Source organism: Pannus brasiliensis CCIBt3594 (assembly GCF_036688125.1).
Taxonomy (GTDB): domain Bacteria; phylum Cyanobacteriota; class Cyanobacteriia; order Cyanobacteriales; family Microcystaceae; genus Pannus; species Pannus brasiliensis.
In genome coordinates, this window is record NZ_JBAFSM010000039.1 from 1 (window position 1) to 50,136 (window position 50,136).

The 50,136-nt window shown below is 51.0% G+C and carries 62 protein-coding genes and 1 pseudogene; 23 read left to right on the forward strand and 40 right to left on the reverse strand.

Annotated features, from left to right (window positions below):
• The 3 genes from V0288_RS17760 to V0288_RS17770 form a co-directional block, all read left to right on the forward strand.
• Window positions 1–591 (forward strand): hypothetical protein (locus V0288_RS17760; RefSeq protein WP_332866485.1); only part of this gene is annotated, 591 nt, incomplete at its 5' end.
• Window positions 588–905 carry a hypothetical protein gene (locus tag V0288_RS17765; RefSeq protein WP_332866486.1) on the forward strand — a complete coding sequence of 106 codons (318 nt, stop codon included), beginning with the start codon at window positions 588–590 and terminating at the stop codon, window positions 903–905. The genes V0288_RS17760 and V0288_RS17765, both read left to right, overlap by 4 nt.
• Window positions 906–907: 2 nt before the next feature.
• Entirely contained in the window at window positions 908–1,741 is an 834-nt protein-coding gene (locus tag V0288_RS17770; protein WP_332866487.1) for a P-loop NTPase family protein, read from the forward strand.
• On the opposite strand, the gene V0288_RS17775 is transcribed toward V0288_RS17770, so the two are convergent.
• Window positions 1,729–1,983, reverse strand: coding sequence for a hypothetical protein (locus V0288_RS17775; protein WP_332866488.1), 255 nt, complete (start codon window positions 1,981–1,983; stop codon window positions 1,729–1,731). The two genes, V0288_RS17770 and V0288_RS17775, sit on opposite strands and share 13 nt — an antisense overlap.
• 76 nt (window positions 1,984–2,059) lie before the next feature.
• Between V0288_RS17775 and V0288_RS25170 the strand changes: the two genes are divergently transcribed.
• From V0288_RS25170 to V0288_RS17790, 3 genes are all read left to right on the forward strand, one after another.
• Window positions 2,060–2,623 carry a TraX family protein gene (locus V0288_RS25170; RefSeq protein ID WP_422662011.1) on the forward strand — a complete coding sequence of 188 codons (564 nt, stop codon included), beginning with the start codon at window positions 2,060–2,062 and terminating at the stop codon, window positions 2,621–2,623.
• A 293-nt stretch (window positions 2,624–2,916) separates the two neighbouring features.
• On the forward strand, window positions 2,917–3,876 hold the full coding sequence (gene cysK / locus V0288_RS17785) for a cysteine synthase A (RefSeq protein WP_332866490.1): 960 nt from the start codon (window positions 2,917–2,919) through the stop codon (window positions 3,874–3,876).
• Between the two features lie 187 nt (window positions 3,877–4,063).
• The gene (locus V0288_RS17790; protein WP_332866491.1) at window positions 4,064–4,591 is read left to right on the forward strand and encodes an alpha/beta hydrolase; all 528 of its coding nucleotides are present in this window, start codon (window positions 4,064–4,066) and stop codon (window positions 4,589–4,591) included.
• 213 nt (window positions 4,592–4,804) lie between these two features.
• Here the strand turns inward: V0288_RS17790 and V0288_RS17795 are convergent, their stop codons facing one another.
• The 6 genes from V0288_RS17795 to V0288_RS17820 form a co-directional block, all read right to left on the reverse strand.
• On the reverse strand, window positions 4,805–5,455 hold the full coding sequence (locus V0288_RS17795) for a nitroreductase family protein (RefSeq protein WP_332866492.1): 651 nt from the start codon (window positions 5,453–5,455) through the stop codon (window positions 4,805–4,807).
• Between the two features lie 77 nt (window positions 5,456–5,532).
• Entirely contained in the window at window positions 5,533–6,312 is a 780-nt protein-coding gene (locus V0288_RS17800) for an anti-sigma factor (protein WP_332866493.1), read from the reverse strand.
• A 2-nt stretch (window positions 6,313–6,314) separates the two neighbouring features.
• A complete protein-coding gene (locus V0288_RS17805) occupies window positions 6,315–6,872 on the reverse strand; it encodes a sigma-70 family RNA polymerase sigma factor (RefSeq protein ID WP_332866494.1) in 558 nt (185 codons plus the stop codon).
• A gap of 1 nt (window position 6,873) precedes the next feature.
• Window positions 6,874–7,716, reverse strand: coding sequence for an urease accessory protein UreH domain-containing protein (locus V0288_RS17810; RefSeq protein ID WP_332866495.1), 843 nt, complete (start codon window positions 7,714–7,716; stop codon window positions 6,874–6,876).
• 76 nt (window positions 7,717–7,792) lie between these two features.
• Window positions 7,793–8,266: a TlpA family protein disulfide reductase gene (locus V0288_RS17815; RefSeq protein ID WP_332866496.1), complete on the reverse strand. Its 474-nt coding sequence runs from the start codon at window positions 8,264–8,266 to the stop codon at window positions 7,793–7,795.
• 373 nt (window positions 8,267–8,639) lie between these two features.
• Entirely contained in the window at window positions 8,640–9,344 is a 705-nt protein-coding gene (locus V0288_RS17820; protein WP_332866497.1) for a lysophospholipid acyltransferase family protein, read from the reverse strand.
• Window positions 9,345–9,774: 430 nt separating this feature from the next.
• Here V0288_RS17820 and V0288_RS17825 point away from each other — a divergent pair, with 430 nt between their 5' ends.
• Entirely contained in the window at window positions 9,775–10,014 is a 240-nt protein-coding gene (locus V0288_RS17825; RefSeq protein ID WP_332866498.1) for a type II toxin-antitoxin system HicB family antitoxin, read from the forward strand.
• An 85-nt stretch (window positions 10,015–10,099) separates the two neighbouring features.
• Here the strand turns inward: V0288_RS17825 and V0288_RS17830 are convergent, their stop codons facing one another.
• The 4 genes from V0288_RS17830 to xseA all read right to left on the reverse strand — a co-directional run bounded on the left by V0288_RS17830 (window position 10,100) and on the right by xseA (window position 14,982).
• A complete protein-coding gene (locus V0288_RS17830) occupies window positions 10,100–11,455 on the reverse strand; it encodes a TldD/PmbA family protein (protein ID WP_332866499.1) in 1,356 nt (451 codons plus the stop codon).
• A gap of 35 nt (window positions 11,456–11,490) precedes the next feature.
• A complete protein-coding gene (locus V0288_RS17835; protein ID WP_332866500.1) occupies window positions 11,491–12,036 on the reverse strand; it encodes a DUF456 domain-containing protein in 546 nt (181 codons plus the stop codon).
• Between the two features lie 179 nt (window positions 12,037–12,215).
• Window positions 12,216–13,685 (reverse strand): TldD/PmbA family protein, encoded by a 1,470-nt coding sequence (locus V0288_RS17840; protein WP_332866501.1) that lies wholly within the window; start codon window positions 13,683–13,685, stop codon window positions 12,216–12,218.
• A 112-nt stretch (window positions 13,686–13,797) separates the two neighbouring features.
• Window positions 13,798–14,982 (reverse strand): exodeoxyribonuclease VII large subunit, encoded by a 1,185-nt coding sequence (gene xseA, locus V0288_RS17845; RefSeq protein WP_332866502.1) that lies wholly within the window; start codon window positions 14,980–14,982, stop codon window positions 13,798–13,800.
• Between the two features lie 164 nt (window positions 14,983–15,146).
• Between xseA and V0288_RS17850 the strand changes: the two genes are divergently transcribed.
• Together V0288_RS17850 and V0288_RS17855 are read left to right on the forward strand one after the other, a co-directional pair.
• Window positions 15,147–16,442 carry a Glu/Leu/Phe/Val family dehydrogenase gene (locus V0288_RS17850; RefSeq protein WP_332866503.1) on the forward strand — a complete coding sequence of 432 codons (1,296 nt, stop codon included), beginning with the start codon at window positions 15,147–15,149 and terminating at the stop codon, window positions 16,440–16,442.
• Between the two features lie 106 nt (window positions 16,443–16,548).
• Window positions 16,549–16,866: a hypothetical protein gene (locus tag V0288_RS17855; protein WP_332866504.1), complete on the forward strand. Its 318-nt coding sequence runs from the start codon at window positions 16,549–16,551 to the stop codon at window positions 16,864–16,866.
• 9 nt (window positions 16,867–16,875) lie between these two features.
• On the opposite strand, the gene V0288_RS17860 is transcribed toward V0288_RS17855, so the two are convergent.
• The 6 genes from V0288_RS17860 to V0288_RS17880 form a co-directional block, all read right to left on the reverse strand.
• Window positions 16,876–17,070: a DUF2283 domain-containing protein gene (locus V0288_RS17860; protein ID WP_332866505.1), complete on the reverse strand. Its 195-nt coding sequence runs from the start codon at window positions 17,068–17,070 to the stop codon at window positions 16,876–16,878.
• A 281-nt stretch (window positions 17,071–17,351) separates the two neighbouring features.
• Complete coding sequence (locus V0288_RS17865; protein WP_332866506.1) at window positions 17,352–17,663, reverse strand: nucleotidyltransferase family protein; 312 nt, start codon at window positions 17,661–17,663, stop codon at window positions 17,352–17,354.
• 203 nt (window positions 17,664–17,866) lie between these two features.
• Window positions 17,867–17,983 (reverse strand): type II toxin-antitoxin system HicA family toxin, encoded by a 117-nt coding sequence (locus V0288_RS25175; RefSeq protein WP_422662012.1) that lies wholly within the window; start codon window positions 17,981–17,983, stop codon window positions 17,867–17,869.
• Window positions 17,984–18,193: a type II toxin-antitoxin system HicB family antitoxin gene (locus V0288_RS17870; RefSeq protein WP_332866507.1), complete on the reverse strand. Its 210-nt coding sequence runs from the start codon at window positions 18,191–18,193 to the stop codon at window positions 17,984–17,986. It lies immediately after the preceding gene.
• Window positions 18,194–18,229: 36 nt separating this feature from the next.
• The gene (locus V0288_RS17875; protein WP_332866508.1) at window positions 18,230–18,598 is read right to left on the reverse strand and encodes a sulfite exporter TauE/SafE family protein; all 369 of its coding nucleotides are present in this window, start codon (window positions 18,596–18,598) and stop codon (window positions 18,230–18,232) included.
• Window positions 18,599–18,709: 111 nt separating this feature from the next.
• Entirely contained in the window at window positions 18,710–18,844 is a 135-nt protein-coding gene (locus V0288_RS17880) for a hypothetical protein (protein ID WP_332866509.1), read from the reverse strand.
• Between the two features lie 123 nt (window positions 18,845–18,967).
• Here V0288_RS17880 and V0288_RS17885 point away from each other — a divergent pair, with 123 nt between their 5' ends.
• The 4 genes from V0288_RS17885 (at window position 18,968) to V0288_RS17900 (ending at window position 22,953) form a co-directional block, all read left to right on the forward strand.
• Complete coding sequence (locus V0288_RS17885; protein WP_332866510.1) at window positions 18,968–19,855, forward strand: alpha/beta fold hydrolase; 888 nt, start codon at window positions 18,968–18,970, stop codon at window positions 19,853–19,855.
• A gap of 169 nt (window positions 19,856–20,024) precedes the next feature.
• Complete coding sequence (locus tag V0288_RS17890) at window positions 20,025–20,363, forward strand: rhodanese-like domain-containing protein (RefSeq protein ID WP_332866511.1); 339 nt, start codon at window positions 20,025–20,027, stop codon at window positions 20,361–20,363.
• A gap of 85 nt (window positions 20,364–20,448) precedes the next feature.
• Window positions 20,449–21,525, forward strand: coding sequence for a heat-inducible transcriptional repressor HrcA (hrcA, locus tag V0288_RS17895; protein ID WP_332866512.1), 1,077 nt, complete (start codon window positions 20,449–20,451; stop codon window positions 21,523–21,525).
• A 330-nt stretch (window positions 21,526–21,855) separates the two neighbouring features.
• Window positions 21,856–22,953, forward strand: coding sequence for a DUF2278 family protein (locus V0288_RS17900; protein ID WP_332866513.1), 1,098 nt, complete (start codon window positions 21,856–21,858; stop codon window positions 22,951–22,953).
• A gap of 59 nt (window positions 22,954–23,012) precedes the next feature.
• Here V0288_RS17900 and V0288_RS17905 read toward each other — a convergent pair whose 3' ends face one another.
• The 8 genes from V0288_RS17905 to nifV form a co-directional block, all read right to left on the reverse strand.
• Window positions 23,013–23,381 (reverse strand): hypothetical protein, encoded by a 369-nt coding sequence (locus V0288_RS17905; RefSeq protein ID WP_332866514.1) that lies wholly within the window; start codon window positions 23,379–23,381, stop codon window positions 23,013–23,015.
• Complete coding sequence (locus V0288_RS17910) at window positions 23,378–23,800, reverse strand: ArsC/Spx/MgsR family protein (protein WP_332866515.1); 423 nt, start codon at window positions 23,798–23,800, stop codon at window positions 23,378–23,380. Before V0288_RS17910 ends, V0288_RS17905 begins: the two co-directional genes overlap by 4 nt.
• On the reverse strand, window positions 23,793–24,371 hold the full coding sequence (locus V0288_RS17915; RefSeq protein WP_332866516.1) for a (2Fe-2S) ferredoxin domain-containing protein: 579 nt from the start codon (window positions 24,369–24,371) through the stop codon (window positions 23,793–23,795). The genes V0288_RS17910 and V0288_RS17915 overlap by 8 nt, the downstream gene beginning before the upstream one ends.
• A 224-nt stretch (window positions 24,372–24,595) precedes the next feature.
• Complete coding sequence (locus V0288_RS17920; RefSeq protein WP_332866517.1) at window positions 24,596–25,222, reverse strand: CBS domain-containing protein; 627 nt, start codon at window positions 25,220–25,222, stop codon at window positions 24,596–24,598.
• A 97-nt stretch (window positions 25,223–25,319) separates the two neighbouring features.
• Window positions 25,320–25,523, reverse strand: a complete 204-nt coding sequence (gene nifT / locus V0288_RS17925) for a putative nitrogen fixation protein NifT (protein ID WP_332866518.1) — start codon at window positions 25,521–25,523, stop codon at window positions 25,320–25,322.
• On the reverse strand, window positions 25,520–25,705 hold the full coding sequence (locus V0288_RS17930; protein WP_332866519.1) for a hypothetical protein: 186 nt from the start codon (window positions 25,703–25,705) through the stop codon (window positions 25,520–25,522). Before V0288_RS17930 ends, nifT begins: the two co-directional genes overlap by 4 nt.
• Window position 25,706: 1 nt before the next feature.
• The gene (locus V0288_RS17935; protein WP_332866520.1) at window positions 25,707–25,973 is read right to left on the reverse strand and encodes a nitrogen fixation protein NifZ; all 267 of its coding nucleotides are present in this window, start codon (window positions 25,971–25,973) and stop codon (window positions 25,707–25,709) included.
• Window positions 25,973–27,094: a homocitrate synthase gene (gene nifV, locus V0288_RS17940; RefSeq protein WP_332866521.1), complete on the reverse strand. Its 1,122-nt coding sequence runs from the start codon at window positions 27,092–27,094 to the stop codon at window positions 25,973–25,975. The genes V0288_RS17935 and nifV overlap by 1 nt, the downstream gene beginning before the upstream one ends.
• Here nifV and V0288_RS17945 point away from each other — a divergent pair.
• A complete protein-coding gene (locus tag V0288_RS17945) occupies window positions 27,080–27,214 on the forward strand; it encodes a hypothetical protein (RefSeq protein WP_332866522.1) in 135 nt (44 codons plus the stop codon). The genes nifV and V0288_RS17945 overlap by 15 nt on opposite strands.
• Here the strand turns inward: V0288_RS17945 and V0288_RS17950 are convergent.
• From V0288_RS17950 to V0288_RS17980, 7 genes and pseudogenes are all read right to left on the reverse strand, one after another.
• Entirely contained in the window at window positions 27,200–27,451 is a 252-nt protein-coding gene (locus tag V0288_RS17950; RefSeq protein WP_332866523.1) for a DUF2949 domain-containing protein, read from the reverse strand. The two genes, V0288_RS17945 and V0288_RS17950, sit on opposite strands and share 15 nt — an antisense overlap.
• Before the next feature lie 61 nt (window positions 27,452–27,512).
• Window positions 27,513–27,755, reverse strand: coding sequence for an Asr1405/Asl0597 family protein (locus V0288_RS17955; protein WP_332866524.1), 243 nt, complete (start codon window positions 27,753–27,755; stop codon window positions 27,513–27,515).
• On the reverse strand, window positions 27,748–28,467 hold the full coding sequence (gene cysE / locus V0288_RS17960) for a serine O-acetyltransferase (RefSeq protein WP_332866525.1): 720 nt from the start codon (window positions 28,465–28,467) through the stop codon (window positions 27,748–27,750). Before cysE ends, V0288_RS17955 begins: the two co-directional genes overlap by 8 nt.
• 741 nt (window positions 28,468–29,208) lie before the next feature.
• Window positions 29,209–29,388, reverse strand: a complete 180-nt coding sequence (locus tag V0288_RS17965; RefSeq protein ID WP_332866526.1) for an NblA/ycf18 family protein — start codon at window positions 29,386–29,388, stop codon at window positions 29,209–29,211.
• A gap of 125 nt (window positions 29,389–29,513) precedes the next feature.
• Window positions 29,514–29,786: a GlsB/YeaQ/YmgE family stress response membrane protein gene (locus V0288_RS17970; RefSeq protein WP_332866527.1), complete on the reverse strand. Its 273-nt coding sequence runs from the start codon at window positions 29,784–29,786 to the stop codon at window positions 29,514–29,516.
• A gap of 114 nt (window positions 29,787–29,900) precedes the next feature.
• Window positions 29,901–31,199: a hypothetical protein gene (locus V0288_RS17975; RefSeq protein ID WP_332866528.1), complete on the reverse strand. Its 1,299-nt coding sequence runs from the start codon at window positions 31,197–31,199 to the stop codon at window positions 29,901–29,903.
• Between the two features lie 95 nt (window positions 31,200–31,294).
• Window positions 31,295–32,259 (reverse strand): annotated as a pseudogene (locus V0288_RS17980) (SDR family oxidoreductase).
• A gap of 285 nt (window positions 32,260–32,544) precedes the next feature.
• Between V0288_RS17980 and V0288_RS17985 the strand changes: the two are divergent.
• Window positions 32,545–32,793 carry a hypothetical protein gene (locus V0288_RS17985; protein ID WP_332866529.1) on the forward strand — a complete coding sequence of 83 codons (249 nt, stop codon included), beginning with the start codon at window positions 32,545–32,547 and terminating at the stop codon, window positions 32,791–32,793.
• Window positions 32,794–33,026: 233 nt separating this feature from the next.
• On the opposite strand, the gene V0288_RS17990 is transcribed toward V0288_RS17985, so the two are convergent.
• From V0288_RS17990 to V0288_RS18000, 3 genes are all read right to left on the reverse strand, one after another.
• Entirely contained in the window at window positions 33,027–34,229 is a 1,203-nt protein-coding gene (locus V0288_RS17990) for a glycosyltransferase family 4 protein (protein ID WP_332866530.1), read from the reverse strand.
• Window positions 34,230–34,403: 174 nt separating this feature from the next.
• Window positions 34,404–36,599, reverse strand: coding sequence for a Piwi domain-containing protein (locus V0288_RS17995; protein ID WP_332866531.1), 2,196 nt, complete (start codon window positions 36,597–36,599; stop codon window positions 34,404–34,406).
• Complete coding sequence (locus V0288_RS18000; RefSeq protein WP_332866532.1) at window positions 36,596–37,414, reverse strand: PD-(D/E)XK nuclease family protein; 819 nt, start codon at window positions 37,412–37,414, stop codon at window positions 36,596–36,598. The genes V0288_RS17995 and V0288_RS18000 overlap by 4 nt, the downstream gene beginning before the upstream one ends.
• A 92-nt stretch (window positions 37,415–37,506) precedes the next feature.
• Between V0288_RS18000 and V0288_RS18005 the strand changes: the two genes are divergently transcribed.
• Together V0288_RS18005 and V0288_RS18010 are read left to right on the forward strand one after the other, a co-directional pair.
• Window positions 37,507–37,866, forward strand: coding sequence for a helix-turn-helix domain-containing protein (locus V0288_RS18005; RefSeq protein ID WP_332866533.1), 360 nt, complete (start codon window positions 37,507–37,509; stop codon window positions 37,864–37,866).
• Window positions 37,866–38,507 carry an ImmA/IrrE family metallo-endopeptidase gene (locus tag V0288_RS18010; RefSeq protein ID WP_332866534.1) on the forward strand — a complete coding sequence of 214 codons (642 nt, stop codon included), beginning with the start codon at window positions 37,866–37,868 and terminating at the stop codon, window positions 38,505–38,507. Before V0288_RS18005 ends, V0288_RS18010 begins: the two co-directional genes overlap by 1 nt.
• Here V0288_RS18010 and V0288_RS18015 read toward each other — a convergent pair.
• Entirely contained in the window at window positions 38,487–39,698 is a 1,212-nt protein-coding gene (locus tag V0288_RS18015) for a tRNA nucleotidyltransferase/poly(A) polymerase-related protein (protein WP_422662013.1), read from the reverse strand. The two genes, V0288_RS18010 and V0288_RS18015, sit on opposite strands and share 21 nt — an antisense overlap.
• Before the next feature lie 89 nt (window positions 39,699–39,787).
• On the opposite strand from V0288_RS18015, the gene V0288_RS18020 reads away from it, so the two are divergent.
• Both V0288_RS18020 and V0288_RS18025 read left to right on the forward strand, forming a co-directional pair.
• A complete protein-coding gene (locus V0288_RS18020) occupies window positions 39,788–40,036 on the forward strand; it encodes a Ycf34 family protein (RefSeq protein WP_332866536.1) in 249 nt (82 codons plus the stop codon).
• Window positions 40,037–40,080: 44 nt separating this feature from the next.
• On the forward strand, window positions 40,081–40,398 hold the full coding sequence (locus tag V0288_RS18025; protein ID WP_332866537.1) for a DUF3067 family protein: 318 nt from the start codon (window positions 40,081–40,083) through the stop codon (window positions 40,396–40,398).
• Between the two features lie 101 nt (window positions 40,399–40,499).
• Here V0288_RS18025 and V0288_RS18030 read toward each other — a convergent pair whose 3' ends face one another.
• Together V0288_RS18030 and V0288_RS18035 are read right to left on the reverse strand one after the other, a co-directional pair.
• The gene (locus V0288_RS18030; RefSeq protein WP_332866538.1) at window positions 40,500–41,024 is read right to left on the reverse strand and encodes a peptidylprolyl isomerase; all 525 of its coding nucleotides are present in this window, start codon (window positions 41,022–41,024) and stop codon (window positions 40,500–40,502) included.
• Between the two features lie 72 nt (window positions 41,025–41,096).
• Window positions 41,097–42,020, reverse strand: a complete 924-nt coding sequence (locus V0288_RS18035; RefSeq protein ID WP_332866539.1) for an NAD(P)/FAD-dependent oxidoreductase — start codon at window positions 42,018–42,020, stop codon at window positions 41,097–41,099.
• A 104-nt stretch (window positions 42,021–42,124) separates the two neighbouring features.
• On the opposite strand from V0288_RS18035, the gene V0288_RS18040 reads away from it, so the two are divergent.
• Both V0288_RS18040 and V0288_RS18045 read left to right on the forward strand, forming a co-directional pair.
• On the forward strand, window positions 42,125–42,955 hold the full coding sequence (locus V0288_RS18040; RefSeq protein ID WP_332866540.1) for a YaaW family protein: 831 nt from the start codon (window positions 42,125–42,127) through the stop codon (window positions 42,953–42,955).
• A gap of 1 nt (window position 42,956) precedes the next feature.
• Entirely contained in the window at window positions 42,957–44,237 is a 1,281-nt protein-coding gene (locus V0288_RS18045; RefSeq protein WP_332866541.1) for an O-antigen ligase family protein, read from the forward strand.
• Here V0288_RS18045 and V0288_RS18050 read toward each other — a convergent pair.
• Window positions 44,234–44,521 (reverse strand): hypothetical protein, encoded by a 288-nt coding sequence (locus V0288_RS18050; RefSeq protein WP_332866542.1) that lies wholly within the window; start codon window positions 44,519–44,521, stop codon window positions 44,234–44,236. The genes V0288_RS18045 and V0288_RS18050 overlap by 4 nt on opposite strands.
• A 250-nt stretch (window positions 44,522–44,771) precedes the next feature.
• Between V0288_RS18050 and V0288_RS18055 the strand changes: the two genes are divergently transcribed.
• Window positions 44,772–48,389 (forward strand): Yip1 family protein, encoded by a 3,618-nt coding sequence (locus V0288_RS18055; RefSeq protein ID WP_332866543.1) that lies wholly within the window; start codon window positions 44,772–44,774, stop codon window positions 48,387–48,389.
• 143 nt (window positions 48,390–48,532) lie between these two features.
• Here the strand turns inward: V0288_RS18055 and era are convergent, their stop codons facing one another.
• Complete coding sequence (gene era / locus V0288_RS18060) at window positions 48,533–49,489, reverse strand: GTPase Era (protein WP_332866544.1); 957 nt, start codon at window positions 49,487–49,489, stop codon at window positions 48,533–48,535.
• Between the two features lie 82 nt (window positions 49,490–49,571).
• On the opposite strand from era, the gene V0288_RS18065 reads away from it, so the two are divergent.
• Window positions 49,572–50,114: a DUF6816 family protein gene (locus tag V0288_RS18065; protein ID WP_332866545.1), complete on the forward strand. Its 543-nt coding sequence runs from the start codon at window positions 49,572–49,574 to the stop codon at window positions 50,112–50,114.
• Window positions 50,115–50,136 lie beyond the last annotated feature (22 nt).

The window sequence follows — 50,136 nt, forward strand, 5'->3', positions numbered from 1 at the left end:
ATGCTATCGATAACGCTTTCCGTGTCTTGTCCTAATCTACCCTTTCTTTGCTATACATCAACATCAACGCCAGGTGAGCCGACCCCAACTCCTACATCAACATCAACGCCAGGTGAGCCGACCCCAACTCCTACATCAACGTCAACGCCGGGTGAGCCGACCCCAACTCCTACATCAACGTCAACGCCGGGTGAGCCGACCCCAACTCCTACATCAACGTCAACGGGGGGCGGGTCGTCAACTACCGGTTCGGGTACTACGGGGGGTAGTTCATCAACTACTGGTTCGGGTACTACGGGGGGGGCTTCGCCTTCTCCGACTGGGGATGATTTTTCGGCTGATTCCGGGCCTGATTGTCCTGATTGTGAGGATAAATGGTCAAAACTTAATTTTTATCAATATTTTTTAGAAAAGGTTTCTACTAAATTTCCTTTTGATATTGGGGGAACCTTACCTACTGGTTTGTCAAAATGTCCATCGGTATCTTTTTATGGTCGTTCTAAAGAATTATGTGAGGTTAATGAATTTTTAAAATATTTTAAATTTCCTGTTTGGATTTTGTTTCTAATTCGTGGGGTTTTGTCTTTATGAAGATTCCAGTTATTAGCGTCAAGTGGCTTTGGTGGACAAGTACACCGATTTTTGTAATTGTTTGTACTGCTTATACAGCAATTTTAAATCCTCGCGGAGTTATCAATACATTTTTAATACACTGTATTGATGTTGTCATGGTTGTTTGGCCTTCTACTCCTGAGAATTTTAAGATAGGTGTTATGTTGAGCGCTTTTGCTTCACAGTTTCCTAATATTGGTTGGGGTTTGGTTTCCGAGATTGTTTCAGGTGTTCTTGGTATTTTAGTCATTATTAGTACATTGAAAGTTTTGAAATATATTCCTTTCTTTTAATTATGCCTATTCATTTCTATAAAATTCCAGATTTTTATATGGGCGGTTTCTTCGGTGGCTTTGGCTCTGGCAAAAGCCTTTCGATGGTTGAAGCTGGTGTTGATTGTGCGAATTTTTATCGAAAATCAATTGTGTCAAATATTCGTCTTGATGGTCATTATTTAAAGCAGTATGCTAAGAAATTTGGTTATACTTGGTTTGCTAAGTATGGTAGAGTTTTTTATGTTTCTGATACGGAAGACCTTTTAAAACAACAGAATAAAATTATTCTTTTTGATGAGGTAGGTATTCATTTATTTAGTCGAGGTTTTCGAGATAGTTCTAGGAAAGATATATTAGATTCCATTTTTACGATTCGTCAGTATCAGAATTATTTGATTTTTACTGCTCAGGGTAAGGAACAGATTGATAAGCAGTTTCGAGAGCGGTGTCAGGTTTTCGCTTACTGTCGTGGTTTTGCTAAATACGATAGTAATCTCGGTCATTCTCGTCTTTTTACTCGTCGGATGTTTTATCTTGATCCGTTTGCGTTTGAAAAGTTTGAGGAGTTGGGTAAAAATAAGCTTATTTATCCTTTATGGGCTTCTAACTTTCGCTTTCACTTTTCAATTTGTGGTGAGCGTGAAAGAATGTTGTTTCGTGCTTATAAGTCTTTTAAGCCTGTTTTTCGTACTGTACCTATGGAGTTTTTTGATGGTAATCGACCTATTGACTACTGGCTTTTTGATGGTTCAATCTCAAGTTCCTCTGAGCGTGAGCGGCTACCGCGACCTTCAACGGCGTTTAATCGATCCCAATCCTTCCGATCAAATAATGGTCGATATCACTCGCGATGAGGTTTCTCAATTTTTGGGTGCTTTTCCGATAGGTTGTTCTCAGCTTGGTTCTGGTCAGGTTCGATGTGATTGGGCCGATCGAGAGCGTTCGGTTGAGGTTTATTGGTTTGGTGGCCGGTATCAGCGTTACGTCGGAAAGGGATTTTGATTTTTAAGCCGATCGGAAGGGAACACATCATAAATAAAATTCCTATGATGGTTAATCCTTCATCTTTTAGCCATATTCCGGCTATCCATAGCATAAATCCTCCTCCTAGCGTGATCGCTCTCATTATTACTATGTCAGACATAATTTTAAAATTTCTCGCGATGGTGTTGATGGTGATCGATCATCTTGGGTTTCCTAATGATCTTCCTTTGCGGGTAGTCGGTCGGCTTTCTTTTCCTATTTTCCTGTATTTTTTGATACAGGGGAATCGTTTTACGAAGAATTTTACCGCTTACTTTTGGCGGTTGCTTTTTTTCGCTGTATTTAGCCAGATTCCTTACTCTCTTTTTTTTAATAAGGTAGCTCCTAACATTTTTTTCACTTTGGCTTTATGTCTTTTCTGTCTGCGCGGCCGGCGATCGATCTATTGGGTCGGGGCGGCGATCGTGGCGTGGTTTTTCCGGTTCGATTTCGGGTATTACGGGGTTTTGCTGTGCTGGTTTATGTCTGTTCCTGGTGAGGTCGGGGCGTGGGCTATTTGGGGGCTTCACTTGGTTTATTGTTTCGTCTGGCCTTCTTGGCTCGTTCAGTTCTTCGCGGTCTTCGCAATTTATCCACTTCGGTGGTGGGGCGCTCGTCTTTCTCATTATCGGCGATCGGCCCGGTGGTTTTATTGGGTTTACCCCGTTCATTTGTTCTTTTTACTTGGATTCCGTTATTTGAGGGTTTTATGAATAAACGAGGCTTTTCCTTATTCGGTCAGTTTGTTACTTGGTCTGATTTACTTCGCGAGCTTTTTCTTGCTTCCCTGTTCGTTCTTATTACGGTAAACTATGCGATTCTTGAGTTCGTTATCAGAAAACTAGCCTATTTGTATAACTATTTAGGAATACAGTAGACTATCTTGGGTATTCTTAAGAACAGATAAAATTATTCTCCGCGGGATCGGCGATCGGACTTTAATGAAAGATAACTAGCTATCGCCGGTATCGCCGCGAACCGTAATCAACCAGAGCCAGAGAAGCCTATGCGTATCGCTCACGACATCACCGAACTCGTCGGTCGTACCCCCCTCGTCCAATTGAATCGTATTCCCGTTGCGGAAGGCTGTGTCGCCCGTATCGTCATGAAACTAGAGGGCATGAATCCCGCCGCGTCGGTAAAAGACCGGATCGGCGTGCATATGCTCGATACTGCCGAAAAAGCGGGGTTAATCTCCCCGGATAAAACCGTTCTCATCGAACCCACGTCGGGCAACACGGGAATCGCCCTCGCCATGACCGCCGCCGCCAAGGGGTATCGCCTGATCCTCACCATGCCCGAAACCATGAGTTTAGAGCGCCGCGCCATGCTGAAAGCCTACGGCGCGACCCTGGAACTCACCCCCGGAAATCTGGGGATGAAAGGGGCGATTTTACGCGCGGGCGAACTCCTCGAAAGCGTCCCCGGCGCGTATATGTTGCAACAGTTCCGCAACCCCTCCAACCCGGAAATCCACCGGTTAACGACCGCCGAGGAAATCTGGGCGGATACGGACGGTCAGGTGGATATTCTCGTCGCGGGCGTGGGAACGGGCGGCACGATCACCGGGGTCGCGGAAGTGATTAAACCGAGAAAGGAAAGTTTTCAGGCGATCGCCGTGGAACCGGTGAACAGTCCCGTCCTCTCCGGCGGGAATGCCGGCCCGCACAAGATTCAGGGCATCGGCGCGGGTTTCGTCCCGGAGGTCCTGCGTACCGATCTCATCGATGAAGTGATTACCGTTAGCGACGAGGAAGCGTTCGAGTACGGTCGTCGTCTGGCCCGCGAGGAGGGGATTCTCTCGGGGATCTCGTCCGGCGCGAACCTACACGCCGCGATTCGAGTGGCGAAACGTCCGGAGAACGAGGGTAAGTTAATTGTCGTCATCCAACCCAGTTTCGGCGAACGTTACCTGAGTACCCCGATGTTCCAAAATATCGAGGGTCGCGAGTTCGCGTTAGTGTGATCGATCGCGGGGGGGAAAGATCTACCCCCCGATCGATGCCCATCGTTATCGGCAGTTTTTTAGAAAATTTAACCCGGTCCCGCGCGAACTTTATCGTGACGGGACCGCTCGATACGGATAATTCTCGGGAACCGGGGAAAAGCGCGAGCTATCATAAAAAAATGTCGATCGATTTTTCCCCGTCCCCATGTTCTGGCGATCTTTTCCGTTTACTTTGGCCGGTATTTTCTTTTTCGCCCTTTGTCCCCGGTTACAAGCGGCAGAATCGGCGATTATCCGCTACTCGATCCTCGAAAAATCGGTTTCCGTGGCGGAATTATCCCGCTTGAGCGAGACAGGAGAAGTCGCGCCCGCTCTAGCGAGCCAATTAAAAATGGTGAATAAAGAGCCGGAACAATTGCGCCAGGTTCTCAATCAAAGTGTTTCGATCGATCCCGTATTGCTCTCGCGAATTCTCAACAATCCGATCGGGGAAAGTTTATTAGATAGCGCGTCGGACGTGATTCACACCCCGAGTAAAAGCGCCAGCCGTCAGGCTTTACGCTCGGCTCTAGTCACCTCCGCGCTCGACGATAAAAAGATCCGATTAATCGAGATCTTGGAAAATTATCCGACTTCCGAGGTTTATGTCGATGGGGAAAAGTTAGTCAATCTGATGAATCAGATCAAGGGAATTCTCGCCAGTATTCCCCGTCTACCGAAACTCCCTTTTTAAGCGATCGCGAAAAATCGTTTCCAGCGCTCTTTCAGCCTAGAAACGGGATTTAGCGGGGCGGAATTTTCCTCTAATCCCATCTCTTTCCGTTCGCGCCGACGGGAATCAACAGCGCGAGAAAAACCGCCAACCAACACAAGCCGATGGAGATTCCTCCCGCGCGGAAGATGGGAGCGGTGAACTAGAGTGTTAACCGGCCGAGAAAGAACATGATTACGCCGAATAGGGATTCCCGAGTCGATCGACAAACACGTTAGTTTCTAGGGGTAAGCGGCCGGGATCGCGACGGGATTCGGCCGCGTAGCCGATCGGGACTAACACGGCGATCGCCAGATCCGGTTCGTTTTCCGCGCCGATCACCGCTTTCACCTTGTCCTCGATCCAACCGTTCATAAAACAACTGGAGAGGCCGAAACTCTCCGCCGCGAGGACGAGATGGGTGGCGGCGATGATCGCGTCTTTGACCGCGTACTCGCGCGCTTTTTCCCCCAGGGCCGTGTGAAATTCGGGGATCGCTTTTTTGAAATAGTTAATCGTTCCCTCGTTCCACGCTTCTAACGCTAACGCTTTCTCGTAGATCGGGGTGAGATCTCCCAAGCCGGCTTTCGCGTCGGCCGCGAAAACGAAGGTAACGGGCGCTTGGACGATCTGCTGTTGTCCCCAGGAAGCCTCGGCGAGTTTCGCTTTCTGTTCGGGATCTTGAACCAGAATAATGCGCCAATCCTGGATATTAAAGCTACTGGGAGCGGCTACGGTTAATTTTACTAAAGTTTTCAGGAGTTCGGGATCGATCGGATCGGGTTTAAAGGTTTTGATCGATCGACGTTGGACGATGGCGGTCGGTACATCGAGGGGAAGATTCATAAAAAATCCCGTAACGCTAGAGTTTGTCCTCGATGATCGCGGAAAACGGGCGATCGGGCAAGCCGGCGCTCGGTTCGTTAACTTCCCGCGATCGCCATTTCCCCGACGGGATGGGGAATCTCGCGCTCGGGTTCGATCGTCACCACCACTCGCGTCGCCGCTCCCCATCGATCGAGCGGTAAATTTAAAAAGACCTCCCCGCGCTCGTTGGGGGTGAACTGGGAACAGGAGACTTTTCGGCCGTTGACGAAGGCCCACATCCGGTACACTTTGCCCGCGGGCAGGGGACGCACATCCTGTAAAACCAAAACGGCGGTATCTTTGCGCGGGACCAGGACTAAACTGCCGGAAGCGTTCGAGACCGGTTCGATCCCCCGCAGGGAGAGAAAACGGTTATCCGGTTGTCGGAGGAGATCGATCGTTTCCCGGTAGTGAGACATTTCCTCGCTCGCTAACCGGAAATTCTCGCGCTCTAGTCGCTCTAATCGCGAGTTACTGGCGGTTAAAGCCCGATCGAGACGCGAGTTCTCCCAGAGTAATCCGGCGAGTAGAGCGGTCATCGCGCCCACCAACAAAACGATCCGCGGGCGGAAACGGTAATTAGGGCGGGTATATCGGGATTTTTCGGCGATTTCCCGTTGTTGTACTTCGAGAAGGCGATCGCGCGCGCCCGCGGGAACCGGTACGGGGGGTAGGGAGAGGGGCAAAAGAGCGAGAGTGATTTGCAAACGACGGACTTCTTCGGCGATTTCCGGGTCGTTTTCTAGCAGTTCCCGCACTCTAACGGCTTCTTCCGAGGTTAGATCCCCCAAGACATAACCGGCTAACAACTCGTCTAAAGAATCGGAGGGTTGCATCGTTAGGATACCAAGTCTTGCAGTAGTTGTTTGAGTTTTAAAAGCCCGCGACGCGAGCGCGTTTTCACCGTACCGAGGGGGATCTGTAAACGCTCGGTGATTTCCGATTGACTTAATCCGTCGAAATAAGCCATTTCTAAGATTTCCCGCTGATTTTCCGGGAGAGAGTGCAAGGCTTTCGCGAGACGATCGGAAAGCTCGTCTAAAGAGGCGCGATCCATCGGCAGGGGGGAGGGGGAATATTCGGTTCGATCGAGCCATCCCCGCAGGATCTGCCCCCGCGAGCGGGACTGACGGAGATGGTTGATCGCCCGAGAACGGGTTAGGGTTAATAGGAAGACCAGCACCGATCCCCGATCGGCATCGTAGGTAGCGCCGCGCCAGAAAGCCAGAAACACTTCCTGGGTGAGATCTTCCGCCTCGTGCGCGTTGCCCGTTATCCGCAGGGAGAGACGGTAAACGGCTTCCCCGTAGCGATCGTACAGGATTCCCAGCGCGGAGCGATCGCCCGAGAACAGGTCTTGAATGACTTCTCTATCCGAATCCGTGGCTCGCGTCATGTTAGAAAAACCAGCCGATCCCGGTCACGAGATAATAGACTCCCGCCAACAGCAGGATCGCGCTACCGATCCGGATCACCCGATCGGAATGTACCAGCAGGAAACGACTCTGCTTGATCACCCCGGTAAAGAGACTGGCGGCGAAAATGACGGCCGTGTAACCGAAACCGTAGCTAATCATGGCCAGAACGCTCCAAAGCGACGAGCCGGAAGCGGAAGCGGCCGCCAGTACCGCGAAGAGTATGGGGCTGGCACAGGGAGAACTGACGAGCGCGAACCCGACCCCGACCGTGTAGGGATGGTTCACGGGCAAGGAGGGGGAATTTTTCGGGAGGGGAAGGTGAATCCAGCCCGCGAAACTGGCTCCCATCAGGATGATGATCGAGCCGATGGCGATGTGAACGAATCCTTTCCAATCGACGAGAATCGCCGTGGCGAAGGAGGAAAGCAAACCGAACAGGCTTAAGACCGTGACGGTTCCCGCGACGAAAGCGGCCGCTTTCCGGAAGGCTTGCCATCGGGAGGTGATATCGAGGGTTCCGATATAGCTCAGGTTGACCGGAAGGAGGGCGAGAATACAGGGGGAAACACTGGCTAGTAAGCCGCCCAGGAAAGCGAGGGCGATCAGGACGAGCGGATTACTCGTATTCTGGCGATCGAACCACTGTTGATACTGATTTTCGAGAAACGAGATCCCGTGTTCGATCGGCGCGGACAATCGGCCGAATTGGGAGACGAGGAGAACGAGGAGAAGGGCTACCAGGAACCGAAAAACGAATTTTTGGATTGATTTCCGAAAAATAGGTGATTTGGGCGACGATTTCGCGTTTTCCGAGGATTCCATGACGGTTATAGTCGTAAATTTACTGTTCGAGCGGGAAATCGAGGGACTATAGGGCGTTCTAGTCCCCCGATCGTCTCTACTTCTTCATGCTGGAGATCGCCCCGTCGATAACCATCGTGTAGTCTTTCAGGTTCGGATTATTCCGAAACTGTTTGATAATCTCGCCCGTGGCGGGATCGATGATCGCCACCATCGAGGTTTGGGATTTGTTGGCCTTGAGAAATTCGCTTAATCCCAGTTTCCGGGCTTTTTCCTCGGCGGCTTCGGTCGTTTTCCGATCGCTCACGTCCAGCTTGATAAAATTCGCTTTCCCCGCGTACTGCTGTTCTAAACGGGATAGGGTGGGGGCGATATTTTTACAGCCCGGACACCAGGAGGCGTAGATATCGACGACCACCGGTTTCCCCTGAAGTTCTTTGGCGAGGGGACGGGGGGAATTTTGGGCGAGGATGACCTCTCGGGCGAGGGTGACGGGAGTTAGGGGGGGAACCGCCGCGGTAACGCCTAAAACGGTCACGAGGCCGAGAGTGGATAAGAGTAGGGAATTCATGGTCGCTCCAGATTTCGATAGGTTCGTTTTATATACAAATCGATCGGCAAAATGGATTCACTTTTCCGCGACTTTTTTCGGGATCTTGAGGGGGCGGGGGCGAGGAACAGAGTACCGGCAATAAAGCCGGTAATACGGCACCGCACCGATTTAAAGAACTATGTATCCGATAAAACGAACCGGAACGTCGTAATTTTCATCCGGGAAATCGGATTCCCGTTCGCGATTCGCGGTGAGAGCGGGCTAGGGCCGGGGTCTCCCCGTCCGGCCCGCGGTAAATCGCGAGAAAATCGGCGTGAAAAAGTGGATCGCCCGATCGAACCTCGATCGGGCTTTAAAAGCGGAATAAACCGCTATTTTTTGGGAAAAAAGTCTATAAGCTCTCGTGTAACGCCTTCAATCGCGCGCTAATTTCCTCGGTCAAGCGTATCGTGGCGCGTTTGATCGAACCCTGATGGTAATCGGCCACCTCGATCGCCTCGCCGATGTTCACGGTGACATGGCTTTTCCAGCGCGGGTAGGGTTGACTGTAGCGGATACTCACCGGGAGAATTTTGATACCCGATCGGGGTTTGGCCTCTTCCACTTCCAACGCGATCCGGGCGACTCCCGGTTTGAGACGATGTACCTCGTTATCGCGGAATATGCCCCCTTCCGGGAAAATCGCCACCATTTCCCCCTCTAATAACAGTTCCACGCTATGGAGTACGCTACCGATGCCGGGTCGATCGGTATTGACGGGAAAACCGCCCAAACGACGGATAAACCAGCCCTGCAACCCTTTCATCTCGTTCGCGGAAACCATAAAGCGTAAATCGCGTCCACTAATCAAGCGCCCGATCGAGAAGGGGAGGATCAGCGCGTCCCACCGGGAACGATGGGTCGGCGCGACGATAACCGGGCCGTTTAGGGGAATGTTCTCGCGTCCCGTCACCGTGAGGCGATCGAAATAGTTCGGTAGAACGAAATAGCTTCCGAGAGGATACAGGAGACGGGCTAACCAGGGATCGATCCGGGAGTCGATCGAATCGCTGTTTTTCAAAATCGGGGGTTCATCGATCAGGGGAGATAGAGACATCCGAGAGACCGTACACGGAGAGACTGTACTACCATCTTTACTCTAAACCACGCCTTTCGGGTTCGCCCGTTGTATTTAGCCGGTTAGGTAACTGGCTAGGATTTTTCGATACGATAATCTCCTCTAATCTCATCTATAAAAATTCAAGGGATCTTTCGATCGCGCCAGGGGTTCATCACTAGAGATTTTATAACCGATAAGGTTTTTTCTTCCAGATCTGAATTCACCAAATAGCGAGGATCGATTAAATAACGAACTTTTTGTTTGTCTACCCCTAATAGACTAGCTAATCGATCGATATTTATTTTTCGCTCTCGCATTAGGCTATAAATTTTCGCATTTCGGGCGATCGCTAGAGACACGGGGGCTAAATACTCGTCGTTTTCCGGTCTGGATACCACGGGAATCACCAAAATTCGAGGAGAAAATCATGACGAAATATCACTACTCTATTGTTATCCAGTGGTCGGATGAAGATCGATGCTACGTGGTAAGTCTTCCGGAGCGGGGAGAATTCTGTCATACTCATGGCGATACTTACGAGGAAGCATTGCAAAACGCGCGAGAGGTTTTAGAACTTTTAATCGAATCGGCATTGAATAAGAATGAGCCGTTACCTCAACCACGGTTTTTCGATCGATCTCTCCAATCGCTTGAACAAGCGGGATAACGATCCCCGATAAAAAACCGTAATCCCATCATCGATACCGACGGAATTACGGTTTTCAAAAATGATTCAAAGGAGGAATCGATCGCTATCCTTCCCCTGCCGATTCTCCAGTGATCGAGAGTCCTTCCACCCACACCCGCGGACTAATCCCGCTCGGGGTGATTTCCTCTTCCGGTTCGATATAAACGATCGATTTCAACAGTGTCAGAATATCCCCCGCGACGGTAGCCGAATCGACGCTGATCCGTTCGCCTTTATTCACCAGCCATCCATCGAACGGTAGGGAAAAAGAACCCTGAAGGGAATTCACCCCGGCGTGTAGCGCGTGTAAACTGTCGACGAGGATGACATTTTCCGCGGTGTCTAGAGAGTAGTTTCGCTCTCCCGTTTCCCCCGCGAAAATGTGATAGTAATGGGGACTTACCGTGACTTTCGCGCCGATATTGCCGTTACCGGTGGGGGACGCGTTCATCCGTTTCGCCGTGATCGTGCTGTGCAAAAAGTTGGCTAACACGCCATTTTTGATCAACTCGACGCGACGGGTGGGGGTTCCCTCGCTGTCGAAGGTTTCCGCGGACACGTTCGCCGGGTGGAGCGCGTCGTCGCATAGATTTAGAGAGGATGCGGCGATTTGGGTTCCCAACGATTCGGGAGTCGAGAGACTCTGTTTATCGAGGATATTTTGGGCGTTAAATAAATTCGAGAACGCGCCGATAATACTTAAAAACGCGCGGGGAGCGAAGACGACGAGGTATTTCCCGGTCGGGATCGCTTTATAGTCGAGGTGGCTAACCGTTTTCTCGATCGCCTCCCCGATACAGCCATCGATGTCCAACTTCTCTAAACTGGGACTGACGCGAAAAGCGCCCGCGCTCCGGGGTTTTTTACCTTCCTGTTCGGTTTTGGTGTACAGGTAAACGCTGGCGTAGGAACGCGATTCCTGACGTTTCGCGCCGTCGCTGTTCAGGTAAAATCGATCGACCTCTTGCTGTCCCAATCCGTTATAGGGAACCCCGACGATGGCGGGATGCGCGGATAGTAGGGATTTTTCCGCGTCCAGTAATTTCTCGATTAACGTGGAAACCGGGGCCTGTTCGCCGATCTCGCTGTTGACCTCGGCGGTGGGGGCGATCGCTTCCGGGCTAAAGTCGGGAACGTTTTCTTTGACCCCGAATTCGCTGGCTTCCTTGGCGGTTTTCAGCGCGAGTTCTAAACCGACGGGATCGACATCGGTGGTGGAGGTGACACCGACTTGATTGTTGTCGTTCCACACCCGGACGATAACGCTCGATCGATTGGAAGCTTGAACCTGCTTCGGTTCTCCCTGTAGGACATCCACATCGGTTTCATCCACGGAAGACCCGTAAATGTCATATTTCGAGATACCCAGCGATTCGGCACTACTACGGGCGTAATTGGCGATTTCTTCTACTTTCGGCATAATATAACGGGAGAAATGAAATGTTTACGGGAAAATTAACCGGCGATCGCCTGTAAACTCGGATAGGTGGAATAGACAAAGAAAAGAACGGAACCGAGCGCGAGCAGGGCTTTAGAAATATTACCGACGAAAGTACCCACCACCACGCCGATACAGACCTTTAGAGACTGTTGTAAACGGGGAGTCGGTGGTAATTCCTTTCGATAGGCGAACTCACCGATAAACGCGCCCACCACTGGCCCGAGTAATAACCCGATTAACGGCCCGCCGAAGGGTAATGCGGGTAAAAAGCCGAAAACTCCCGCAATTAACCCGACTACTAGCCCGATCTGGCTCCAGCTACTCGCGCCGACCCGTTTTGCCCCTAGATAGGTCGCGAGAAAGTCCACGCCTAAACTGAGGAGGAGGACAATTAACGCCACGATGATCGCGGTTCCCAGATTGCTGAAACCGGTCACGGCTCCCCAGACGAGCATGGCGACGAGGATTAAACCGACTCCGGGAATCGCGGGAACCAGCGCCCCGATTACCCCCACCATCATGACCGCGATCAGAACCCAATAAAGGACGATTAAATTCATGTGTGTACCCGCGGAAAATTTCTGTTAGAGGCAGACCGTAGGGTGGGTTAGCGAAGCGTAACCCACCAAAAAGCAGGAGGCGGGAGAACCGGGGAATAAAGTAGACGTGAACGGATTAAAAGTAACTTTTTTCCTTTCCCCCTTCCCCTTTTCCCCGAAAATCCCACATCTCCCCACACCTACCGGCCACCGACGGTGATGGAATCGACTTTCAGATGGGGTTGGCCGACGGTGACGTAGACACTGCCGCTGACGGAACCGCAGAAACCGGCCGCGAGACCGAGATCGCGGGAACACATGGAGATTTTATTCATGATCTCTTTCGCGGAACCGATTAGCGTCGCGCCTTTGAGGGGTTTGGTGAGTTGGCCATTCTCGATTAAATAGGCTTCCTCGACCGCGAAGTTAAATTCTCCGGTCGCGCCGACGCTACCGCCGCCCATTTTCTTGCAATAAATGCCTTTATCGATCGAATTAAACAGATCCTCGGTACTGTAATCCCCCGGCGCGATGTAGGTATTCCGCATCCGGGACGCGGCGGCGTAGGTGTAATTCTGACGGCGACCGCTACCGGTGCGCGGGTGTCCGGTTTTCATCGAACCCGCTCGATCGGCGATGAAGTTCTTTAAAACCCCGTTTTCGATTAATAGGGTACGCTGGGCGGGCATTCCCTCGTCGTCCATGTCGATCGTCCCGAAGGCTCGATCGGATAATCCCTCATCCCACGCGGTCAGGTTCTCGTGGGCGATTTTTTCACCCTTTTTATCGAGAAAAGGGGTCGTTTTCTGCTCGATTTGCGTGGTTTCTAGTAAATGTCCACAAGCCTCGTGGAAAATCACGCCGCCGAACTCGTTAGCCATGACGATCGGATAGGTTCCGGATTCGACATAATCGGCGTAGAGCATTTTTCCCGCGGACTCGGCCACTTCTTCGGCGGATTCTTCCGCGTTCCAGGTTCGGAGAAAGTCCGGATCGCCCGTACTACCGACCCGTTTACCGATCGAGGAACGATTCGCGCCGTCCGCGCATAATAGGTTATAGCCCACCGATTGCGTCAGACGGATATCGCGGGCGAAAGTCCCGTCACTCGCGGCGACGAGGACTTCCTGCCAGTCGCGGAAATAGGCGGCGCGACGCGATTGAACGTGGTCGGCTTTTTGGTTTAACAGTCCGTTAGCGGTTAGCAGAATTTCGCCCATTTCCCGCATAGAACTCGATTTCGTCAGCCAATTTTCTTTCTGTCTCGCTCGCGCGTGGTCGCGGAACATTTCTAGGTTGATTTCGGGGATGAAGGCGTTGGGGCCGGGCAGTTGTAGGCCGAGAATCGAGAGACCTTTTTCGAGGGCGTTTTTCAGTCCCGTGAAGCTGAGATCGTTGGTACTGACGTAGCAATCGGCCTTCCCGCGGAAGAGACGGATACCCGCGCCGGTGGTTAAACGGGGGGAAAGGCTAGTGATCGTGTCATCTTCGGCGAGACAACTGATATAGTTGACCCGTTCGAGGAAAAATTCGATAAAATCGGCACCCGCGGCGCGTCCGAGTCCGAGCAAGGTGGACAGGGGAGCCGCCCAAGAGTCATCGAATCGATCGAGACTGGGTTTATATTGGAGCGTGGGAAGTTCTTTCGAGATCAGTAGGGTCGGTGACATAGATTCACGTTCGATCGATTTATCGGCTGAATCCTAGTGTAACGCTAGTTCAATCCCCGATCGCCCTGTACGGTCGTGGCGTAATTTCACGAGATGCGTAGAAAGCTCGCGTTCATTCCTCGATCGCTATAACTTTCACTTTCACCCGTCCCGTCCCTAATTGAATCGTTAACGGTCGATCGATCGCTAATTCCCCGCTCGATCGAACGATGCTTCCGTCCTCCTCCCTTACCACCGCGTAACCCCTCTGTAAAACCGCGTTCGGATCGAGGGCGTTTAATTTGTGTTTCAATAGTTCGACGCGTCCGGTGGCCTGTAATAATTGGCGGGAAGTGCGCGGGAAACGGGTTAATTTTTGCTGTAAAAATTCTAGGCGATCGAACTCTCGATCGATCCGTTCGCGAACCGTTTCTACCAACCGCGTCACCCGATCCTCGTGTTCGTCGATCAATCTCTCCAACGACGGGACGACGATTTCCGCGGCCGCGGTGGGAGTGTGCGCGCTGTAGTCGGCGACCAAATCGGCGAGGGATTCGTCTCTTTGGTGGCCGATGCCGGTAATTACGGGGATTTTACAGGTCACGATCGCCCGCACCACCCGTTCATCGTTAAAACAAGCCAGATCCTCCACCGATCCGCCGCCGCGCGCGAGAATTAACACCTCCGCGCGACGATCGCGATCGACGAGATCGATCGCCCTCACGATAGAATCCGGCGCTTCCATTCCCTGTACCGTCGCGGGAGAGAATAACACCGTTAAGCCCGGATAGCGTTGGTGGAGAGTTCGCTTTATATCGCCCCAAGCGGCCGCGGTCGGTGAGGTGACGACGGCGATCGTCCGGGGATGCGAGGGTAGGGGTCGCTTCCGTTCCCGATCGAATAATCCTTCCGCTTGCAATCTCGATCGAAGTTGTTGGTAACGGAGTTCCTGCAATCCTTCCCCCGCGGGGAGACATTGAAAAACGGTGAGTTTATACTCGCCCCGTTTGCTGTAGAGCTTGATATTCCCCAGCGCGATAATCTGTTCGCCCCGCTTCGGTTCCCAACCGAGTTTAAAACGTTGCGTGTTCCAGACGACGCAATTGATCGCCGCCTCGCCCTCGGGATCGGCGAGGGTGAAAAACAGTCCCCGATTGTGTTCGTGGACGCTAGAGACTTCCCCCGTCACCCAGACGCGCTGTAACTGTCGATCGTCTTCTAGGAGTAATTGAATATATTCGGTCAAACCGCGGACGGATAGGGTATTTTCTAAGCGATCGAGGGTCATTTTACGGATGGGACGCGAGGATCTCTGCATTCCTATTGTCTTTCATCCCGCGGGGATTTGACTACCGAGCGTGAGTGTCGATCCCGTCCTTCGCTGGGTATATATACACAATCAAAAAACGTAAATTGTAGCCAAATATACAAAATATATGTTCTAATGAAAATAGACAGGAAAACAAGGGAGAGCGAGAGATAATGAGCGGAACACTGTTTAGCGATGCGAGTAGTCGCCTAGAACGCGCCTTAAAGTATGTATCCATCTCCGATGACGCGATCGAACGGCTGAAATACCCGAAAGCCAGCCTTAACGTCTCCATTCCCGTCCGCATGGATGACGGATCGTTGAGGATTTTTCAGGGATATCGCGTCCGGTACGATGACACGAGGGGGCCGGGGAAAGGAGGGGTTCGTTACCATCCCAATGTGAGTAGCGATGAGGTAAAATCCCTCGCTTTCTGGATGACTTTCAAGTGCGCACTATTAGATCTACCGTTCGGGGGGGCTAAAGGCGGAATTACCCTAAATCCGAAGGAATTATCGAGGGCGGAGTTAGAAAGGCTGAGTCGGGGCTATATCGAGGCGATCGCCGATTTTATCGGCCCGGACGTGGATATTCTCGCGCCCGATGTCTACACCAACGAGATGATCATGGGTTGGATGATGGACCAGTACAGCGTTATCCAGCGCAAGATTTGCCCCGCGGTAGTTACGGGAAAACCCCTGACGATGGGAGGCAGTCAGGGACGGGATACGGCGACGGGAACGGGCGCGTTTTACGTGATTCATTCCCTTTTACCAAAATTCGATAAAAAGCCAGAGAATACCACCGTCGCGGTACAGGGATTCGGCAACGCGGGCGCGGTGGTGGCGGATCTGCTCGCCAAAGCGGGGTATAAAGTCGTCGCGGTCAGTGATTCGCGGGGCGGCGTTTATACGGAAAATGGTTTAGATATTGCCGCTATCCGTCAATATAAGCGAGAGCATAAGGGAATCACCGCTTTTTACTGCGAGGATACGGTTTGCAATATCGGCGAACATCGATCGATCTCCAACGAGGAGTTATTAACTCTCGACGTGGATGTACTAATCCCCGCCGCGCTGGAAAATCAGATCACGGCCGAGAACGCGGATAAAATTCAAGCGCGCTATATTTTCGAGGTCGCTAACGGGCCGACGACTTCCGAGGCCGATCGAATTCTCGAAGAAAAAGGCATTTTCGTCTTCCCGGATATTCTCGTCAACGCGGGAGGGGTAACGGTGAGTTATTTCGAGTGGGTCCAGAATCGCAGTGGTTTATATTGGCGATTAACGGAGATTAACGAGCGCTTGAAAGAGAGAATGGTCACGGAAGCGGAGAAAGTGTGGGTTCTCTCGCGCGAGTTCGATATTTCCCCGCGTACCGCCGCCTACGTCCACGCGATCGAGCGACTGGGAGAAGCCCTAGACGCGAAGGGAACGCGGGATTATTATATCAACGGGAAAATGCACTGAGGTGAGGTAGTTTCTCGGCGCGATCGATCCATAATAAAAAGGTTCCCCCATCGAGCGCGATCGGTGGGGGAATCGGCTAGGAAAACTCGCGCGGGGATTAGGATTTATGATAGCCGAACCCGAAAACGATCTGAAAAGGCTAGAAGAGTTAATTATCAACGGACAGAAGGCGATCGAAACGCGATTAACCTCGATCGAGAATGATTTCGCGGAGATGAAAGTCGAGATTAAAGATATCCGCGAGGGGATTCGATCGCTAGAGATAGGGCAAGCGAAATTAATCGAGAAAGCCGAGAGCGCGGATCGTCGCCTACAGATCGTCGAGGGAACTCAAAGTAAACAGATTTGGACGTTAATCACGCTTCTCGGTGGTTCTTTAATCGCCGTAGCCTTTCGATCATTTTTCACGGGAAATAATCCCTAGTTTCGTCGGTTAAGAGGCTAATAATTCCGTCAGCGTTTCCTCGGACAAAAAATGTCGGAAATCGAGAATTTCGACGAGAACCAGTTTATCATCCGGCGAGTAGTGTAGGATTACGTTTCCTTCGTCTTCCGCGTAAGCGATCGGTTCGTCGGATAGCTCGATTAACAGCGCGTCTACATCTTTACTATAGCGGATCTTTTTCATATCTAGATCTCCTGCCTGGATAAAGGGTGATAATCAAAATGAAAGCGGTAAACTCTCGATAAATGACTCGAAGAACTAAATTTTCATCGATTCTTTTTTGAGCGATCGTTTTATTCTCTTCAGTCGTTTCTATTCGATCGGGTGATCGTACCGTTGCGATTGCGAAATTCGCATCAATAACTAGGTTATGATTGGCTAAAACCTCCATTTTAAATCGAGCGTGATCGCTAAAACGAATTTCTTTCATTATTTAAAATAATTGCTTCTATAGTGAAAATTTTTTACCCTTTCCCAATATAACACACCTCGGCTGTTTCCAAAACCCGATCGCGGATACGATGATTTAGAGATTTTATGGTAACTAAATCGATAGTTCGACGCTCGAACAGTTCCGATAATTCTTCCTGAATCTGATGGAGTTTGAAAAAGCCGGGCGTAAAACCTGTTTCAAAATCGACGAGAATATCGATATCGCTATCACTGGTAAAATCGTCCCGCAATACCGAACCGAATAGGGAAAGCTTACGGATATGCCAGCGTTGACAGAGTTCGGAAATTTCATCGATCGGGATTTTGATATTTTTAACTTTCATGTTAGCTCTACTCCTAAAGACTCCACTTCTTGATTTATCCAGTCGGTAGCGGTCGCTTCATCGATTTCGATCGCTCTACTCCCGTTTTCCAATTATCTTAACAGATCGATTAGCTCATCCTTAGTGAGATCGGCATCTCGAAGAATTTTTAAAAGTAGTCCTTTCCCAAGGATTTGACGAGTGTGAACGGGAATAGTAACCACTCAATTATCTTCGTGTCTCATCCGAATATGGCTTCCTTTCTGCCTAACGATATGGAAACCGATTTTTTGTAGCGCGGTAATTAGTTCTTCTCCCGTTACACTCGGTAATTTCGCCACTTAGATCACCACCTTCTGAATCCCGATAAATTCGGTGATCGATTCTTCTTCAAGCTCTTCTAAACACATTTCGATGACCTCTCGAATATTGGTCATGAGTTCATCGATCGTTTTTCCCTGACTATAACAAGCTTTAAGTTGTGGCACTTCTCCGATGAACATACCGTCTTCATCCCGCTCGATCACGACATAAAATTCTTTGTTTTTCATATTTTCCCTCTAGAATAGTTGTTAATAAAAAAAAGATTATTCCGCACTCGATCGGGTAAAAATCATTTTTAACGCGATGATTAACAAAGCGATTCCAAAAACTTTTTCCAATAAAACATTCGATAAATTCGTCGCTAATTTCGCGCCGAGTAATCCTCCCAAGAAAAAACCGATACAGATCAGAATGGCGACTTTAACGTTAACGTAGCCCTGTTGGTAATAAGTCAGGGCGGCTAGAATGCCGATAGGCGGGACTAATAATCCGAGCGTGGTTCCTTGAGCCTCGTGTTGGGAAAACCCGAATAAAAAAACTAGGGAAGGAACGATGATCACTCCCCCGCCAATGCCGATTAATCCGCTTAAAAACCCGGCGAGCAATCCTAAAAAAATGTAAAGTAATAGCATAGAAAACGTTCGATTTTTTTAGAAGGTCATGTCGAATTGCCACTATTTTTTAGTGCCGTTATTTAATCAAACTAACCGAAACGAGCGGATCGGAGCGATCGAGTTGTGAGGTTATCCCGTCCGTCGCGGTCGCCGTATCGGTTTCGACTGCTGGAAACGCGCTCTCGCGTTCATCCCGTTTCCCTCCCGATTGTAGCGATTTCTAGAGGTCGCGTTGAATAGCGGACTACCCGATCGAAAATCCAACCCTTTCCCCTCGCGCTCGCTCTCTTCGCGAGAAAACGCGTTCTTTCCGCGAGTTTCCCGAAAATACCCGGAATCGCCGTCGTGGTCTATGATCCGGATAGGACGTTAATAAAACTTCATACGATGAGCGCACCCATTATCACCCCGGCAATTTTAGAAACACTCTCTTGGACGTGGCGAGGCTATAACATCCCCTATACGGTGATGGGAGAGGGACAACCCCTGTTACTCATCCACGGATTCGGGGCATCGATCGGGCATTGGCGGAAAAATATCCCCGTTTTGGCGGAAAAAGGCTATCGGGTGTACGCGCTCGATTTGTTGGGGTTCGGGGGTTCGGATAAGGTGAAACTCACCTACAGTATCGACCTCTGGCGGCAACAGATCGCCGATTTCTGGCGGGAAAAAATCGAGAGACCGACCGTATTCGTGGGCAATTCGATCGGCGGACTGATTACCCTGAATTTAATGGCGGAAAATCCCGAAATTACCGCGGGAGGGGTGATTATTAACTGCGCGGGTGGGTTAAATCACCGTCCCGAGGAGTTGAACCCGCTGTTCCGTTTCGTGATGGGAGCGTTTAACCGGTTGGTGACTTCGCCGATTACCGGGCCGTTTATTTTCGATCGCGTCCGGCAGAAATCGCGCATCCGGGAGACGTTAAAACAGGTTTACCGCGATCATACGGCGATTACCGAGGAATTGGTGGAAATGCTCTATCAACCTTCCTGTGACGAGGGTGCGCGGGAAGTTTTCGCCGCCGTGATCGCCGCGCCTCCCGGCCCGGGACCGCGGGAACTCTTGCAGAAGATCGATCGCCCCCTGCTGGTACTCTGGGGAGAGGATGACCCCTGGACACCGCTCGCGGGTTCGGTAATCTATCAGGAACGGGCGAAATCGGGAAATAATACGACTTTCCACTCGATTCCGAACGCGGGTCACTGCCCTCACGACGAAAATCCCGCCAAGGTGAACGAATTAATCTTTCAATGGTTAACGACCGCTCTGTAAGGTTGTTGCCGATAAAATGGGGGAATAGCGAGGGAAAGAATCTCGCGCCCCCGAAAAAAATCTTTCACTCGGTCGGGATGACAGGTGTAGAGTTATAAAATCGCCGCGCTTCCCTTTTTTCTTCGGTCTCTCGCTCTCGTTTTCTCCTAACTATCGTCTACCGAAAACTATGTCTATTCCCGAAATCAGCGTTCACGATCTCGCCATCCGTTTAGAAAACAAAGACGCGACGCTACAGTTAATCGACGTGCGCGAACCCGATGAAGTGGCGATCGCCCGCGTCGAGGGGTTCGAGGTGTTACCCTTAAGTCAGTACGAGGAATGGTCGCCGACGATCGCCACCCGCTTCGATCCCCACGCGGAAACCCTGGTGATGTGCCATCACGGGATGCGATCCTGGCAAATGTGCCAATGGCTACAAAGTCAGGGCTTTACCAATGTTAAAAATATCGCGGGCGGTATCGATGCCTATTCCACCTTCGTCGATCCGGACGTTCCCCGCTATTGAGTCTTTTTTCTCTATACAGTTCGCGGTCACGGGGGTTATACTGTCGGAAAAATTATCATTAATCTTTTTTTAAGATATTTTTACCATGCCAGTCCGACCGAATTTGAGCGATCGCTATCAAAATATTTTACGGGCCACGATCCAGCACTATATCGCGACCGCGGAACCCGTCGGCTCGAAAACGCTCCTGGAAGAATACAAGTTCAGGATTAGTTCGGCCACGATTCGGAACGCGCTCGGTAAGCTGGAAAAAGAAGGATTACTCTATCAACCCCACACTTCCTCCGGACGCGTTCCCTCGGACTGGGGATACCGTCTCTACGTCGATGAATTGCTCACCCCGAACGATCGGGTGGGTAAGAAAATCGAACAATTTCTCGATCGGGATATTCAAGCGCGTTCTTGGAGTTTCGAGGCGCTTCTGCAACGGGCCACCCATTTACTCGCCAGTTTAAGCGGTTATATCGCCATCGTCACCCTACCCCACACCCGCACCGATACCCTACGTCACCTGCAATTAGTCCGGGTGTCGGACAGACAGTTAATGTTGATTATCGTCACCGATAGTCTACAGACTCGATCGATCTTGTTGGAGACTCCGCCGACGACAGCGGGAGATAGCGAGGATTGGCAGGAGGAAGAGTTACAAATTCTCTCGAATTTCCTCAACGAGAACTTAAAAGGCTATTCTCTGGCCGATCTCGCCGCGCTCGACTGGAACGAGATCGATCGACAGTTCGCGCGCTACACCCGTTTTCTCAAACAATTAATCCGGGAAGTGAGTACCCGTCTGCAATCGTCCTACACTCCCTCACTCCTCGTTCACGGGGTTTCCGAGGTGATCCGTCAGCCAGAGTTTTCCCAACAGCCACAGGTACAGATGTTATTGCACTTGCTAGAGGACGAACAGGATCGTTTATTCCCCCTGATTTTCGAGTTTCCCGATTTAGATAAGAGCGACAAACGGGTGAAAATCTCGATCGGTTCGGAAAATCCGCTCGAATCGATGCGTCCCTGTACCCTGATCTCGGCCGTTTACAAACAGGGAGAGATTCCCGTCGGTAGCGTGGGAGTGATCGGGCCGACGCGGATGCTCTACGAGAATACGATTCCCCTCGTCGAATCTACCGCCGATTTTTTGACGGAAACGATCAGTAAGTAGACCTCCCGCAAACGCGAGAATCGAAAGTCAAATTCAACTAAAAACTTACGATTTCAAGAATAAAAGAGCGGAAAAGACACGCTCGATATTTTTACGATCTCTTGAATTCCGCTTTCTCTTCCTGACTCCTGTACGGGTGAGTTTCAAAATCCGCACCCACTGACTTCTATTCCGACGAGAGAATTTGGATCTTCGCGGGAGATCTAGTCAGGATAGGCCGCGTTTCCGATCGAGATCGTTAAGTAATTTAACGATCGAATCTGGATGGCGGTAGCGTTCCCTAAAATTGAAAGATAAAGAAGCGGATTGTTCCTAACCGAAACATTCTTCATGTCTATTTCGGGAGAAATTATCGTGGAAAATCTTACAGGAGCGATCGGGACCGAACAAACCCGTCAAGGATTAAGCGAGGGATACAGCGTTTTTAAAGGGAAAGCGTCGCGGGGAATTTCCGAAAGAGAGGATACAAAAAGCCCGCACTACACGATTATCGCCACGGACACCAAAGATCCGGGGCAACAGTATCGCGTGGTGGTCAACGTGAAATCGGTGGTGAATCCTCCCGATTTACGAGTTTTATTGGATACCGATTTTCAACACCCGATCGTCCGCCAATTTCTTAGCCTCGATTTCGGTTTTACCGCGATCGAGAAAGCGAACCGAAAGCCGGGGGGAATCGCCCTAGATTTTATCCGGGGTAATCTTTTCGATGTCCGACGGATGAAAGTTGTCCCCGCGGATAAAGATGGCAGTAATAACGATATCAATGACCTGATCGATTTTTGGGTACAACGGGCGATTCAAAGTCAAAAAGCCGATATTTACGCTTTCGGGGAACCGTTTAAACAGGGGTTCGGCATTCATAATATTCACATGAATCAGGGAAATTCGGGAAAGTTCGCCCGAGAGAACGGTGTTTATCAAGATGGTGCTTTGTTCTTTCACTTTCACGATCGGAATACCTGGATCGCGTTGTTTTGCGCGTTTCAATCCCAATCTTTCCATACCGACGATCGAACGGGAGACCCGCTCGATCGAAAGGGGAAAGTCGCTCGTAGTCCGGCCGATCTAATCCTTCCCGAAGACGAGAAACAACCGGAAGAAATTCGCATTATCGCCGCGTTAGTCAACCCGACCGGGGACGATCGGGGTAAAGAATTCGTGACTTTAATTAACACGACTTCTAAGCCGATCGATCTCCAGGGTTGGTCGCTGAAAGATCGGTTAAAAAGAGAGTTACTATTAGAGGGAATCCTTCAACCCGGAGCGACAGTAACCGTCCCGATTCCCGCCGGTCGCGATCGCGATTTTCAGTTAGATAACGAGGGGGGAATTCTCACCCTGTTAAACGATCGACAATTGAAAGTTCACGGGGTTTCGTACACGCGGGAGGAAGCCGCTATACCCGGCCGGACGGTGATTTTTTAGGTTCCCTCGCGTGCCGGGGAAAGGGCGATCGCTTTCCGGACTTTCTCGATCTCGATCGCTCACAGATCCTCGACCGGATTGAAAACCCCGCGGATAATGTCCATCTCATCGACGCGCAACTCTAGCGCGGTTCCCTCGGTCGCGGGGGGATAGATCCGGACGCGGGCGATCCCGAGATCTTCTAAAATTATGCCGATCGTGCCGATACTCTCCAAAATCGCCCAACAGATCTTGATATCCGGACACTCGATCGCCAGGATGGAAAATCCCGCGTTATGGGTGATATACCAGATCGATCGACCGAGTAAAGTTTCTAACCCTCGATCGAGACAGGCCGAGTGAAAATGATGGCTCAAAGCGATCTCTAGTTGTCGGGTTAACAGGCGATCGTTAAGGCTAAATTCCGCGGGGGGCGTATCGTCGTTCATGGTTTTGTCGGACAGGGGGCTGTTTCGTGACTCCGGGGACAGGTTTCGAGATCTTCGGAAGGTTTCGCCGTCAGGCCGATCCACTCGTCCACCGCGGGGGCATCGAATCCCACCCGACAGTCTCCCGCGACTTCCAATAAAGGACGACGGATTAAGAGGGGGTCTTTGAGCATTAAAGCTAACGCGGTGGATTCATCGACGGTTTTCGGGTTGATTTCTCCCGATTTCACCCGCGGGGCGCTGGGGTTGAACCACGCGGCGATCGGTAGGGAACCGAAGAAAGGCCGTAAGGTTTCCACCGTCCAGGGAGTGGTGAGAAGGTTGTGAACTTCTAAGTCGTGACCGGCGGCGGCGAGGAGGGTTTTCTGCTTGGTATTGTTAATACAGCCCGGTTTCTCGTAGAAAATAACTTTAGCCATGATTTTCGGACAGCGCGAGAAAATGGTCGCGGACGAGATGGTGAACTTTTTTCGGGTACACTCGCCCGTATTTCTGTTTACTGGGCATCATAATTAAATTGGGGGCTTGACCACAGCGTTTCTGACAGCCGGTGGTCTCGATTTTCACGCTGTCCCCGAGGCCGTAGCGATCGATCGCCTCTTCCAGGGCCCGATAGATTGCTTTTCCCCCGTGTTTGGCACAGCCGGATTTATGACAGAGGAGAATTTTTCCCGAAATGGAGTTGACTTTCGTACAGGTTTGTGTATGGGCGGCGGGACAATTTAGGGAACAACTGAGGCGATCGATCTGGTAGGCTTTGAACTTAATTTTTTTGCCGTCTTCCTTAACTTTTTGTAGGCCGAGAATTTGCACCCGATCGCCGGGGAGGAAATCGCGGGAGAGATGGCCGCGCGCTTCTTTCGCGATGATAATTTTTACCGTTCGATCGCCGACGAGAACCTGTAGCGATTTAATCTTATCCGTCGTTTTACCGACGAACCGAAGAAATTCTCCTTCGATTTGAAACGGGGTCGTAAGTTGTAATCCCATGATCGTCCGCCTAGAATTGAATTCGTGAGTTTGGAGGCAGGAGGCGGGAGGATAGGAGAGGGGAAAGATGAGGGAGTGAAAACATTCCTACAAGTCGCCCGTTGTCTCTTTATCTCTCCGATCTTCCGTTTTCTGTATTGGTTTTTAGGAAATGAAAAAATCGGGGAATCGGAGGTGGGATGGTTTTTTCCGATTCCCGATCGATTCGGGGGGGATGGTGAGGGTTACGCGTTAACTAACTGTTTATGACGCAGTGCTAACACCTCGGGGTACTCTTCGCAGAATCGCTCGAAAGCGGTTATCTCGATCGACTTGGCGTTATCTTGATAGGCCGCTTCCGCTTCCAGTTCGTCCACTAATTCCCACGCGTCGAGGCAGACTTTAGAGGTCGGCCCGGCCGAGGCGGCCAGAGCGCGCGCTTCTTCGATCGCCCGGTCTAATTCCCGCAGAAGCAGGGGAGCTTTGGGATTTTCGAGGAAATCAGCCTTGTAGAGAATATCGCTCTCGGAAACGATACCGAGCAGATCGCCTTTGATAACGGGAGCGATGCGGATGCCGGTGTTCGCGAAAAGACGGGCGATGTATTCCACACCCAGATCGGGATTGATGACGATACAGGGCTTGGTCATGATTTCATAGACGCGGATCTTAGCGGGGTCTTTGCCGTAGGCGACCACTTTCGTGATGATGTCCGTATGGGTAACGATTCCATAGGCATCGGCGGAATTGCGAGTTTCGACGATTAAGGCTCTCAGTTCTTTAAACTTCATCAATTTGACCGCTTCCGCTACCGTTGCCGAGCCGCGAATAGTAGCGACATCTTGGGTCATAATATCTGATGCTTTCAGCATACGAGAAAACTCCTTAAATACAGATAGAGAATGACAACCAGAAATAAGTCAGTGTGTGTTTGTATTGCCATTCTTTCTCTTAGATCCCCCCTCTCGCTCAGGCCAACTTCCGCGCTTCAAAAGTTTGCGGTAGTTGGATATGTTCGCCAAGGTCGGAAAATTTTAATTCCCAACCGTTGGCTAAGGTTAACACCGTCCCGTCCGGATTATCGACGCGGTTGACCACTTCTTCTTCGAGGTCTTTTTTCGGAACGTAGACGGATAAATGTCCTAGATTGTTTTTGCGTAACATAACTTTCATGGTGATTCTCTCCTGTTGGGAAATAGGGTGTAGGGTGTAGGGTGTAGGGTGTAGGGGGTGGGGTTTAGGGTTCGTGGAATCGGAATGAGAAAGTAATCCTTCAAATAATTAATTACCTCCTGCCTCCTGCCTCCTGCCTCCTGTCTCCTGTCTTTTGGTGGGTTACGCTTCGCGCGCCCCATCCTACTCGCAGGGTTCTAACTCTTTGGCTCGACAGCCGATCACGTAACCCGCGTCGATAAAATGAACCGCGTAAATGTAATACATTTGCAAGTAGGTTCCGATGCTGACCACGTAGCCGGTATCGCCTTTTTTGGCGAGCGTTACCCCGATATCGATGCCGGGGAACGTGCCATCGTTGCGAACCATTTTTTTGAGGCGAACTTTTTGTTCCATCTCGAAAATCGGCGCGTCATCGATCTCGATTTCATCGACTCTGGTTAATCCCATTAGACTTTCCTCCCCGCGGGTACTAGGTTAATTAATTCTTCGGTGGTTAAACCGCGTTTGACGCGGATCGATAGGCTTCTCACTTCATCGAGTACCGATCGAGCTTCCTCGTGACTTAGATGAATGCCGTTCTGTTCGAGGACATTTAAAACTAAATGCCGTCCCGAATGTTTGCCCACCACTAGCTTCCTTTCCCGTCCCACTTCTTCGGGGGAGAAAGGTTCGTAGGTGCGGGGATTTTTTAAGACCCCGTGGGCGTGGATTCCCGATTCGTGGACGAAAGTGTTCTCGCCGACGATCGCTTTCCACGGTGGCACGTCGTAACCGGAGGCGATCGCCACCAGTCCGGAGAGTTCCCGGAATCGACGCGTATCGATCGCTAATTCGTGATGGTAGAGCCGTTTGAGAATCATGACGATCTCTTCGAGCGCGGCATTTCCGGCGCGTTCCCCCAAGCCGTTTACGGTGGTGTTTACCGATGTGGCCCCCGCCTGGATACCCGCGAGCGCGTTGGCGGTAGCGAGGCCGAAATCGTTGTGGGTGTGCATCTCGATCGGGATGGGGATCGATCGAGCTAGATTCCCCACCATCCGCGCCGTTGTCCCCGGATCGAGGATGCCGACGGTATCGCAGAAGCGGAAACGTCCCGCGCCCCATTCCCGCGCCGCGAGGACAACATCGAGCAGGAAGGATTCATCGGCCCGCGAGGAGTCTTCCCCCCCCACCGCGACGAATAACCCCCGATCGACCGCGAAGGAAACGGCATCGCGCAGTCGATCGAACACCCGCCGACAGTCCCCCCCGAATTTGGCTGAAATCTGGATCTCGGAAACGGGGATCGAGATATGCACCCGCTTTAACCCGCAGGCGATCGAGGCCTCGATATCGGAGCGAACCGCCCGATTCCAACCGATTATGTCGGCTTTTAACCCTAACTGACAGATTTTCGAGATGGCGATCGCTTCGTCATTGCCCATCGCGGGAATGCCCACTTCTAACTCGGGGATGCCGATCTCGTCCATCAGAACCGCGAGGGCCACTTTTTCCTCGACGGAGAAGGCGACCCCGGCGGCCTGTTCCCCGTCCCGTAGTGTCGTGTCGTTGATGTGAATGGGATTCATGTTGTTTGCAGGAGATTAGAAGGAGGCAGGAGGCAGAAGGCAGGAGGCAGGAGGGGGGAAAATCAGGAAGGTTCTCCGAATCGCCTGGCTTATGTTCCGCGCTTCCTAAAAAGTGGTTAGATAATTGGAGAGAAAGCTATTTTTCGGGACGAAATTACTCAATTCTTTAGAATCCTGTCGATCGAGCCAATCCAGGATCGATTGCAACTGATTCAGGGAGATCAGTCCGTATTGCCAGAGCAACATCGGTAAGGGGTCACTAGAGCGTTGACGTTTGTGGAGGGCGAGGTTCAGATCGTCGCGACCGATCGCCAGTTCTTCTTGGAGAAATTGCAGGAGATTAGAATTGGTTTCCATGACGACACCTTTGCGGCGAGAGTGAAAGAGGGCAAAAGTGGAATTCGAGTTACACGGTCGATTAGAGGGCGTTCCAACAGCGATCGAGCCAGTCGAGCAGGTCCGGTTTCGGCGCTGTCCATTGATAGATCACACTGCGGAGTAGGATGGCGTGGAGGGAGTTAGCGATCTCGACTTGAAGGGAACCGTCCCCGGCGCAATAGCAGTTAATTCCTAACTCTTGCAGACGGTAGTACACCGACCAGCGATCGACTCTCGACAGGTTCGCCACCGGATGGACGAAACCGAGGGAGGGATCAGTCACGATCGAGCGCGCTCAACACTTTTACTAATTGGTTTTCCAGGTACTCGATCCGATCGGTCAGGGAACGCATCACCGTGGCTTCTATATCGGGGAGTTTGCCGTGTTCCAGGGGACAACCGCGACCGCTCCGGGAAATGATGCGCCCCGGCACACCGACCACGGTACAATCGCTCGGTACATCCCGCAGGACGATCGAGCCGGCCCCGACACGGACGTGATCGCCGACTTGAATATTGCCGAGAACTTTCGCTCCCGTTCCGACCACGACGTTACAGCCGAGCGTGGGATGTCTTTTCCCGATTTCCTTGCCCGTCCCGCCTAATGTCACGTTCTGATAGATAAGACAGTAATCCCCTAAAATCGCCGTCTCGCCGATCACCACCCCCATCCCGTGATCGATAAAAACCCCTTTACCGATCGTCGCCCCCGGATGGATCTCGATCCCGGTGAAAATACGACCGATATGGGAGAGAAAGCGGGGAAAAAAGGGCAGTTTTTGTTTGTGGAGCCAATGGGCGACGCGATGGAGGAGTAACGCGTGGAGGCCGGGGTAACAGACAAGGACTTCTAACCAGTTTCGGGCGGCCGGATCTCGCTCGAAGATGATGAGAAAGTCGGTTTTCAGGGTATCGAGCCAATTCGTCCGTTTATGCTCGGATTCTATTCGCCGGTGCCATTTCTGACTTTCCTCGAAGGTGATAGGCTGTAACATCGAATTCCGTGATCGAAAAGTGTGATTGTAATGCTTATACCAAGACCCTCCCCCGGCTTACCCCGCTCGGCGATCGGTCAGATTGATTAGATTTATAAAGATGCACTCGATCGATCCCGATCCCGTACCGGCAAGGTTTCCAGGCGTTAACGCGAAAATTTTCGGGTCGGGGGTCTACTATTTTTCAAGTGGGGGAAATGTATTTTCGGTCGTGGGACTCGGTATTCCTGCACTCAGGGCCGCGGGGTTCGGGAAAATATCCCTTCTAGGTTCGCGGGATTCGGACCGGGATCGGGCGGTAAACTCGCGTTCCCGTTCGCCTCTAAAGGCTGTAATCCTTGCTAGATAAAGATCGTGGACCGATCGGGGGACGCTTTACAAAACGATAAATTCGAGTAGCTCCATGTCGATTATTAATATGTTAATTTAGATACAGAATTGAATTCCGTGACAGCACTGGGGTAGCGACAAGCGCTCGCTCCAGTTTTTTTTATTTGTGGGAGGCGGGAGGCGGGAGGCAGAAGTAAAGGGAAAAGGGTAAAGGGATGAAAAGTAGCTTTTCCCCTTTTCCCCTTCCCCATTTCCCCCAAAATTTCCCCATCTCCCCACCTCGATCGTGTAGATCGACGGGATGCCGAATAAAAAGCCACCACTAGCCCCCCGATCGAGTCATCGATCTCGGTTTTCCGGGTGGAAATCTCGGGCTGTGGTGGCGTGTTTTTGTTCGATCGATCCATCGCGTTACACGAGCAAACCGTTTTTGATCATATTGCGGATGGCGTTATCTTTGAGCATTAACAATCGCGCGGTCTGCATTAACATATCGAACATCTGCTCGCGGTTCATCTGTCGCGCGGACTGCTCGATCAAACGCATTTGAAATTGTTGTTCTAAGGTTAATTCTAAGAAAGAGTTTTCCATGATAACCGTTCCTTTTTAAAATATTCTCGTTCATCAAGACTCTTCTTTTCTATGGCCTAGATACAAAGAGCCTGAATGAACGAATGAATAGAGTTTTTTTAAAGTAATCCGAAAGTTGATTCCGCCTAGGCACCGGTATTCCGGGCGATGAGACCCCACAGGAAAATCGCGATAATCGCGCCGATGACAGCGATAAATAAACCGGGAATACTTAAGCTAGTCGCCGTGAGTTGTAAGGTTCCTGTCGCGAAGAGACTGTAAAGAGTTCCCCCGATGAAAGCCCCGACGATCCCGAGTAAAATCGTGGCCAGAATCCCCCCTCCTTGAGAACCGGGATAGATCGCTTTGGCGATCGCCCCCGCTAGAAGTCCGAGGATAATCCAAGCGATAATATTCATTGACTTCTCACCTCCTTTATGCTTTCGTACCTCCCATTATGCGAGATCGGAGCATTTACCTACTTCTGCCATAGGTGATAATCGATACAATCTAAAGAAGGAATGGCGAAAAAATCACTTTTGAAAGCCTTTCGCGGTCTTTTTCGAGCTAATTTTCGTCTTGGGTTTACTCACTTCTAAATAAGCCGATCGAAAGAGATCGTGTAAATGCACGGGAACGCTGGCGATCTCCGGTAATCGCGGTTCGGACGGTTTCCCGTATTCTTGAAGTAACAATTTTAGGTCTGTATGTAGAGAAAAATCCGGTCGATCGAGCGTTCTTCGCAGGAGGGTTTCTAAAGCTTCGGGATAGCGGCGCGCTAACTTTTCCCAGACAAAATAAGTGATTTCCGGCGATCGCAGATAGAGATCGATTAATTTTTTACTTTCCTCGCTCTCTTGTCCCGCCAAATTTTCTAACAGCTTTTCCATCTGGTGATAGTTGGTCAAAAATACCTGTCCCCAACGGGGATCGGCTAGAACCGTTACCGTCTCCGCTTTTTTCAAGGGAGGCGGTAATTCGATTTTCGGTTGTACCATTTTGGTCGTTTTCGTCGCCCCGCTCGTTTTCAGGGATTCCTCGATCGACGCTTTTTCCTCCTCGTTTAATTCCGCGTTTTCCAATAACTCCCCGATCGATTTCGAGGGATCGATCCCCGCGCTCTCGAAATTTCTCTCGGCGATCTTCGTTTGAAAATCCGTCAATTTTTTATTCAACTCGTACCCCGATAGGGTGATCTCGTCCGCGCCGAAAAAGTCCACGAAATCGCGATGATACCGTTCCACCGACTCCCAAGAAAGTTCGAGAAGATCCGGCGCGTCCGCGTAGAGATAATCGGGATAATTCTCTTTAAAATTGCCGATGGCGACGGCGAGTTTCGCTTTTCCCAACGATCCCAGCGTTGTCGGCGCGCCGGAAAACATCCATTCCTCCCCCGTCACCGGCAAGATCATCGCCACGAGGATCTCGCCGATTTTATACCGCGCCATACTTTCGAGGGTGGTTCGATCGCTGACGGTCACGCGATACGGTTTGGCGGTTAACCAGTTCATCACCCGGAAACCGTCGTCCCGTTTCTCTTCGATGGCGAAAAGACCGATAAACCCGCGTCGCCAATTTTTAACCAATTCTCGATCGATCGGGGATTCCAGCGTGGGAAGGAAGAGATCGATCGGGCTTCTCCCGCCGATCCTACCCTCGATGAGAAAGCGATCGATGAGTAATCCCTTTTGGTTGAGATCGGTGGTTTTCACTCCCCGGAGTCGATCGGCGCTGAAGGTTTCCAGGGCGATCGCTAGTTCCCCTCCCGCGTCGAGGACGAAATCGGTCAGTTCTTCTTTTAATTCGCGGGCGCGTTGAAAAATATCGGACATATCGGGATCTATCAAAAAAAGGGTGAATCGAATATCGATGTAGGGAGAATTGTCTCGCCTCGATCGATATCTGTCATCACCCACCCGATAGGTATCTAGCTGTTGACCACTTCTCCGCCGTTGGGATGTAGGATCTGTCCCGAAAAATAGGAGGAATCATCGGAGGCGAGAAAAACGTAACTCGGCGCGATTTCTTCCGGCTGTCCCGGTCTGTGCATGGGGACTTGAGCGCCGAAACTCTCGACTTTTTCCTCGGGGAAAGTGGAGGGGATCAGGGGGGTCCAGATCGGGCCGGGAGCGACACCGTTGACGCGAATTCCCTTTTCGATCAACGATTTAGATAGAGAACGGGTAAACGCCACGATCGCCCCTTTGGTAGAGGAGTAATCCAATACGGACTACCTTTATAGGCGGTCACGGAAGTAGTATTAATAATCGCGCTTCCTTCTTTCAGATGGGGTAAGGCCGCTTTGGTGAGATAGAACATCGAAAAAATATTCGTTCGGAAAGTGCGTTCTAATTGTTCGGAACTGATATCCTCGATACTTTCTCGCGGGTGTTGTTCGGCGGCATTATTGACGAGAATATCGAGATGTCCGAACTCCTCGACGGTTTTCCGGACGGCTTCTTTACAGAACGCTTCCTCGCCGATATCTCCCTTGAGCGGTAAACAACGATGACCCAGTTTTTCCACCTCTTCTTTCGTTTTCCGCGCGTCTTCCTCTTCCTCTAGATAGACAATCGCCACGTCCGCGCCTTCTTTCGCGTAAAATACAGCGATCGCGCGACCGATGCCGCTATCTCCCCCCGTGATCAGGGCGACTTTATCTTTTAATTTATCACTGCCGCGATATTGGGAATCCCGAAATTCCGGGCGCGGTTCCATCTCGTGTTCGCGTCCCGGTCGATGCTCTTGATGCTGGGGTGGTTGTAGGGTTTGTTGACTCTCGCTCACGGTTAATTTACCTCCGATTTCACGCGATCTCACTACTGTTAACATGACACGAGAATCGCCAGCTATCATCATTAAAAAGTCAGATACAGCCTTTCTCAGATACATAAGGTACGTTCTCGCGGTTGGAATCTTTTAGCGGTAAGGGTTGGTATGTACTTCACCTTTACGAGAAAGGCTGTAGTCGGGTTAAATATTTGCCACGATCGAGGTAGAAAAATCATAGAAAATACAAAATATCTCTTTCTTCTGTTAGATGTTAATAAATCCCGATTCTGTCCCCCCTGACAGATGCCGTTGAGGTAGGAAATAACGCACAATATCTCTATTCGTCGGGAACACTCGATCGAGCCTTACCGAAAAGTATCGATTCTCTTTATTCGAGAGGTTATTATGAGCGGACAAATGTGCTGGCTGTCGCGGTTCGGTGGTGACGGAGAGAAAATTCTCCATCTCCGTCTAGCGTCCAACGAAGCTTGGAAACCCTATACCAGTATGCCCCGATACTCGGTTCCCGACTATAAAGATATGCCGACGGGATCGAAAGGTTGGGCGACCTATCAGAAGTTATTTAAAGCGGGTTGGACACTCGTTCCCAGTCCTCAATACAACTATTCTTACCCGTCCGATCGAGTCGCGTGATCGCTCTTTTCATATACTTTACGCGGTCAGCTTTACCCCTTATCGCTGACCTATTGTTTCGAGAATAGAAATCAAATTTTATAGCCGTATCCGTAGGTTGATTTGAACGAGGTGAAACCCGACAACCGAGGAGTATCGGGTTTCTACTAATTGATAAGAGATCGAGATTTTGGAGTAAATAATTACTGATTATTCACCCGTTTTTCGAGCTTGTAAATCGTCAAAAATAAGTTCTAGCCGTGCATCCATTGTATCCGTTCCAGTAATAATCGATCGAGCGAGTATTTTTCCAGGATCGTCACTCTAGCCGCCTGACGGATCGCTCTCGCTCGCTCTCGATTTTCTAGAACTTCATCCACCCGTTCCGCGATTTGTTCGGGGGAAAAGAAATCCACTAATAACCCGTTTTTCCCGTCTTCAATCACCTCTCTTACCGGGGCAGTATCCGAACCGATCACCACACCACCCACGGACATCACTTCCAACATCGACCAGGAGAGAACGAAAGGACGGGTTAAATAAATATGCGCCGAAGAAGATTGAATCACCTTCACGTATTCCCCGTAGGGTAACGGCCCGGTAAAATGCAAACGCGCTCGATCGAACGGGAATTTTTCTAACATTTCCTGTTTATAAGTTCTCCCGTCGGGTAAAGTTTTCCCGTAAGCCACGCGATCCTCGCCGACGATTACAATATGAGCGTTCGGACGACGTTGTTGTATTAAATAAGCCGCCTCCATAAATTGCGGAAAACCGCGATAGGGTTCCATCCCACGCCCTACATAGGTAATAATTTCGTCTACCGAAGAGAGATCCAAACCGATCCGCGGGAGAATTAACTTACTATTCTCGACGGGGCGAAAATAATTCGTATCTACCCCGTCGTGATTAATTTGAATTTTCGATCGAAACTCCGGCGGGAACTGTTCCCACTGCCATCGGGTAGGTGCTATCCCCCGATCGCAACTGTATAGATCTAACAGAATCGGCGTGTTTTTCACCCGAATTTTAGCGACAGAATCCTCGTCGATCGGATCGTCCGGATCGAAATCCGCGTCCGTTCCCCGCGCGTGATAGAACCACTCGAAATAACACAAATATTCCGTCTCCGGCAAAATATCTTTAATAAATAAACCCGGCCCCCACCCCGAATGCGCGAACACGATATCGGGAATAAAACCCTGTTCTTTTAGGGCTTTTACCATCCGATAAACCGCTTGTCCCTGCCATACCGCACTTTCTAAAGGACGAACGTAACGATGGGTTTTCGCGTCCGGATTTCCCGATTCTTTGTAGAGAACCTTGATGACGTTGGGAAGGCTATCTTCCTGACGACGGGTTCCGAAAACCACCTGATTGTTCGGATTGCTGGCGAGAACGGTCGCGAGATTGCGGAATTGCGCGGGAAAGTTGGGATGGAGAAAAAGATAGCGCATAAGAGCGATCGGGGAAGAATACTGTCATTATTACCCAAAATTATCCCCGATCGATCCGATCGCCCGTCGGATCGATCGGAAAGACGACGATCGCGATTAACATAGTGGATAGCGCGCGTCGATCGCCGAATTCTCTCCGAGATAGGGAGCGAAAATGTATGAATATCCGATTGCTTAAAGCCAGAATTGTCGATCGCCCTCTAAAGCGCTCGGATAAATTCCTTTTAAGCGTAAATCCGCCATTCGATCGGCTCCATACAGGGGCATAGGTAAGCGAGGAGGCTTTAAAGCCCCGTGATGGAGTAAAGTAAGTTTTAGCGTCGCGTCTACCACGCTTTCGATACTCGCTTGATAACCCTCGGGACGGACATTTAACCGCAAAGGACGGGCTAATCCCACATTCGGAGCGACTTGAGTAGTAACGACGATCGCCTCGCGGGAAGATAATTGTAACGTTAACCCTCGCGTGGGTGGGGCTAAATTCCTATCGACGAAATTATAAAGTCTCGGGATCTGTGATTTTCTACACTCCACGAGAATAAATCTCGCGTTGAGAGCATCGGCTCGCTTTAAAATCTTTTCGATTTCTTGATTGACAAAGCGACCATCTCGATATAAAAGAACGGTTTTATTTTTAAATAAATCAACGGGAAGAACTTTTTCAATAAACCGTTGAGGAATTTCTTCTCCCTGCACGAAATCACTTTCTAGTTGATAGCGGATAAACTCTCCTCGTTTTCCGTACAGACGGATACTGGCGCAAACGTTCAGCGTTCCGGGTAAATTCGCTTTGCTCTGTCGAGAAATATCGAAACCGATAAAACTATCGGCGATCTCTAATGGTTTAGCGAGAACAAAGGGTAAATTTCCTAGTTTTGCGAGAATACCCGGAATGATTTGATTAAGAACAAATCTCTGATTTTGTTGTAAGGTATCTTCGTAAATAAATTGACTGGCGACACGACGGTAGAGTAAGTGTGAGTAAATACGGTTGTACAAGCTTCCCTCGTTTTTACTGTCCGCTTGGCGATCGCTCTGGGGCAAGAAGACTAAAAATATTTCTGGATTATAACTGAGAGCCTCGTTTATTCGTTCTTCTATATTCGCCCAAGTACGAGAATAATTATTATCGTCCACCGATAATTGTATATTGTCTACTATCTCCGAAGAAAATTCATAGACGGCTAACTGTTTTTGTACCTCGTTTATAAATCCGTTTACCGCTCGATCGCAAAGATTGAGAATAACCATCTCGATCGGTTTCGATCGATCCTGATAGTTTTCGTGACGCTTGAATACTCCACCCTCTTTCAGTCCAGATAATATTGAACCGCTCTTGGCCGTTTTTCCCTTGCCGAATAACAGTAAAGTCTCGCTTAAGCCGAGGGAAGGCTTTTTAAAAAGCACTTTCTCTGTAATGCTATTAATTGACGCTTTCTCGACTTTATATCCATAGGGTTCTAACGCGCTAATCATTTCCAGTTTGTAATTTCCTACAAGCTCTTTCCTTTGCAGGAATGAGATTTTACTAGCTTTCAATAAATCTCCGTACTTAACCCCGAAAGCGTTCGCGGTTTCCGCGGTGATCATGGGACGTAGAGCGGCGAGAGCGTAATTGTAGGTTTTGCTTGATTTGAATTTTATTGCAACGATCGGTTGGTCATCGGGCGCTTCTTCTAGAGCGTATAAACTTAATGAACCCGTGGCGTATTGTGCCAAGCGGACACGATTATCTCCCTCACCGATTCTCCCCACGATTCCCACGATCGTCGCGCCGCTTCCTTTTTCAATATCGATAACTTTTAAGCCGACTAAAACTTTTTCGGGATCTTGTCGCTCCGGATGATCCTCGTAGAAATCTTCTAAAGTACCTTTATACAGAATTCTACTTTTCACCGATAGCGCGATAGCCGGCTTTATTTCCCCGTTTAGCTCGACGGTTTCAGCCCAGAATTTCGCCTCTCGTTCTACTCTCGCTCTTTGTTTCTCTTCAACTAACCGAGAAGATAAGCAACGTTCTTTCTGTAAAATTCCACTCGCTAATCCCGAAATAACTTCTGGTGATGGAGTCGGGTTCTGTAACCATTGAAATGACCAGTAGCGCGAGCGAAATTCCTCGATATCCTCTTGAATACGGCTTAACTCTTCACGCCATCGGTCTTGAACGGGTAAGGAAACGCCCCGTTTTCCCAGCGCCCAAAAATACCCATCTCGCCAGATAACGACTACATCGGGTATTCTCGCGGAAAATTGATAGCTCAAACGATTTCCCGTCTCTCGATCGACATCTCCCGTTAACCGAAATCCCATTAGATTCGGCTCGGCAATTTGGAGTAAAGAAATCTCGCTTAAATAGGTAGGTTCGGTCATGCGGCACGCTCCACGGTAGAAAATTTACAGATCGGGTTAAAGATGCAATATTTGCAATTAAAATGAGGATTGGCGGGATAAATCTCGTCGAACGCGTCATGATTCCACCGATAACGTTTTAGCTCGTCTTGATGGCGTTTGGCGATGGTCGCTAATTGTCTTTGAATCGCGTTTAATTGATTCGGATTTGCGCTGATAGGCTCGGTTCCCTCACCGGTTTCTAGGTTGTAAAAAGAGGCGATCGCTGACCGATCGGGATATAAATATTGACAGGCGAGAAGATACACGAGAGCCTGACGGCGATCGGGTTCGCTTGTCCCGGTTTTTAAATCGATAACGTGCAATGTGCCGTCCGCTTCCTCCACGATACAATCGATCGCGGCATAAAGGTTAAAAACGAAATCTCCCTGTCGAATTACAATCGGTTCGGGAAATCCTTCATCCCCGCGAGCGAGTTTGACGATCTTTTTAGTCGATAGAAACGGGTTTTTCCGGTAATCACTTAGAATCGCCCCCACTCTTCGCTGTACTTCGTCCGCTTCTTTCTCTAACTCTAGAATTTCCGCGACTCGATTCACCCCGTCGGGATGTTGTAATAACGCGAGGTTTTGATGGAATTCGTAAACTCCTTTTTGCCCTAAAAGCCCGATTCTCTGCCATTCCGTATCTCGCTCTAACAGAGCCTTAACCGCGGCTTCTTTCTTCTTAGCTTTCGTGTATCCCCGCTTGCGATCGCAGTGCCACGCTTCCTGACCGACCGGGGGCGAGAATAACAGCCATAGATTGTAACTCGCGAACTCCCACAACTTGTTCATTCTCTGTCACCTCTCCGTTATACTGTATGTATTGTTCATTATGACCTAGTTTATCATGTTGACCAATTCTGTCAACTACCACAAGAGAGAACATGGAAAGCACATTCGGAACCATCCTTAGACAAGCGCGTAAAGAGAAAGGACTTTCCCAGAGAGACCTGGCGAAACTGGCCGGGGTCAACTACACGTACCTGTCCAAGTTAGAAAACGACCACGCGGGAACCCCCCCTAGCGAGGAAGTGATCGAGCGGTTAGCGAGTCACCTAGAGCTTTCCGCAGAGGATCTACGCTATTTAGCGGGTCGGATCACCCCCGAAGACGAACGGGTGTGGCAAGATTTCGTTAAACAGAATTATCAACAGATGCCGGTGCTATTCCGGAAAATGAAGCGAGATCCGAAATTCGTTCGCGAATTTTTGCGGGAGACGGGGGAAACCGACTCGGAGGAGTGATGTCAGCGAACATTTATCAACCCTATCGTTACTGGAAAAAAGAGGAGATCGAGGCTAAAGCGCTCGAAATCTTGCAAAAAATGGACGCGGACCCGAAATACCGTCTCCGATGGCCGCTCGATCCTACCCGGGTGGCCGAATTTCTCGGACTCGACACGGATATCATCGATCTCGATGAAAGCGAGGGAATCGCGGCGATGATCTGGCCGATTCAAGGAAAAATTCTGATTAACGAGAGAAACGATCGATTATCGAAAGGTTTTCAAGAATCCTCGATCGCTCACGAGATCGGTCATTGGGTACTGCACGTTAACCGAAGGAACATCCAAGAATACGATCGAAACCGCGATCTCTCGGCCCCGATCGCTTTACACCGACATTATCGGGATAAGGAAGAGAAAGGGATCGAATGGCAAGCGCAATACTTCGCGAGTTGCTTACTGATGCCGCGGTTTATTCTGGAGAAAAAACGAAGGGGACGAGACTTAACGAACTGGCTTCACCTTCGGGCGATGGCGGAAGACTTAGGCGTAACTAAATCGAACTTGATCCATCGTCTGAAAGATTTAGAATGGATCGTTATCCCCGAAAACTCCAGACGAATTTACCTCGGTAAAGCGTTACAAGATCGACAAAGCTAACGTTCTCGCGAACTCGATCGCCTCCTCGAAAGTACCGATTTTCCCCTCGATCGCCGCGACTTGGATCTCGGTGAGAAGTTTCCCGATTAACGGACTCGGTTTTAATTTCAAACGATCGATCAGATCGTTGCCGGTGAGTAACGGTTTCGGGTGGGCGATCGGATCGTCCGGATCGAGATAGGCTTGAAAGAGAGACAGGACGAGGGTTCGATCGATCCCCATCGCCAGCGCGAACAACGCGAACACGGGAAAAACTTTCCCCACCTCTAAAAACAGAAAATAACGATCCCGCGCCTTTAATTCCCCTTCTAAACGGGGGAAATTTTTAATCACCGCCAGTACCGTCCGGATTTCCGATCGAGAGTATTTCAGATCCGCTAACTCCTTCTCGGCCTCTTCCGGAACCGAAGAAACTAACAGCGCGAGTTTCGCCATCTGTACGGTAGTCGGGGAAAAAACGAATTCGGACTCTAACCGATTCGCCTCTTCCGTAACCCGCGGGATTTTCCCCATTTTCTCCCCGGTAATCCGGTTCAACCACGAACGCGTTAAACCGTCCCGCCACGCTTCCTGTAGCCATTTATCCCCGCCGGTATTCAGTAACAGATAATCCAGTTCCGATCGAACCCTCTCCGCGGCAACGTTCCCCAATAGCCCCGCGAGGGAACGGATCGCGACTAAGGTATCTTCCTCGATCTCGAAATCCAACTGCGCCGCCTGCCGATACGCTCTCAACAATCGCAGGGGATCATCTTTTAAATTCTCTCGCGACACCATGCGGAGACATTTGGCGCGGAGATCGCGCGATCCACCCAGCGGATCGATCAATTCCCGTTTGCGGGGATCGTAGGCGATGGCGTTCACGGTAAAATCCCGCCGTTTTAAATCGATCTCTAACGTTTTTCCCTCCATACGGGCGAAATCTAACGTTCCCCCCTCGAAAACCACCCGCGCGATCTCCCGCGCCTCGTCGAGAACCACGAAACCCGCGCGATACCGGCCGGCGATCGCTCTCGCCGTCTCGATCGCTCTCTCGGGCACCACGAAATCGAGATCGATATAATCCTTCTGACGGTGTAATAAAGCATCTCTGACCGCCCCACCGACTAAATAAGCGTCTTCGGGCAATTCATTCAAATCAACGGGTAAATTCCCCGAAAACAAACGATTTAAATTTATCTGACAGTACATCGATACAGGATTTACAAAAATATAGTTTCGGGCTACCCCACCGGGCGAGAGTCTGAGCTAGATTAACAAAAAAGGGACAGGGTAAAGGTATGTGTATTTGTGTTAACTGCTATTTCGTCGATCGGTGCGTGACCTACCATGCCGTGGAAACGCAACACCAAGAACGTCACCTGACCGACAGCCCCGACTTCGATCCCCAGGAACCCTCTATTAACGTTAACATCCGCACGAAAGAAGATTATATCGAGATGGAATGGGATGTGGTCGGCTGTCACAGCTTTTTGCGAGAAACGGGCAAATGGGCCAGCCTGAGACCGGGAGAACCGATCCCGACGTGATTCGGAAAAGATAGAATAAGTCAGCGATCGCGCGGGAACGGATAATGACTGGCGAAGAGTTACATCAACTGTTATTGACGAAATGGGGTCGTTCCTACGACATCCAACTCCGACGGATTAAGGATAAGATCCACGTTCAAATCATGTGGAAATACCTCGAACAAGCCTCGTTTCCCCTCTCCGAGCAAGAATACCGGGAACATCTTCAAGCGATCGCCGGCTATCTCAACGAATGGGGAGGGGTCGCCCAATTCCAATCCTTTATCCGCGGAACCCGCGACCGTCCCCGTCTGGGAAAAGCCGTCAGCGTACCCATCGATTTAGGCGATCGGGCCTCCGAATGGCTAATCGGCGAATTGTAACCGGATTCTAACCGTAGGGTGGGTTAGCGAAGCGTAACCCACCAATGCCGTAGGGTAGATTAGCGAAGCGTAACCCACCAATAAACCCCGTCACTCACTCACTAACTCAACTGTCCGCAGTCGGCGATCTCGACCGGTACTTTAGTTCTCCCCGAATCCGTTCCCACCTTTTCCATCGCTTGAATCACCTCGATTCCCTCGACCACCTGACCGAAAACGACGTGTTTCCCGTCTAGCCAGGGAGTTTCGACAGTGGTGATAAAAAATTGCGATCCGTTGGTATTCGGCCCCGCGTTCGCCATCGATAATAATCCGGGTCGATCGTGTTTTAGAGAAAAATTTTCATCCTTAAACTTGTTCCCGTAGATAGATTCGCCTCCCGTCCCGTTACCGCGGGTAAAATCTCCGCCCTGACACATGAATTGGGGGATAATTCTATGGAAAAAACTTCCTTTATAGTGTAGGGGTTTTCCCGCTTGTCCCGTGCCTTTTTCCCCGGTGCAGAGGGCGCGGAAATTTTCCGCGGTGTTCGGGACGACATCGGCGAACAATTCCATGACGACGCGGCCGGCGTTTTTACCGTCTATAAAAATATCGAAGAAAACCCGTGGATTTTGAGCGATCATTATCGAACTCCCGATCGAGCGTTTTTTTCCTATCTTAACCCGATCGGCGCGCGAGAAGAACACCGATTTTTTTTACGTTAGAAATCTTTGAATTTCTATAGCGGCACTCTCGCCGGAAGTCAAGGCCGTTTCGATCGCCCTCTCCGGATCTCCCTCCAGACACCAATCGCCGCAAGCGACGAGGGGCAAGGGATCGATCGAGTGTAAACAGGCCACTCCCGAACCGCGACGGGGAACCGCGTACCGCCATCGGTGAATCTGTGACCACGCGGGAGAGGGTAAACCCGATCGAGCGATGATTTCCCCCGTTACCGCCTCTAAATCCTCGCTATCGAGATATTTCGCCGAGAGATCCGCGCCACTCTGTAAAACGAAAACCGTTCGATTCTCGTAAGCCCCGATATGGCGAAAATCGGCGGAAAGAAGCGGGATCGGTAAAGAATCCGCGTAACCCGCGATGACCGTGATACAGGGGTCGTACTCGATCGAATTCAATTCGGGCAGGAAATTAGAAAGATTAGAAGCCTGTAATAGTGTTACCGCTTGCGGGGCGGGAATCGCCAGAACGATCGCCCTAGCGGTCACGCTTTCCCCCTCTTTCCCCTCGATCGACCAAAAATCTCCCGTCGGGATCATCCGCGTCACGAGAAACTCGCGCCGGATTTCTAACTCTCTCGCCAGGAATTTAGCGATCGAGTTCATCCCGTCCGGACAAGGATAAAAGCGATCGTCGATTGCATGAACAAGGTTTTCTGTCAATAGATTTTGAATAAAAAATCGTGTCCGTTCCCCCTGAATTGTCAGGAAAGGAAGACCGTGATCGACGCGGATATCCCGATCGCCGGCCCGGATTCGCCGCGTCGCCAAGCGTCCGCCGATGCCGCGGGACTTGTCGAAAAGCGAGACCGTGAAACCCTCTCGCCGTAAGTATCGGGCGCAGGTCAAGCCCGCTAATCCCGCGCCGATGATCCCAACATCAATCGAAAATTTTGTCACGTCGCGCCCCGAGTCGGTTAGTCTTTAAGTTAGTATTAGAAATATTAAAATAGTTCGCGAAGGACAGACCAACTCGACGATCGGGGCTGAGGAGGAATAGCAAATTGGACGAATTACGGTCAGCTTTGGAGTTAGCCACCGAGGATGAATTACAGCAAATCACGAACATCCTCTTTTGCCGTCGGTTTAATCCTCTCGATTATTTACAGGCCCCCGACCCCGTGGAAGTGCAGAGTCAAGACTGGGATAGCTGGTTAGACTCGATCGAGAACCGTTTCCGCTATCTCGCCGCCGACGGCGTGACCGTGATCAAGGGAAAAACCCGCGAGGTCAGTTACCGACAGGCGTTGATCCGCGTCTGCCATTTCCTGAAAATTCCCTACTCGAACAAGATGCCGACGACGGAAATCGAGGCCGAAATCTATCTACATCTCGTCAGTAAAGCCTGGAAACGCCTTCCCACCTCGGAACAGAAATCCCTCTCCATTCAAATCCAAAAAGCGATCGCCGGCTCGAAAGTTCCCGAACCCCTCCCCGTCCATCTCCAACACGATCCCCTGAATATCGTGTTAAAAGGAACGAGCGCCCTCGCCGTAAATTCGATTATCAAGCCGATTATTCTCAAAAATATCGCCCAACAGGTCGCCCTTCACTTCGCCCGTTACCAAGCGGCGAAAACCGCCCTAATCGAGGGAGGAACCGCGGCCGCCAACCAGATCGCCCTACAAGCCGCCAAACGGGGAATGACCGTCGCCGCGGCCCGTTACGGCGCGCTCCGGACGGTGTTAAGTGTCGCCGGGCCGGCCCTGTGGGGATGGTTTATCGCCGACCTCGGCTGGAAAGCGATCGCCACCGACTACGGGCGCATTATTCCCACCATCTTCGCCCTCGCTCAAATTCGTCTGACGCGGGACGAGTGTTGGGAATTCGCATAGCATGAAACGAATATTCTGTCAAGGGTGGGAGTGGAATTTTCTGCGAATTTCCCTCCTGATCGCCCCGATCCTGCCCGTGGTGGCGGGATTGGGAATTATCGCCGTGTTAATCGCCACCTGCCGGAAAGAGTGGAAGTCGATCGCCGCGAGTCGGTTAAATCGGGGGATCGGCGTTTTATCGCTCTGGTTGCTGTTTGTCGCCGTTTTATCGCCCCGGCCGATCGAGGCGTTACTCGGGTTAGCGAATTATCTCCCGTATTTTTTCTTTTTCGTGAATATCCGGCAGATCGTACAGAAACCCTCGCAGTTGCGGGAACTGGCTTGGGTTTTGGTCATCCCGTCGGTGTGGGTGGTGGCGATGGGATTGGGTCAGATTTTCCTCGGTTGGGGGAATGTTCCCTTCACGGCTTGGGGTTACGTTCCCTACGGCGATCCGAAGGGTAGGATGTCCTCGGTCTTCATGTACGCCAATCTTTTGGGCGTTTACTTGCTGATGATCCTGATTTTGGCGATCGGACTATGGATCGCGACCTTTCGAGCGTGGAAGGGGGACAGAAATAGAAAGGTATCGCTTCAACTGGGCTTTTTAACTTTTGCCATCACTTTCGATAGTTTGGGCATATTTTTAACCGATTCTCGCAGTGCTTGGGGGCTGGGGTTGTTCGCGGGTTTATTGTTCGCGCTGTATCTGGGGTGGCGATCGATCGTCGCGGGATTCGCGGCCGTCGCGGGGGCGATCTCGATCGCTTCCTGGGGGCCGGTTCCTCTGCGGGATGTCTTTCGCTCGATCGTTCCGCGGATGATCTGGGCGCGTTTCTCCGACGAATTATACCCCGATCGACCGGTAGCGACTTTACGGGCCACGCAATGGCGATTCGCGTGGGAAATGGCACAGGAGCGCCCGATTACCGGTTGGGGACTGCGGAACTTCTCCAAAATGTATAAAGCCAGCACCGGGATCTGGCTCGGTCACGCGCACAATTTATATCTCATGTTGATGGCCGAGACGGGAATTGTCGGCCTGTTGATGTTTTGCGCGTGGGTCGCGTGGGTATACGCTCGGGGAATCCGTTTATACCGATTTCTCGCGACGAAAAAAGCCGGGGGAGAATTAATGTTATTCACCTATCTTGTCGCTTTCGGGGGTTGTATTCTGTTTAATTTCTTCGATGTAACGCTCAACGAACCGAAAGTGAATACAACCGCGTGGTTGATTTTCGCCTCGATCGCCGGGATCGTCCGGAGTGCTGACGGGGAGAGAGCGCGAGAGATCGATCGCTAAATAGTATCCGGCTTACAGTAGTCTTCTTGAATTGCTTTTTTGATGCGGTTAAATTCGTCAAATAATTGGAATGGCGATTGTGGAGATTCGGCGATCGCTCGTTTTGTCGCTCTCTCCAGAATCTCCCTGGCTCGCCGAACTTCCCCCGCGGTCGGCTTCTGAAATATATCCGGTTCGAGTAAATCCAAAAATTGTAAAACCTCTTCTCGCTTTTCCGGGGAAAGTCCGCGAAACGTATCGATCGTCAGTTGTTCCAGATTAGAGATCGTACAAAACTCTCGCATCGCTCTTGACAGCACGACAATTCTATAATACCGAGTTCGATCGACGCGTCTCGAAAACTTTAACAATCGCGAATTATAAAATTATTATCGCTTTTTTAGGGATTTTCTCGCCATTTTATCCTTGATTATTCCTCCTGACTCCCGCCTCCCGCCTCCCGTCCTCCCGATCGACTCCCGCCGTAGACGAAAAGAACATCTCGCGTAGAATAAAAAAGGCGAACTCGATCGAGGGAAAGGAAGACTCAACAGTATGGTAGAACGATTCTGGGATTTTATCGGTCGCGTCTTCCTCTTACAGTCCGATGTGTTCCGACAGGTGAGCGACGCGCCGGACGGTTGGATTCTGACGTTGGGAATCGTTTTCGGGGCCGGTTTATCGCTGGCGATCGCCGAGGCGATCATTCTCTTCATCAATCGGGTGAAACCGCTCCGATTCGTCTTAAGCCTGCTCATTAGTGCCGTTCTCTTCGCTTTCGGCTATCTCTTTCTCGTTTCCAGCACCTGGCTAATCGATTTTCTGCCCGGAACGCTTAAAATCTCCTTTCCGGTTTTACTGAAAGTTTTCGGGATCAGCTTCGCACCGCTTCTGTTCGGTTTTCTCGGCGCGATCCCGTATCTCGGCGTTCCCCTGCTCTCCTTGCTGTCGATCTGGCATTTATTGGCGTTGGTGGTCGGTTTCGCGGCGGTAAAATCCACTTCCCTCGGAACGGCTTTCAGTTACGTGGCGTTAGGCTGGCTAATCTTACAGATCCTGCAAAGAACCCTCGGACAACCGATCGCCAATCTAGGCAAAATCGTCATCGATCGGGTCGCGGGAGTGTCGATCGTGCGGGGAAGGGAAGAGATCGTTCGACTGCTCCAGGACAACTTTCTCCAACCCTCGTCACCCGTACCTTCTACCGTCGATGTCGCCTTCGCCGAACCCGCGAGCGCTTCCGTTTCCGGGTCGATCGACACTACCCTATCGCCGATTCTCCCGACCCATAAATCCCCGCGAAAAACATTTTCCTCGCTCCCTATATTCGGTTTAGTGGGAATTTTTTTACTAACAGTCATCACCACCATTTTTCTCGACCCCTTACGGGATTGGATATTTAGTTACTACGAAAACTTACCCCGAAGCCTGCGTTTCCTGATCGATCTCCTGTGGATCGGGATCGTGGCGCTGGCCGTCGCGGGATTACTCGCGCCTTTGGAAACCCTCGGATGGTGGGCCGGCTGGTACGACGACGAGATCGATACTACCGTGAACACGGGAACCCTCGCGGAACCGATCGAGAATACCCGATCGCTCCGTCGCTACCTGATCTATCTCGACGGCATCGGTCAATCGAGCTTTCAATACTTACCCGACGTAGAAACTTTTCTAGCGGAGTTAACCCCCGCTTTACCCGAAAATATGGCACTGATTCGGGGAATCATGGCCTATTCGGTGCTGAATAATCCCCTCGATGAAGATCGTCCCCTCGCGTTTCTCTGGCGTTTGGCGGATAAATATCGTTTCGCCAATCCCGCGAGTCTTCTCGGCATGATGGTTAATATCCGCAACGTGCTGATCGTGGCCGTGTCCGCGGACGCGCGCTACGGGCCGATCTACCATCGGGGAATCGCCCGAATTCTCTATAACGCGCTGATCCGGGCGGGTTATCGGGTCGGGAGCGGGATTCCCGTTACCCTGATCGGTTATAGCGGTGGCGGTCAAATGTCGGCCGCGACGGCCGCGGTTTTGAAAGGCGCGCTCGGTGCCTCGATCGACGTGATCTCCCTCGCGGGGGTGATCAGCGGCAATTGTCATCTCCTGGAGATCGAACACCTGTACCATCTGGTGGGCGACAAGGATAATGTCGAGAAAATCGGCCTGATCATGTTCCCCGGACGCTGGAAAATCTTTCCCCTCTCCTACTGGAATCGCGCCAAACGACGGGGCAAAATTACCATTATTCCGCTCGGACCCGTGGGCCATCAAGTGCCGGGGGGCTTGCTCGATCCGAACGCGTATTTACCCGACGGACGCAGTTACTTACAACAGACGATCGACTATATCGCCAAGATTCTCCGGGGGGAACTTCTCGCGCCGAATCAGCGGCCGCGCCGTCAACCGAGTAATTATGAACTCTATAAAGCGGCGGATTTTAACCGTCCGGACTATTATCCGCTCGATCGAACCGTCGATCCGGCTCTCTATCGGCCGATCGCCCCGTGGATGGGTCGTTTAATCCTGCCGACCCTATACGAGAGAGCGATCGTCCGCGGGGTGTGGCTGGAAGTCCATCACGCGCCGGAAGAGTTTCGCGCTCTCGTCGGGCAACGGGTGAAACTGCGCTGGGGAGAGAGTCCGGCCCTGCGGAAACTGGTGGTCGCGGTGACGCGGGACGTGCATTTCAGCCCCGACGCGGAGTATACCGGCGAGTACGGGGGATTGATCCACCCCGATCGCCTCGACCACTGGCAGGGTGTCGATCCCCTCGAATCCCTCGCCGGTTCCCTGCCGGAAGATGACACGATCGTGATGTTATTCGACCCCGTGATCGTGGAAACTATCGGCGGAGAGACGATTTTGCAAATTTTCCAACAACCGAGCCAGATAACGGGACGTTATTACGGATTAGTGCGTTTTATCGCCCCCGTGACGGGAACCGATCGATTCGAGGTACGGCATTTTAATAAGATTTCCCGACAGTTCGACGGGGTAAGCGAGCGAGTGCGCCTTCCCGCGGTGATCGCCGATCAGAACGGTTGTTTTCCCTCCACGGCGCGGGAGATCGAGCGATCGCCCCTCAACGAGTCGGGATGGTACATTTACGGGGCGAAGGACGCGGAGGGCATTTTTGTCGTCCAGGCTCTCGCACCGCGCTCCCTGCTCAAATTAGAGCCGGATCGGGTGATTTTTGGAGTCAAATCCGGCTACCGTTATATTCGGAAAGAGGCTTGGGCGGATATCGATCGACAGAAAGGAAAGATCGGTTCGGTGCTGTTAAATCCGCGGGAGGGGGAGAGTGTACGGGAATCGATCGATTCCTGGCGGGAGGGCGATCGCGCGTTAGTCGTCCATACCTACGGGGGGATCGGGGGCGAGAAACGCGAGCCGGCCGCTTCCACGCCGATCTTTTTCGGTCATTTCGCCTACGGTCTCGCCACCGTCGTCCGCGATCCCCTCGCCGACGAGCTTCGCTTCGAGATCCACTACTATCAGGTATACACCCACAACACCGACGGACTGATCGCGGGAACCTTGCATTGGTCGCGGTACATGGGCGATCGGCAGTTCGGATGGTCCGGTGTTCGCCCGGTTTGCGATATTATCATCAAATTCGAGCCTTTCACGGGCTTTTTCGAGTTCGAGACCTTTCGATCTTCCCCGCTAAACTCGATGCTCGCGCAATTGGAAGCGATGACCGCTCGCTATCGCATCGGTGACGGAACGGGAGGAACCTACGTCGGCGCGGCGAATAATTGCTCCCAGGACTCGAATCAGGCGTTATTCGCCAGTATCGGTAATCTTCAAAGAGCGATCGACGAAAATAAAGCGTTTTTAGAAACGTGGTTCCGAGAACACCCCGAAGAAGAGCGACAATACCGGCGGTTATTAAAACTCAAGCGAGCGCTCAAAGGGGATCTACAGCCGCTCGAATTGCCCCGCGCCGACTGGCGGGATAACGAGTTCAATCTAGGAACCACCCTAGAGGATCGGCCCCTGCGAAATCTGCTCACCGGTTTGGCCAGTTGGCGAACCCTCCTGCCGAGGTTGGCCAGCGACACGATCGCCGAAACCTTTCTCCGTCAGGGCGCGGAGATCTGGGTACTCCGAACCAACCAGATCGGCGGCAACGATCCGGATATCGCCCCGATCGCGCCGATAACGCTGTGAGGAGGCAGGAGTCAGGAGCCAGGAGGCAGGAGGGTAGGGAGTAGGGAGTAGGGAGTAAATTTCTGGAAACTCTCGATTTTTTCCCGAAATTATCTCCTCTCTATCTTGATTTCCCACTCCGAACTCCGAACTCCCCATCCCCGTTACTCCTCGTCCCGGTAGCCGAAGTCGGCGAGGAGCGATCGAGATTCTCGCCATTTCGGTTCGACTTTAACGAAGAGTTTGAGGAATACCTCGCCCTCGATGAGTTTTTGAATGGCAACTCGGGCGGCACTACCGATCGTTTTCAGCATACTGCCGTTTTTGCCGATAATGATGCCTTTCTGGGAAGGGCGCTCGACGTTGATCGCGGCGAAAACTCGGGTGATACTCTCGGTTTCCTCGACGCGCTCGATGACGACGGCCACGGAATGGGGAATTTCCTGACGGGTGAGGAGTAAAACCTGCTCGCGGATCAGTTCGCCCATGATAAAGCGTTCCGGCTGATCGGTGACGAGATCGGGAGGATAATAATAGGGGCCGGGATCTAGGGTGTCTATCAGTCGATCCTGTAGTTCGTTTAATCCCGTTCCCTCGATCGCCGAGAACTTCTGTACCGGCCAATCCCGATCGCCCGCTAGAGCCAGATAACCCCCGTCGAGTTCCGAGGCATCGTCCGGTTGTTGGTCGGCCTTGTTGAGTCCGAGGATAATCGGGGTTTCGGTGCGGGCGAGAAGTTCGGCGACGTACCGATCGCCCCCGCCGACAGGAGTAGAACTATCGACGATAAAAAGAACGATATCGACCGAATCGATCACGTTCGTGGCGTTTTTAACCAGTATTCTCCCTAGTTCGTGGTGGGGTTTGTGGATGCCCGGAGTATCGAGAAAAATCATCTGCGCTCGATCGGTCGTCAGAATGCCCCGTAAACGGTTGCGCGTGGTTTGGGCGACGGGGGAAGTGATGGCGATTTTCTGACCCACCAATCGATTCATCAGGGTCGATTTTCCCACGTTCGGGCGACCGATAATGCCGATAAAACCCGATTTGAATCCGGGGGGCGCGAGGGGAATCGTTATCGATCCCGCGATATTTTGGGAAGATTCGAGGGCATTATTCATGCTAGAAAATAGATTAAATAAGAAAGGAAGGGGGAACTTTTCATCGATGAAGTGGATAATTTCGCTATCGTTATCGATAGTTTTGTGGTGGGGGAACAATCTTCCGATCGCTCTCGCGGGAAACTTGGTCGATCGGGTGAACGCGTATCCCGAATGGCGATCGAAACCTACCGTCAAAGTCGCCACCGGGGATCTGCCCTATCCCGATTGGATGGCTGGAAACTGGACGGTAAAGATCGATCTCGTCGATCGAAAAGCGCCGCTCGCTCCCTCGATCACGACACCGGGATTCGACGATCGTTCTCGCGACTTACAGAAACCGATCGAGTTTCCGGTTAGATTTATCGAGAAACCGTTGGTTAGTACGGAACAATTTAGCTTTCCCGTTCCCATTATAAAGAAAACGGTGATTGTTGCCGATCGATCTTTCAATAGTTTGTCTCTCGGCCGCGCTTATTTAGGAGAGAACACCCTATTAGCGGTGAAAGTAGACCCGGAAAATCCGAACCGTCAAATTAGTTTTTTTCGGGGCGATCGACAACTCCTCTCCACGATCGTCGGTCGCGATAGCGAGACCCCCCGGAGCGATCGCTTTCATCTCAGGGGAAAATTTTACCTATTTTAAAACGGAACCCTTTCGAGTCCCG

Excerpts from the sequence above, each read along its gene's own strand:
- V0288_RS17765 (WP_332866486.1), top strand. The coding sequence starts at position 588 with ATGAAGATTCCAGTTATTAGCGTCAAGTGGCTTTGGTGGACAAGTACA.
- V0288_RS17770 (WP_332866487.1), top strand. The coding sequence starts at position 908 with ATGCCTATTCATTTCTATAAAATTCCAGATTTTTATATGGGCGGTTTC.
- V0288_RS17775 (WP_332866488.1), bottom strand. The coding sequence starts at position 1,983 with ATGCTATGGATAGCCGGAATATGGCTAAAAGATGAAGGATTAACCATC.
- V0288_RS25170 (WP_422662011.1), top strand. The coding sequence starts at position 2,060 with ATGGTGATCGATCATCTTGGGTTTCCTAATGATCTTCCTTTGCGGGTA.
- cysK (WP_332866490.1), top strand. The coding sequence starts at position 2,917 with ATGCGTATCGCTCACGACATCACCGAACTCGTCGGTCGTACCCCCCTC.
- V0288_RS17790 (WP_332866491.1), top strand. The coding sequence starts at position 4,064 with ATGTTCTGGCGATCTTTTCCGTTTACTTTGGCCGGTATTTTCTTTTTC.
- V0288_RS17795 (WP_332866492.1), bottom strand. The coding sequence starts at position 5,455 with ATGAATCTTCCCCTCGATGTACCGACCGCCATCGTCCAACGTCGATCG.
- V0288_RS17800 (WP_332866493.1), bottom strand. The coding sequence starts at position 6,312 with ATGCAACCCTCCGATTCTTTAGACGAGTTGTTAGCCGGTTATGTCTTG.
- V0288_RS17805 (WP_332866494.1), bottom strand. The coding sequence starts at position 6,872 with ATGACGCGAGCCACGGATTCGGATAGAGAAGTCATTCAAGACCTGTTC.
- V0288_RS17810 (WP_332866495.1), bottom strand. The coding sequence starts at position 7,716 with ATGGAATCCTCGGAAAACGCGAAATCGTCGCCCAAATCACCTATTTTT.
- V0288_RS17815 (WP_332866496.1), bottom strand. The coding sequence starts at position 8,266 with ATGAATTCCCTACTCTTATCCACTCTCGGCCTCGTGACCGTTTTAGGC.
- V0288_RS17820 (WP_332866497.1), bottom strand. The coding sequence starts at position 9,344 with ATGTCTCTATCTCCCCTGATCGATGAACCCCCGATTTTGAAAAACAGC.
- V0288_RS17825 (WP_332866498.1), top strand. The coding sequence starts at position 9,775 with ATGACGAAATATCACTACTCTATTGTTATCCAGTGGTCGGATGAAGAT.
- V0288_RS17830 (WP_332866499.1), bottom strand. The coding sequence starts at position 11,455 with ATGCCGAAAGTAGAAGAAATCGCCAATTACGCCCGTAGTAGTGCCGAA.
- V0288_RS17835 (WP_332866500.1), bottom strand. The coding sequence starts at position 12,036 with ATGAATTTAATCGTCCTTTATTGGGTTCTGATCGCGGTCATGATGGTG.
- V0288_RS17840 (WP_332866501.1), bottom strand. The coding sequence starts at position 13,685 with ATGTCACCGACCCTACTGATCTCGAAAGAACTTCCCACGCTCCAATAT.
- xseA (WP_332866502.1), bottom strand. The coding sequence starts at position 14,982 with ATGCAGAGATCCTCGCGTCCCATCCGTAAAATGACCCTCGATCGCTTA.
- V0288_RS17850 (WP_332866503.1), top strand. The coding sequence starts at position 15,147 with ATGAGCGGAACACTGTTTAGCGATGCGAGTAGTCGCCTAGAACGCGCC.
- V0288_RS17855 (WP_332866504.1), top strand. The coding sequence starts at position 16,549 with ATGATAGCCGAACCCGAAAACGATCTGAAAAGGCTAGAAGAGTTAATT.
- V0288_RS17860 (WP_332866505.1), bottom strand. The coding sequence starts at position 17,070 with ATGAAAAAGATCCGCTATAGTAAAGATGTAGACGCGCTGTTAATCGAG.
- V0288_RS17865 (WP_332866506.1), bottom strand. The coding sequence starts at position 17,663 with ATGAAAGTTAAAAATATCAAAATCCCGATCGATGAAATTTCCGAACTC.
- V0288_RS17870 (WP_332866507.1), bottom strand. The coding sequence starts at position 18,193 with ATGAAAAACAAAGAATTTTATGTCGTGATCGAGCGGGATGAAGACGGT.
- V0288_RS17875 (WP_332866508.1), bottom strand. The coding sequence starts at position 18,598 with ATGCTATTACTTTACATTTTTTTAGGATTGCTCGCCGGGTTTTTAAGC.
- V0288_RS17885 (WP_332866510.1), top strand. The coding sequence starts at position 18,968 with ATGAGCGCACCCATTATCACCCCGGCAATTTTAGAAACACTCTCTTGG.
- V0288_RS17890 (WP_332866511.1), top strand. The coding sequence starts at position 20,025 with ATGTCTATTCCCGAAATCAGCGTTCACGATCTCGCCATCCGTTTAGAA.
- hrcA (WP_332866512.1), top strand. The coding sequence starts at position 20,449 with ATGCCAGTCCGACCGAATTTGAGCGATCGCTATCAAAATATTTTACGG.
- V0288_RS17900 (WP_332866513.1), top strand. The coding sequence starts at position 21,856 with ATGTCTATTTCGGGAGAAATTATCGTGGAAAATCTTACAGGAGCGATC.
- V0288_RS17905 (WP_332866514.1), bottom strand. The coding sequence starts at position 23,381 with ATGAACGACGATACGCCCCCCGCGGAATTTAGCCTTAACGATCGCCTG.
- V0288_RS17910 (WP_332866515.1), bottom strand. The coding sequence starts at position 23,800 with ATGGCTAAAGTTATTTTCTACGAGAAACCGGGCTGTATTAACAATACC.
- V0288_RS17915 (WP_332866516.1), bottom strand. The coding sequence starts at position 24,371 with ATGGGATTACAACTTACGACCCCGTTTCAAATCGAAGGAGAATTTCTT.
- V0288_RS17920 (WP_332866517.1), bottom strand. The coding sequence starts at position 25,222 with ATGCTGAAAGCATCAGATATTATGACCCAAGATGTCGCTACTATTCGC.
- nifT (WP_332866518.1), bottom strand. The coding sequence starts at position 25,523 with ATGAAAGTTATGTTACGCAAAAACAATCTAGGACATTTATCCGTCTAC.
- V0288_RS17930 (WP_332866519.1), bottom strand. The coding sequence starts at position 25,705 with ATGGGGCGCGCGAAGCGTAACCCACCAAAAGACAGGAGACAGGAGGCA.
- V0288_RS17935 (WP_332866520.1), bottom strand. The coding sequence starts at position 25,973 with ATGGGATTAACCAGAGTCGATGAAATCGAGATCGATGACGCGCCGATT.
- nifV (WP_332866521.1), bottom strand. The coding sequence starts at position 27,094 with ATGAATCCCATTCACATCAACGACACGACACTACGGGACGGGGAACAG.
- V0288_RS17950 (WP_332866523.1), bottom strand. The coding sequence starts at position 27,451 with ATGGAAACCAATTCTAATCTCCTGCAATTTCTCCAAGAAGAACTGGCG.
- cysE (WP_332866525.1), bottom strand. The coding sequence starts at position 28,467 with ATGTTACAGCCTATCACCTTCGAGGAAAGTCAGAAATGGCACCGGCGA.
- V0288_RS17965 (WP_332866526.1), bottom strand. The coding sequence starts at position 29,388 with ATGGAAAACTCTTTCTTAGAATTAACCTTAGAACAACAATTTCAAATG.
- V0288_RS17970 (WP_332866527.1), bottom strand. The coding sequence starts at position 29,786 with ATGAATATTATCGCTTGGATTATCCTCGGACTTCTAGCGGGGGCGATC.
- V0288_RS17975 (WP_332866528.1), bottom strand. The coding sequence starts at position 31,199 with ATGTCCGATATTTTTCAACGCGCCCGCGAATTAAAAGAAGAACTGACC.
- V0288_RS17985 (WP_332866529.1), top strand. The coding sequence starts at position 32,545 with ATGAGCGGACAAATGTGCTGGCTGTCGCGGTTCGGTGGTGACGGAGAG.
- V0288_RS17990 (WP_332866530.1), bottom strand. The coding sequence starts at position 34,229 with ATGCGCTATCTTTTTCTCCATCCCAACTTTCCCGCGCAATTCCGCAAT.
- V0288_RS17995 (WP_332866531.1), bottom strand. The coding sequence starts at position 36,599 with ATGACCGAACCTACCTATTTAAGCGAGATTTCTTTACTCCAAATTGCC.
- V0288_RS18000 (WP_332866532.1), bottom strand. The coding sequence starts at position 37,414 with ATGAACAAGTTGTGGGAGTTCGCGAGTTACAATCTATGGCTGTTATTC.
- V0288_RS18005 (WP_332866533.1), top strand. The coding sequence starts at position 37,507 with ATGGAAAGCACATTCGGAACCATCCTTAGACAAGCGCGTAAAGAGAAA.
- V0288_RS18010 (WP_332866534.1), top strand. The coding sequence starts at position 37,866 with ATGTCAGCGAACATTTATCAACCCTATCGTTACTGGAAAAAAGAGGAG.
- V0288_RS18015 (WP_422662013.1), bottom strand. The coding sequence starts at position 39,698 with ATGTACTGTCAGATAAATTTAAATCGTTTGTTTTCGGGGAATTTACCC.
- V0288_RS18020 (WP_332866536.1), top strand. The coding sequence starts at position 39,788 with ATGTGTATTTGTGTTAACTGCTATTTCGTCGATCGGTGCGTGACCTAC.
- V0288_RS18025 (WP_332866537.1), top strand. The coding sequence starts at position 40,081 with ATGACTGGCGAAGAGTTACATCAACTGTTATTGACGAAATGGGGTCGT.
- V0288_RS18030 (WP_332866538.1), bottom strand. The coding sequence starts at position 41,024 with ATGATCGCTCAAAATCCACGGGTTTTCTTCGATATTTTTATAGACGGT.
- V0288_RS18045 (WP_332866541.1), top strand. The coding sequence starts at position 42,957 with ATGAAACGAATATTCTGTCAAGGGTGGGAGTGGAATTTTCTGCGAATT.
- V0288_RS18050 (WP_332866542.1), bottom strand. The coding sequence starts at position 44,521 with ATGCGAGAGTTTTGTACGATCTCTAATCTGGAACAACTGACGATCGAT.
- V0288_RS18055 (WP_332866543.1), top strand. The coding sequence starts at position 44,772 with ATGGTAGAACGATTCTGGGATTTTATCGGTCGCGTCTTCCTCTTACAG.
- era (WP_332866544.1), bottom strand. The coding sequence starts at position 49,489 with ATGAATAATGCCCTCGAATCTTCCCAAAATATCGCGGGATCGATAACG.